This window comes from Streptomyces sp. NPDC004610 (genome assembly GCF_040609715.1).
Lineage (GTDB): Bacteria > Actinomycetota > Actinomycetes > Streptomycetales > Streptomycetaceae > Streptomyces.
In genome coordinates this window covers 1-41,049 of record NZ_JBEXLA010000057.1, presented here as the reverse complement: position 1 = coordinate 41,049, position 41,049 = coordinate 1, and the positions used below count along the sequence as shown (strand labels likewise).

At 71.7% G+C, this 41,049-nt stretch carries 32 protein-coding genes, 5 tRNA genes and 1 other RNA gene; 22 read left to right on the top strand and 16 right to left on the bottom strand.

Annotated elements, in window-relative coordinates:
• Positions 1-99 precede the first annotated feature (99 nt).
• Positions 100-702, bottom strand: coding sequence for a heme-binding protein (locus ABZX40_RS39060; RefSeq protein ID WP_355750185.1), 603 nt, complete (start codon positions 700-702; stop codon positions 100-102).
• A 391-nt stretch (positions 703-1,093) separates the two neighbouring features.
• Between ABZX40_RS39060 and ABZX40_RS39055 the strand changes: the two genes are divergently transcribed.
• Positions 1,094-2,272, top strand: coding sequence for a sensor histidine kinase (locus ABZX40_RS39055; RefSeq protein WP_355750188.1), 1,179 nt, complete (start codon positions 1,094-1,096; stop codon positions 2,270-2,272).
• Positions 2,269-2,931, top strand: coding sequence for a response regulator transcription factor (locus ABZX40_RS39050; RefSeq protein ID WP_355750107.1), 663 nt, complete (start codon positions 2,269-2,271; stop codon positions 2,929-2,931). The genes ABZX40_RS39055 and ABZX40_RS39050 overlap by 4 nt, the downstream gene beginning before the upstream one ends.
• Positions 2,932-2,935: 4 nt before the next feature.
• Here ABZX40_RS39050 and ABZX40_RS39045 read toward each other — a convergent pair whose 3' ends face one another.
• Positions 2,936-3,382: an SRPBCC family protein gene (locus ABZX40_RS39045; RefSeq protein WP_355750109.1), complete on the bottom strand. Its 447-nt coding sequence runs from the start codon at positions 3,380-3,382 to the stop codon at positions 2,936-2,938.
• A 174-nt stretch (positions 3,383-3,556) separates the two neighbouring features.
• Between ABZX40_RS39045 and ABZX40_RS39040 the strand changes: the two genes are divergently transcribed.
• Together ABZX40_RS39040 and ABZX40_RS39035 are read left to right on the top strand one after the other, a co-directional pair.
• Positions 3,557-4,309: an NAD(P)H-binding protein gene (locus ABZX40_RS39040; protein WP_355750111.1), complete on the top strand. Its 753-nt coding sequence runs from the start codon at positions 3,557-3,559 to the stop codon at positions 4,307-4,309.
• Between the two features lie 256 nt (positions 4,310-4,565).
• Complete coding sequence (locus ABZX40_RS39035) at positions 4,566-5,669, top strand: sugar ABC transporter substrate-binding protein (RefSeq protein ID WP_355750114.1); 1,104 nt, start codon at positions 4,566-4,568, stop codon at positions 5,667-5,669.
• Positions 5,670-5,866: 197 nt separating this feature from the next.
• Here the strand turns inward: ABZX40_RS39035 and ABZX40_RS39030 are convergent.
• Positions 5,867-5,954: transfer RNA gene (locus tag ABZX40_RS39030), tRNA-Ser, on the bottom strand.
• Between the two features lie 71 nt (positions 5,955-6,025).
• Here ABZX40_RS39030 and ffs point away from each other — a divergent pair.
• The 6 genes from ffs to ABZX40_RS39000 all read left to right on the top strand — a co-directional run bounded on the left by ffs (position 6,026) and on the right by ABZX40_RS39000 (position 15,250).
• An RNA gene (gene ffs / locus ABZX40_RS39025) (signal recognition particle sRNA small type) lies at positions 6,026-6,124 on the top strand.
• Between the two features lie 44 nt (positions 6,125-6,168).
• On the top strand, positions 6,169-8,439 hold the full coding sequence (locus ABZX40_RS39020; RefSeq protein WP_355750117.1) for a DNA polymerase III subunit gamma and tau: 2,271 nt from the start codon (positions 6,169-6,171) through the stop codon (positions 8,437-8,439).
• Positions 8,440-8,747: 308 nt separating this feature from the next.
• Positions 8,748-10,007, top strand: coding sequence for a phosphoribosylamine--glycine ligase (gene purD / locus ABZX40_RS39015; protein WP_355750120.1), 1,260 nt, complete (start codon positions 8,748-8,750; stop codon positions 10,005-10,007).
• Positions 10,008-10,459: 452 nt separating this feature from the next.
• On the top strand, positions 10,460-12,442 hold the full coding sequence (locus ABZX40_RS39010; RefSeq protein WP_355750123.1) for a hypothetical protein: 1,983 nt from the start codon (positions 10,460-10,462) through the stop codon (positions 12,440-12,442).
• 269 nt (positions 12,443-12,711) lie between these two features.
• Positions 12,712-14,217, top strand: a complete 1,506-nt coding sequence (locus tag ABZX40_RS39005) for a N,N-dimethylformamidase beta subunit family domain-containing protein (protein WP_355750125.1) — start codon at positions 12,712-12,714, stop codon at positions 14,215-14,217.
• A 133-nt stretch (positions 14,218-14,350) separates the two neighbouring features.
• The gene (locus ABZX40_RS39000) at positions 14,351-15,250 is read left to right on the top strand and encodes a phosphoribosylaminoimidazolesuccinocarboxamide synthase (RefSeq protein WP_355750127.1); all 900 of its coding nucleotides are present in this window, start codon (positions 14,351-14,353) and stop codon (positions 15,248-15,250) included.
• 89 nt (positions 15,251-15,339) lie between these two features.
• On the opposite strand, the gene ABZX40_RS38995 is transcribed toward ABZX40_RS39000, so the two are convergent.
• The 8 genes from ABZX40_RS38995 to ABZX40_RS38960 form a co-directional block, all read right to left on the bottom strand.
• Positions 15,340-15,415: transfer RNA gene (locus ABZX40_RS38995), tRNA-Gly, on the bottom strand.
• A 39-nt stretch (positions 15,416-15,454) separates the two neighbouring features.
• Complete coding sequence (locus ABZX40_RS38990) at positions 15,455-16,060, bottom strand: response regulator transcription factor (RefSeq protein ID WP_355750130.1); 606 nt, start codon at positions 16,058-16,060, stop codon at positions 15,455-15,457.
• A gap of 147 nt (positions 16,061-16,207) precedes the next feature.
• Positions 16,208-17,506, bottom strand: a complete 1,299-nt coding sequence (locus tag ABZX40_RS38985) for a histidine kinase (RefSeq protein ID WP_355750190.1) — start codon at positions 17,504-17,506, stop codon at positions 16,208-16,210.
• 125 nt (positions 17,507-17,631) lie between these two features.
• Positions 17,632-18,465 carry an ABC transporter permease gene (locus ABZX40_RS38980; RefSeq protein ID WP_355750133.1) on the bottom strand — a complete coding sequence of 278 codons (834 nt, stop codon included), beginning with the start codon at positions 18,463-18,465 and terminating at the stop codon, positions 17,632-17,634.
• Positions 18,466-18,586: 121 nt separating this feature from the next.
• On the bottom strand, positions 18,587-19,570 hold the full coding sequence (locus ABZX40_RS38975; protein WP_355750135.1) for an ABC transporter ATP-binding protein: 984 nt from the start codon (positions 19,568-19,570) through the stop codon (positions 18,587-18,589).
• Positions 19,571-19,726: 156 nt separating this feature from the next.
• A tRNA-Gly gene (locus ABZX40_RS38970) sits at positions 19,727-19,802 on the bottom strand.
• 80 nt (positions 19,803-19,882) lie between these two features.
• Positions 19,883-19,954: transfer RNA gene (locus tag ABZX40_RS38965), tRNA-Gly, on the bottom strand.
• Between the two features lie 292 nt (positions 19,955-20,246).
• On the bottom strand, positions 20,247-20,564 hold the full coding sequence (locus tag ABZX40_RS38960) for an Lsr2 family protein (RefSeq protein ID WP_355750138.1): 318 nt from the start codon (positions 20,562-20,564) through the stop codon (positions 20,247-20,249).
• Between the two features lie 287 nt (positions 20,565-20,851).
• Here ABZX40_RS38960 and purS point away from each other — a divergent pair, with 287 nt between their 5' ends.
• From purS to purM, 10 genes are all read left to right on the top strand, one after another.
• Positions 20,852-21,169, top strand: coding sequence for a phosphoribosylformylglycinamidine synthase subunit PurS (gene purS, locus ABZX40_RS38955; RefSeq protein WP_355750141.1), 318 nt, complete (start codon positions 20,852-20,854; stop codon positions 21,167-21,169).
• Entirely contained in the window at positions 21,166-21,846 is a 681-nt protein-coding gene (purQ, locus tag ABZX40_RS38950; protein ID WP_355750144.1) for a phosphoribosylformylglycinamidine synthase subunit PurQ, read from the top strand. Before purS ends, purQ begins: the two co-directional genes overlap by 4 nt.
• The gene (gene purL, locus ABZX40_RS38945; protein WP_355750147.1) at positions 21,843-24,101 is read left to right on the top strand and encodes a phosphoribosylformylglycinamidine synthase subunit PurL; all 2,259 of its coding nucleotides are present in this window, start codon (positions 21,843-21,845) and stop codon (positions 24,099-24,101) included. Before purQ ends, purL begins: the two co-directional genes overlap by 4 nt.
• 147 nt (positions 24,102-24,248) lie before the next feature.
• Complete coding sequence (locus tag ABZX40_RS38940) at positions 24,249-25,466, top strand: hypothetical protein (protein WP_355750150.1); 1,218 nt, start codon at positions 24,249-24,251, stop codon at positions 25,464-25,466.
• Positions 25,467-25,510: 44 nt separating this feature from the next.
• Positions 25,511-26,029 carry a winged helix-turn-helix domain-containing protein gene (locus tag ABZX40_RS38935; RefSeq protein ID WP_355750153.1) on the top strand — a complete coding sequence of 173 codons (519 nt, stop codon included), beginning with the start codon at positions 25,511-25,513 and terminating at the stop codon, positions 26,027-26,029.
• A gap of 16 nt (positions 26,030-26,045) precedes the next feature.
• The gene (locus tag ABZX40_RS38930) at positions 26,046-27,017 is read left to right on the top strand and encodes a M23 family metallopeptidase (RefSeq protein WP_355750156.1); all 972 of its coding nucleotides are present in this window, start codon (positions 26,046-26,048) and stop codon (positions 27,015-27,017) included.
• A gap of 44 nt (positions 27,018-27,061) precedes the next feature.
• The gene (locus tag ABZX40_RS38925) at positions 27,062-27,868 is read left to right on the top strand and encodes a sterol carrier family protein (RefSeq protein WP_355750159.1); all 807 of its coding nucleotides are present in this window, start codon (positions 27,062-27,064) and stop codon (positions 27,866-27,868) included.
• Between the two features lie 78 nt (positions 27,869-27,946).
• A complete protein-coding gene (locus tag ABZX40_RS38920; RefSeq protein WP_355750162.1) occupies positions 27,947-28,747 on the top strand; it encodes an META domain-containing protein in 801 nt (266 codons plus the stop codon).
• 72 nt (positions 28,748-28,819) lie between these two features.
• Positions 28,820-30,349, top strand: a complete 1,530-nt coding sequence (gene purF / locus ABZX40_RS38915) for an amidophosphoribosyltransferase (RefSeq protein WP_355750165.1) — start codon at positions 28,820-28,822, stop codon at positions 30,347-30,349.
• A 34-nt stretch (positions 30,350-30,383) separates the two neighbouring features.
• Complete coding sequence (purM, locus tag ABZX40_RS38910; RefSeq protein ID WP_355750167.1) at positions 30,384-31,454, top strand: phosphoribosylformylglycinamidine cyclo-ligase; 1,071 nt, start codon at positions 30,384-30,386, stop codon at positions 31,452-31,454.
• A gap of 95 nt (positions 31,455-31,549) precedes the next feature.
• On the opposite strand, the gene ABZX40_RS38905 is transcribed toward purM, so the two are convergent.
• Together ABZX40_RS38905 and ABZX40_RS38900 are read right to left on the bottom strand one after the other, a co-directional pair.
• Positions 31,550-31,813 (bottom strand): DUF3073 domain-containing protein, encoded by a 264-nt coding sequence (locus ABZX40_RS38905; RefSeq protein WP_355750170.1) that lies wholly within the window; start codon positions 31,811-31,813, stop codon positions 31,550-31,552.
• Between the two features lie 283 nt (positions 31,814-32,096).
• Positions 32,097-33,203 carry a Glu/Leu/Phe/Val dehydrogenase dimerization domain-containing protein gene (locus tag ABZX40_RS38900; RefSeq protein WP_355750172.1) on the bottom strand — a complete coding sequence of 369 codons (1,107 nt, stop codon included), beginning with the start codon at positions 33,201-33,203 and terminating at the stop codon, positions 32,097-32,099.
• 211 nt (positions 33,204-33,414) lie between these two features.
• Between ABZX40_RS38900 and ABZX40_RS38895 the strand changes: the two genes are divergently transcribed.
• Together ABZX40_RS38895 and bldC are read left to right on the top strand one after the other, a co-directional pair.
• Positions 33,415-34,266 (top strand): hypothetical protein, encoded by an 852-nt coding sequence (locus ABZX40_RS38895; RefSeq protein WP_355750175.1) that lies wholly within the window; start codon positions 33,415-33,417, stop codon positions 34,264-34,266.
• 547 nt (positions 34,267-34,813) lie between these two features.
• Positions 34,814-35,020 (top strand): developmental transcriptional regulator BldC, encoded by a 207-nt coding sequence (gene bldC, locus ABZX40_RS38890; RefSeq protein ID WP_003949541.1) that lies wholly within the window; start codon positions 34,814-34,816, stop codon positions 35,018-35,020.
• A 402-nt stretch (positions 35,021-35,422) separates the two neighbouring features.
• Here the strand turns inward: bldC and ABZX40_RS38885 are convergent, their stop codons facing one another.
• The 3 genes from ABZX40_RS38885 to hrpA all read right to left on the bottom strand — a co-directional run bounded on the left by ABZX40_RS38885 (position 35,423) and on the right by hrpA (position 40,165).
• Positions 35,423-35,680, bottom strand: coding sequence for a DUF6274 family protein (locus ABZX40_RS38885; protein ID WP_355750180.1), 258 nt, complete (start codon positions 35,678-35,680; stop codon positions 35,423-35,425).
• A 321-nt stretch (positions 35,681-36,001) separates the two neighbouring features.
• Positions 36,002-36,076: transfer RNA gene (locus ABZX40_RS38880), tRNA-Asp, on the bottom strand.
• Between the two features lie 93 nt (positions 36,077-36,169).
• Complete coding sequence (gene hrpA / locus ABZX40_RS38875) at positions 36,170-40,165, bottom strand: ATP-dependent RNA helicase HrpA (protein ID WP_355750183.1); 3,996 nt, start codon at positions 40,163-40,165, stop codon at positions 36,170-36,172.
• Positions 40,166-41,049: the final 884 nt, after the last annotated feature.

Below are 41,049 nucleotides of genomic sequence, written 5' to 3'. Positions count from 1 at the left end.
ACCCGCTACGACAAGACCGCCGAGTCCTACCAGGCAGCCGTCACCCTCGCATCGCTCCTGATGTGGGCGTGACAATTGAAGACAACTCCTAGGGCATGCCTAGCGGTTCAGCGCGGCCACGCCCGCCTTCGCGAACTTCTCGTCCAGGTCCCCGCTCGGCGCGCCCGCGACCCCGATGCCCGCGATCGGCGCGCCCTTGACGGCGACCGGGGCGCCGCCTCCGAGGAACAGCGTGCCCGGGATGTCCTTGAGGTTCGGCGTCTGCGCCAGCCGCTTGACCAGCTCGGACGTGGGGGCGTTCCAGGACACCGCGGTGAACGCCTTGCGCTCGGCGGACTCGTAGGACTGCGGTCCGGCACCGTCGCCGCGCAGGGTGACCAGGGTGTTGCCGTTGCGGTCGACGACGGCGACGGAGATCCGCTGGTTCTCCTTCTCGGCGGCGTCCAGCGCGGCCCGCGCGGCCTTGGTGGCGGCGTCGACGGTGAGGTGGGTGGACTGGGTGAGGTTGCCGCGGGCCGGGTCCCCGGCGGACGACCGCGAGACCGACGCGCCGGACTGAGCACCGGACTGGGCCCCCGACTGGCCGCCCGCCGGGGCGGAACCAGCGGCGTTCGCGGCGACCGTACCCGCCCCGCCCGCGACGACGACGGCGAGTACGGCACCGCCGGTGAACAGCCGGGTACGGCGGGAGACGGAACGGATGCGGTGCTTCGCGGTGTGCTGCATGGTGTGGGCCCTCCTGAGGCGGGTGGGTGCGTCCGGGGTGTCGAGGTGTCGAGGTGACTCCTCGATCCTGGGCGCGGAAGCGCTCCGCCCCCGTCGCCGGAGGGGCTCGGTCCGCCGCCCGGATCGGGGGAGCGTGGTGTCGTCCGAACGGATGACCGCCGACGGTCCCGGCCGGGGAACAATGGAGGTGTTTGCCCAGGTGTTTGCCCAGATCAGCAGGGCGCGCCGCCGGACCCGCTCGACCCGCCGAACCCGCCGGAGCAGGAAGGAGGACGACCCCATGGCACCCCCACCCCCATCCCCACCACAACCACGCCCCCCGAAGGCACCGTCCCCCACCGACGGCACCCGTGCCCTCACCCTCGTCATGCACACCGCCTTCTTCGTGCTGCTCGGCGCCTCCCTCGCCCGCTATCTCTCCCGCCACCCCGGCGACCCGCTCACCCCCCTGGTCGTCGCCCTGTCGGTGCTGCTGGCGGCGCTGTACGTGCTCGGTCCGGCGCTCGGCGCCCGGCTGACCCTGCGCCGGGTGACCTGGCTCGGCGTGGTGGTGGCCGCCTGGGCGGTGCTCGTCGTGCTGGCGCCGAGCTTCGCCTGGTGCGCGGTGCCGCTCTTCTACACCGGTCTGCGGACCCTCCCGCTGCGCGCCGCCGTCCCGCTGGTGGTGCTGCTGACCGCGCTGACCGTCGCCGCCCAGCTGAAGCTGGCGGGCTGGGCCGACCCGAACATCCTGCTGGCGCCCCCGGCCGTGGCCGCCGTCGCCACCGCCGTCTTCGTCACGATGGAACGCCAGACCGCCCGGCAGCGCGTCCTCATCGACGATCTGGTCCGCACCCGCCGCGAACTCGCCGCCACCGAGCGCCGCGAGGGCACCCTCGCCGAGCGCGAGCGGCTGGCCCGGGAGATCCACGACACCCTCGCCCAGGGACTGTCCAGCCAGCGGATGCTGCTCCAGGCCGCCGACCGGCTCTGGGACGCGGACAGCGCGACCGCCCGGGGCCATATCCGCACCGCCGCCGCCATCGCCGAGAGCAATCTCGCCGAGGCCCGCCGTTTCGTGCACGACCTCACCCCGGCCGACCTCGCGGAGGCGGGCGGGCTCGCGGCGGCGCTGCGGGCGGTGGCGGAACGCGCGGCATCGGCGGGCACCGGCACCGGGGAGGGGGACGGGGGCGGGCTCACCGTCCGGGTGCACACCGAGGGCACCCCGGCGCTGCCGGTCCCGGCCCCCGTCGAGGCCGCGCTGCTCAGGATCGCGCAGGGCGCCCTGGCCAACGTACGCGAGCATGCCCGCGCCACCACCGCGACCGTCACCCTGACCTGCCTGGACGACCAGATCGTGCTGGACGTGGCCGACGACGGCACCGGCTTCGACCCCACCGCCCGCCCCGCCACCGCGTCCGGCGTCCGGGGCCACGGCCTCCCGGCCGGCCGCGCCCGGCTGCGCCAGCTGGGCGGCACCCTGACGGTGGAGTCGGCCCCCGGCGAGGGGACGGTCGTCTCGGCGTCCGTCCCCCTCCACGCCCCGGAAGGAGACCCCACATGAGCACAGAACCACCCCCCACCCCCACCCCCGTCCGCATCCTCCTCTGCGACGATCACGCCGTCGTCCGCGCCGGACTGCTCGCCCTGCTCGGCAGCGCCCCGGACATCGAGGTGATCGGCGAGGCGGGCAGCGGGGAGGAGGCCGTGGCGATGACCCGGAAACTGCGCCCGGACGTCGTCCTGATGGACCTCCAGCTCGGCCCCGGCATGGACGGCGTGGAGACGACGCGCCGTCTGGTCGCCGACCGCGCCCCGGACGGCGCCGGCCCGCACATCCTCGTCCTCACCACCTACGACACCGACGCCGACATCACCCGTGCCATCGAGGCGGGCGCCACCGGCTATCTGCTCAAGGCGGAAGGCCCGGAGGAACTCTTCGCGGCGATCCACGCGGCGGCCCGGGGCCGTACGGCACTGTCCGGGCCGGTGGCCGGCCGGGTGATGGCCCAGCTCCGCAGCCCCGCCCCCGCCCTCACCGCCCGCGAGCGCGACATCCTCACCCAGCTCTCCCAGGGCCTGCCCAACCGGGAGATCGCCCGCGCCCTCTTCATCAGCGAGGCCACCGTCAAGACCCATCTGCGCCGGATCTACGACAAACTCGGCGTCGACACCCGGGCGGGCGCGGTGGCGACGGCGAACGCCCGCCGCCTGCTGGGCTGACGCCCTACCGCCCGGAACGCGTCTCCCGCACGGCGATCCGGGCGAACTTGGTGAGCATCATCCCGTTGCGCACGGCCATCAGATAGTCGACCGGCAGCCCGTGCATCCGGGTGCCGGGCCCGCGCAGCGGATGCCAGTCGAGGGTGAACAGCGTGTGCCCGCCCCAGGGCAGCAGCCGCATGGCGACCCGCGCGGCCCCGAACGGCTCGGCCCGCGCCTCCAGCTCCAGCCGCCGCCCCAGCTCACAGATCCGGACGACGACGGTGTCGTCCAGCGTCAGCGGCCCGGCGCCCACCCGGACCCGCAGCCGTGCGCCGACCCCGGGCCAGTCCGGGTCGACGGCGAGCACCGCCCGCGTCCCGGTGACCCACTGCCCGTACCGCCGCCCGTCGGCGAGCAGCGCCCAGACGTCCTCGGGCGGGCTGAGGATCAGCCGCCGACTCCGTGCCACGGATCCACCCTCCGCTCTCCCCGGCTGTCACAGTTCCGCCGGATGCCGTGTCCTGCTCCTGAGACCAATTTCTCTGACCGCCCGCTGACCGACTCCTCACACCAAGCGAAACGCCGTCCGGCGGATCGCGCATCACAGAACGCATCACACAAGGCAGAGCGAACGGAGACAGCGATGAAGATCGTGGTGATCGGTGGTACGGGCCTGATCGGCTCGCAGGTGGTGGCGCTGCTGGGCGCGGCCGGGCAGGAGGCGGTTCCCGCCGCCCCCTCCACCGGTGTGAACGCCTACACCGGAGCGGGCCTGGCCGAGGTGCTCAAGGGCGCCGAGGTCGTCGTCGACGTATCGAACGCGCCGTCCTTCGAGGCCGGACCGGCGCTGGACTTCTTCACCCGTTCGGCCGAGCACCTGTTCGCCGCCGAGCGGGAGGCCGGTGTCCGGCACCATGTCGTGCTGTCGATCGTCGGGGTGGACCAGGTCCCGGACTACGGCTACTACGTGGCGAAGGTGGCCCAGGAGCGGGCCGTGCGGGAGAGCGGGGTGCCGTTCAGCATCGTGCGGGCGACCCAGTTCTTCGAGTTCGTCGCGCCGGTGATGGACATGTCCACCCAGGGCACGGAGGTACGGCTGCCGTCACTGCCGCTGCGCCCGATCGCGTCGGCGGATGTCGCCGCGGTGGTGGCGCGGGCGGCGCAGGGCGAGCCCACCGGCTCCGTCCACCGGATCGCGGGCCCGGAGGTGCACGGCCTAGACCGCCTCGGCGAGATCACCCTCGCCGCCCGCCCGGACGGCCGCACGGCCGTCACCGACGAGAGCGCGAGCCTGTTCGCGGGCATGCCGGACGTGCTGACCGGCGAGGGCGACACCGGCGTGGAACCGGCGTCGACACGGTACGAGGAATGGCTGAGCCGGGGGACGGGGAGGTAAGCGGCCGATGATCGGCGGGGGGCGGGTACGCGCACCGATCCCCCCTGTTCCCCCCGACGTACCCCGCGGCCCGTGCCGCCCGCCCGACCGACCGAGAGCGAGGACGAAGAAGAGAACGAAGAAGAGAACGAGGAAGAGGACATCGACTTCTTCACCGGACCAGGTCCCGCGTGGTACGACGAGGGCGCGTTGGCGACGTCCGTCTGCCGGGGTGCCCGGCTGCTGATGCCAGACGCCAAGACCGGAGGAGAAGCGCTTGAGCGCAGGATCAGGCATTCGACGGGAATTATTATCCGATTTGGCGATCTCATTGGCGAGTGGCATCCTCCTCGCCGTCGGCGGAAGCGCGATCGCGGCACTGACGCCTGTGCATGCCGATATCTCCGTTCCCACATGGTTGTTCGTGGCGATCGCCGCGACGTCCTTTCCGGCCGTTTTCCTGTTGACTCGTCGTCTCACCCGGCCCGGCCCTCAAGTTTTCATCATGATCTCAGCGTTTGCGCAGACCCGTTGGCTTGCCGGATTGCTGGACTCGGCGGCCCGTTCCTTCGATCACCACGGAATGGACCTCATCGTCAAGCTGCCGCAGCACGATTACAGCGGCCAGAGCCAGGCGCGGGAGCTGAAAGCAATTCGGAAGAAGAAAAGGGCACTTGTCGGCGGCGTCATTGTCTGCTCCCACCCCCAGGCCATCCGGCGAGAGCTGGCTGATTTCAGCACCACGACCGGCCTGCCCATCGTGTTCGTGGACATCCGTCCCTTCCACCAGGTGGAGGACTGCCCTCCCCGCACGGTGTTCGTCGGCTGCGACGCGGACGAGATCGGTGAGCGCGCAGCACAGTGGGTGGCACAGGAATTGCGGGAAGCCGGGAAGGACCGCCCCGCCATACTCGTCGTGGCGGGTGAGGCACAGGACGGCCGACACCGCGCCTTCGCCGCCAAGACTCACGACATGACGCCACTCTCCAAATTACACATCAACACGCAGGGGAATTTCTCACGGGAGAGCGCCCGCGAAATCGTTGACCAACACCTCCGCCACCTCCACCGACGTGGAGAGTCACTGGATGCCATCTATTGCACCAATGACGAAATGGCCTTGGGGGCGGTGGACGCGGTCAAGGAACATGAGGCACGGGGCAATCAGCACGCCGGGCTGTTCATCCTCGGTGTGGACGGCACACCCGACGCGCTCGCGACCATCAAGTCGGGCGCCACGCCCTTTCGCGCGACGATAATCCAGGACCCCCGGCGTATCGCAGACGCTGCCGTCGACCTGCTGCTCCGCATGCGGGCTGGCGAGTCCGTCCCCACCCAGACGCTGGTGACCTCGACTGTGTATCCCTCGTCCTCGTCCTGACATCGCGGTCCGTGAGCTGAAGAGCCGGGCAGTCGTCGGTACGTCGGCCGAGGACAGCCAGCGACGACGGCCGCCAAGACAGCCGGCCACGACAGCCGACCCCGCCGACCGACCTGTTCTGCGGCCGAGTGACCTGAACAACGTCGAAGGCCCCACCGCGAACGGTGGGGCCTTCGACATCGTGCCCGGTGAGGCACTGGCGGAGGATACGAGATTCGAACTCGTGAGGGTGTGAACCCAACACGCTTTCCAAGCGTGCGCCCTAGGCCTCTAGGCGAATCCTCCGCCGGAAACATTACATGACCGAGAGGAGTGCTCGCGAACTCGTTCCCGCACCTCACATCGGGTACCCTCTGCGTAGCCCCTCACGCGGCGCTATCTGACTGAACTCCCCCAGGGCCGGAAGGCAGCAAGGGTAGGTCGGCTCTGGCGGGTGCGTGGGGGGCGCTCGCGTTTGGGGCGGGTCCGGTTGTCAGTGGGCGCCTATAACCTCGTATGCGTGTCGTCTCTCGCGCTGTACCGCCGCTATCGCCCGGAGTCGTTCGCCGAGGTCATCGGGCAGGAGCATGTCACCGACCCGTTGCAGCAGGCGCTGCGGAACAACCGGGTCAATCACGCGTACCTGTTCAGCGGGCCGCGCGGGTGCGGGAAGACGACCAGCGCGCGCATCCTCGCCCGGTGTCTGAACTGCGTGCAGGGCCCGACACCCACCCCCTGCGGCGAGTGCCAGTCCTGCCAGGATCTCGCACGCAACGGGCCCGGTTCCATCGACGTCATCGAGATCGACGCCGCTTCCCACGGCGGTGTGGACGACGCCCGTGACCTGCGCGAAAAGGCGTTCTTCGGGCCCGCGGGCAGCCGCTACAAGATCTACATCATCGACGAGGCCCATATGGTCACGTCGGCCGGTTTCAACGCGCTCCTCAAGGTCGTCGAGGAGCCCCCCGAGCATCTGAAGTTCATCTTCGCCACCACCGAGCCCGAGAAGGTCATCGGCACCATCCGGTCCCGGACCCATCACTACCCCTTCCGGCTCGTCCCCCCCGGCACCCTGCGCGACTACCTCGGCGAGGTGTGCCAGAAGGAGGACATCCCGGTCGAGGACGGGGTGCTGCCGCTCGTCGTGCGCGCCGGTGCCGGATCCGTGCGTGACTCCATGTCCGTCATGGATCAGCTGCTCGCCGGTGCCACCAGCGAGGGTGTGACCTACGCCATGGCCACCTCCCTTCTCGGTTACACGGACGGTTCTCTGCTCGACTCGGTGGTCGAGGCGTTCGCCACCGGTGACGGGGCCGCCGCCTTCGAGGTCGTGGACCGGGTCATCGAGGGGGGCAACGACCCCCGGCGGTTCGTCGCCGACCTGCTGGAGCGGCTCCGCGATCTGGTGATCCTCGCCGCCGTTCCCGACGCCGTCGAGAAGGGGCTGCTCGACGCCCCCGCCGATGTCGTCGAGCGGATGCAGGCCCAGGCTGGGGTCTTCGGCGCCGCCGAGCTGAGCCGCGCCGCCGACCTCGTCAACCAGGGCCTCACCGAGATGCGCGGCGCCACCTCCCCACGCCTCCAGCTCGAACTGATCTGCGCCCGCGTCATGCTCCCCGCCGCCTATGGCGACGAGCGGTCCGTCATGGCCCGCATGGACCGGCTTGAGCGGGGGATCGGGGGTGGTAGTGGCGGTGGCGGTGGCATCGGTGGTGTCCATGTTTCCGGGCCGCCTGCCGGGGTGCCCGCCATGGGGTTCGTTCCCGGGCCCGACTCCCATGGGTATCCCGCCTCGCCCATGCCGCCGACCCCGTCCGGGCCTGCTGCCGCCGACAGCGGCCCTGGTCCTGCTCCTGCTCCTGTCTCTGGTCCTGGTCCGGGTGCCCCGGGTGCCGCGGCTGCCGAACCCGCGGCCCCCGGGGTTGCCGCCGCGCCCGGAGCCTGGCCGACCGCCAGCCCTCCCGGCCCCGCCAGCCCCCCCGCCGGCCGCCGACCCGGCGGCTGGCCCGCCGCCGCCTCACCAACTCCCCCTTCCGCACCAACCCCCACCCCCACCTCCACGCCCGCCCCCTCAGCCGCCCCCACCCCCGCCGCCCCACCCCCCTCCGGCGGCCTCGACCCCCGTGTTCTCTGGCCGAACATCCTCGAAGCCGTCAAGAACCGGCGTCGCTTCACCTGGATCCTGCTGAGCCAGAACGCCCAGGTCGCCGGGTTCGACGGCACCACCCTCCAACTCGGGTTCGCCAGCGCGGGGGCGCGGGACAACTTCGTGAGCAGCGGCAGCGAGGACGTGCTGCGGCAGGCGCTGGTCGAGCAGTTCAGCGTCCACTGGAAGATCGACGCCGTTGTCGATCCCTCCGGCGGTTCGGCGGCGGCGCCCCCGCCCCCGCCCGCCCCCGGCGGCGGTCCCTACGGCTCCGGCCCCGCCGCTCCTCCCAGCCCCCCCACCGGCGGCGGAGGGTCCGGCTTCTCCGGCGGGGGCACGCCCGGTGGTGGCTACGGCGGCGGTGGCTACGGCGGTGGCGGCGGCACCCCCACCGCCGTACAGCAGCAACCCGCGCCTCGGGCCGCCGCCGCGGCGCCCGCCAGGCCCGCCCCGGCGCCCACCGCCCCGGCGTCTGCGCCCGCCCCCGTCAGACCCGCGGCGCAGGCCGCGCCCGCCCCGGTCTCCCCGGAGGACGACGTTCCGGAGGACGACGACCCCGATCTGGACGAGTCGGCGCTGTCGGGGCAGGACCTGATCGTGCGGGAGCTGGGTGCCACGGTGATGGACGAGTTCGTGAACGAGTGATCCGCCCGACGACCGAGGCGCTCCCCCCCGGTACCCGTCCGACGGCAGGGCCCCGAGCCTGCCCGACGGTAGAGAGACGCCCCCCGCACCCGTCCGACGGCAGGGCCCCCCGCGCCTGCCCGACGGCAGAGGGCCCAGCGCCTCCCGACAGTAGAGAGACGCCCCCCACCCACCCGACGACAGAGGCGCCCACACCCACCCGACGGCCGACGGACGCCCCACCCTTGGATGAACCCACAACCCCACCACCCCCACCCCCTCAGCAACCCCCACAAAGACCCCCCGTCCGCTGCCGTTAGGCTGACCCCGTGAAGGTCCTCGTCATCGGCAGCGGTGCCCGCGAACACGCCCTGTGCCGCTCCCTGTCCCTCGACCCCTCCGTCACCGCGCTGTACTGCGCCCCCGGCAACGCCGGTATCGCCGAGGTCGCCGAGCTGCACCCGGTCGACGCGCTGGACGGTGCCGCCGTGGCCGCGCTCGCCGGCTCGCTCGGCGCCGGGCTGGTCGTCGTGGGGCCGGAGGCACCGCTGGTCGCGGGGGTCGCCGACGCCGTGCGCGAGGCGGGCATCCCGGTCTTCGGCCCCTCCGGGGAGGCCGCGCGGCTGGAGGGCTCCAAGGCGTTCGCGAAGGATGTGATGGCGGCGGCCCAGGTGCCCACCGCCCGCTCGTACGTCTGTACGAACCCGGACGAGGTCGAGGAGGCGCTCGACGCCTTCGGCGCCCCGTACGTCGTCAAGGACGACGGTCTCGCCGCCGGCAAGGGCGTCGTCGTCACCGCCGACCTCGACACCGCCCGCGCGCACGCCAACGCCTGTGAGCGGGTCGTCATCGAGGAGTATCTCGACGGTCCCGAGGTCTCGCTCTTCGCGATCACCGACGGCGAGACGGTCGTGCCGCTCCAGCCCGCCCAGGACTTCAAGCGCGCGCTCGATGGCGACGAGGGCCCCAACACCGGCGGCATGGGTGCCTACTCCCCGCTGCCCTGGGCCGATCCCAAGCTGGTGCGGGAAGTGCTGGAGACCGTGCTCCAGCCGACCGTGGACGAGCTGCGCCGCCGCGGTACGCCCTTCTCCGGGCTGCTCTACGCCGGGCTCGCGATCACCTCGCGGGGCGTCCGGGTCATCGAGTTCAACGCCCGTTTCGGCGACCCCGAGACCCAGGTCGTCCTGGCCCGGCTCAAGACCCCGCTGGCCGGAGTGCTGCTCGCCGCCGCCGACGGCACCCTCGCCGACCTCCCGCCCCTGCGCTGGAGCGAGGACGCCGCCGTCACCGTCGTCGTCGCCTCCCACAACTACCCCGGCACCCCGCGCACCGGCGACCCCATCACCGGCCTCGACCGGATCGCCGACCAGGACGCCCCGTACGCCTATGTCCTGCACGCCGGGACCCGGCGCGACGGCGACGCGGTGGTCAGCGCCGGTGGCCGGGTCCTCTCGGTCACCGCGACCGGCGACGACCTCACCGAGGCCCGCGAGCGCGCCTACCGGGCCGTCGCCCGTATCGGCCTCGACGGCTCCCAGCACCGTACGGACATCGCGGCGAAGGCCGCCGCCGACGCCTGCGGCTGAGCGGGGCGGGCCCGCTGAGCGCCCGAGTCCGCTGCACTCCGCATGAACCCCTCTGAACCCTTCAGGCCCCGAAACCGTCTCAGGAATCGGGGCCTGATCCTTGCCCAGTGTCATCCACCTCTCCCCAAAGCCATTCCATCGAGTGACCGCTCCCCCATCCGGCTGACGACGGCCCCACCCCCAACTAGGGTGCGGCGCAAGCGTTCGGGCACTTGGCCCACCGGCATTGCGATGTCAGTGGCGGGTGCCACAGTGGGGGAGTGAGCAAAAGCCGGGAAAGCGCCAGAAGGCCAGGAACGGCAGGCAAGGCAAGCACGGCAGGCAAGGCAGCAACAGCCGGTGGGGCAGCGACAGCCGGCAGAGCACGAACGGCAAGCGCGGCGGAAGCGGTCGGGACGCCGGCGACACCTGAAACGGTCAGTGGTACGGCAGGGAGGGGGTGAGGTCCGGTCGTGAGCGGGATCGGAGTGGAGGCGGGAACCCAGAGCGCGCGGGCGCGGGCGCTGGCCGTGCTGCGGGTGCGCAGCCGGGCGCTGGCGCTGGCCCTGCTGCCGGCGGCCGCCGCGGTGATCCTGCTCGTCGGCGGCTCCACCGGGCAGCTCGCGGGTGACGGATGGGACATCGCGCGCTGGGTGGCCGGGGTGTCCGCGCTGCTGGTGCTGGCCGCGGCCGGGGCCGTCGCCCTGGTGGTCGCCCGCGCCCGCCCGGCCGTGACGCCCACGGTCCCGATCCCCGAGGAGTCCGCGCCGGATCTCTACCGGCTGGTGCGCGACCTCGCCGACCGGCTCGACGTCCCGGCGCCCTCCGCCATAGCCCTCACCCCCGACTGCGACAGCTGGCTGGAGGACCGCACCCACCCGGCCCAGAGCGGCCCGCCCCCGTCCGGCCACGCCGACGAGATAGCGGGCGTCGGCCGTCCGCACCGCCGTGGTGCGGCGGCTCCCGTGCTGGTCATCGGCTCCCCGTTCCTGTGGTGGATGCGGGTGGGCGAGCTGCGCGCGGTCCTCGCCCCGGTCGTCGCCGGTACGGGACCGTCGGCGCACCCCGACATAGCCGCCGCCCGCCGTTTCGTACGGGGGCTGGACGCCGCCGTCGCGGTCGCCGCCGCGCCCGGCCGCGATCCCCTCTCCCGCGTGGTCCTCGCCGGGATCGGCTCGGTGGCCCGCACGCTGCTGCGCGGCTGCCGGGTGCACGCGGCCGAGATGGAGCGCGGAGTCGCCGCCGCCGCTGCCGAGCGCGCCCAGGCGGTGGACTACGGGCTGCGGATCGTCGCCCAGGAGCAGGTCGGGCTGGCCTACGCCGGCTGGGACCGGCTGCTGACCCGGGTCGCGCTGCCCGCCTGGCGGGTGGGCCGCTGGCCGTCCCGGCTGGACGCGGGCGTGGTCGCCGCGCTCACCGAGCTGTCCCGCCGCGACCGGCTGGCCGAGGGCTTCGCCTCCCGCCTCGGCGAGCGCCCCGCCTGCGATCTGCTCGAAGAGCCGGGTGCGGTGGACGAGGCGACCTCGCTGCTCGCCGCCCGGCTGTTCCACGGGGGCCCCGCCGAGCCGGGCCCGGACTGGTCGCCGGTGGACTGGCAGGAGTACCCGGACGAGGTCGTGGACCGCAAGTGGCGTACCGACGCGGCCCGGTTGCACCGGGTCCTGGACGCCCTCGGCGTCCGCCGCACCGGCGGCCCCCACGCGGACGCGCCCACGCTGGACCGGGTACTCGACCACCTCACCGAGCCGACGGCCGGTCCCGGCGAGCGGAAGTCTGGGCGCGGCGAGCCGCCCAGCGAGCCGCCCGGCGAGCGGAAGGCCGGGTTCGCGGAGCCGAACGCCGGGCCCCCGGAGCGGAAGGCCGGGCCCCCGGAGCCCACCGGACCCACCGGGGTCACCGACCCCAGCGACCCCACCGACCCGACGCCCTCCCCCGACCCCCTCCCCTCCGCCCTTCCGCCCGACCTCCCCCCCGACCCCTTCCCCGACTCCTTCCCTGGCCTCGAAGAAGACCTGATCCCCACCACCACCGCCCGCAGCACCACCCTCGCCGAGCGGCTGAGCAGTGAACTCGCCCGCGAGGAGGCCGCGCAGGCCGCCCAAGCCGCCGCCGCCGACACCACCACCACCTCCGCCGGAGGCACCGGCAGCGCCCCCGGCATCGACCTCTGGGACGACAACACCCTCCCCCTCTTCCCCCTCCAGCCACCCCGCAGCCCCCGCGAGCTGCTCGCCGACCATGTCACGGCGATGGTGTGCTGCGCCGCGATGGACACCGCCGGTGCCAAGCCCGGCCTGGACTGGCTGGACGGGCCGTCCCTGATGGTCGCCGGTGAGCGGGCGACCGACCTCACTCCGAAGGTCCTCAGCCTGCTGGAGCGCGGCGACCCCACCCCCCTGCGAGGCTGGCTCACCAAGGCGGGCATACGCCCGGAGAAGCCCGTACGCCTGGTCTGACCCCCGTACGCCTGGTCTGATCCCCGTACCCTCGGCTGCCCCCCGTACCAACTCCCACCGCCCGCGCCTCACCCCCCCCGACCCGACAACGCTCCCCCTCCCCTCCCCTCCCCCTCCCGTACCGGAACTCCGTCATCCACTTTCGACCAATCGAAGACGAACCGTGACGGATCAAGTGCGCAATGTGATGTGCTGGGACCGATCGCGCCCGCCCGTACGGCCATGGCCGGCCGCGGCACACGCACATACGGGGGCAGAGGGAGGGGAGCATGGCGCCGGAACGCGTCCGCCGCTGGGAGTCGGGAGCACGCGCGCACGCGGTGTCGGACCCCTTCGGCCAAGGCCCGGTTCCCTGGCTGCGCGGCAGCGAGACCTACGCCGACGAGACGGGGCGACTGGTGCCCTGGTACGTCGACCCCGACCCCCAGCGGCAGTCGCAGTCGCAGACCCGGCCCCGGTCACGGCGGCCCGGCGCCGACGCCACCGCCGCCATCACCTCCGCCGACGACGTCCACCGCCAGATCAAGGGCTTCATCTCCACCGGCGCGGTCGCCCCGGGCGGGGCCGTCGACTTCCACATCACGGTCGACCCGCCCCAGGAGTTCGCCGTCGACATCTACCGCATCGGCCACTACGGCGGGGACGGCGCCGCGAAGATCACCACCAGCCCCCGCCTCTCCGGCATCGTGCAGCCCGCACCGCTCGCCGCCGACCGTGCGGTCTCCTGCCACCACTGGTGGCTGTCCTGGCGGCTCCAGATCCCCTCGTACTGGAGCATCGGCGCGTATGTCGCCGTGCTGACCACCGCCGACGGGTACCGCTCGCACATCCCCTTCACGGTCCGCGACGGCCACCCGGCCGATCTGCTGCTGCTCCTCCCGGACATCACCTGGCAGGCGTACAACCTCTACCCGGAGGACGGCCGCACCGGCGCCAGCCTCTACCACGCCTGGGACGACGACGGCCGGCTGCTCGGCGAGGCCGACGCGGCGACCACCGTCTCCTTCGACCGCCCCTACGCGGGCGCGGGCCTGCCCCTGCACATCGGGCACGCCTACGATTTCATCCGCTGGGCCGAGCGGTACGGCTACGACCTCGCCTACGCCGACGCCAGCGATCTGCACGCCGGCCGGATCGACCCGACCCGCTACCGGGGCCTGGTCTTCCCCGGGCACGACGAGTACTGGTCGGCGGCCATGCGCCGGACCGTCGACCGGGCCCGCGACGGCGGTACGTCCCTGGTCTTCCTGGCGGCCAACTCCATGTACTGGCAGGTGGAGCTGGCGGCGTCGCCGTCCGGTGTCCCCGACCGGCTGCTGACCTGCCGCAAGCGCCGGGGCCCCGGCCGCCCGGTGCTCTGGCGGGAGATCGACCGGGCCGAGCAGCAGACCGTCGGCATCCAGTACGCGGGCCGGGTGCCCGAGCCGCATCCGCTGATCGTCCGCAACGCCGGTCACTGGCTGTGGGAGGCGACCGGCGCCCACGAGGGCGACGAACTGCCCGGCATGGTCGCGGGCGAGGCCGACCGCTACTTCCCGCGCACCCCGCTGCCCGCCCACGAGGAACGCACCCTGCTCGCCCACTCCCCGTACACCGACGCCGAGGGCGTCCGCCGCCACCAGGAGACCTCCCTGTACCGGGCGGCCTCCGGCGCGCTGGTCTTCGCGTCCGGGACCTTCGCCTGGTCCCCGGCGCTGGACCGCCCCGGCCATGTGGACCCCCGCGTCCAGCGCGCCACCGCGAACCTCCTCGACCGCATCTGCAAACACGACTGACCCCCGGCACCCAGACCCTGCCCCAGACCTTGCCCCAGACCCCGACCCCGGCCCCTCGCCCGACCCCTGGCGCACGCCGATCCTCCCCATACGGAAGAATCGACCCCATTGGTCAGAAGGACGGGGAGGAACCGTGTCCGGATTCGTAGAAAAGCCCGAGCCGCCGCAGATTCCGGGCCTGGCGCACCTGCACACCGGCAAGGTGCGCGAGCTGTACCAGAACGCGGCGGGCGACCTGGTGATGGTCGCCAGCGACCGGATCTCCGCCTACGACTGGGTGCTGCCGACCGAGATCCCCGACAAGGGCCGGGTCCTGACCCGCCTCTCCCTCTGGTGGTTCGACCAGCTCCGCGACCTCGTCCCGAACCATGTCCTCGGCACCGACCTCCCGCCCGGCGCCCCCGCCGACTGGACCGGCCGCACCCTGATCTGCAAGCCGCTGCGCATGATCCCGGTCGAGGCGGTCGCCCGCGGCTATCTCGCCGGCTCCGGCCTGGTCGAGTACAGCGCCTCCCGTACGGTCTGCGGACTCGCCCTGCCCGAGGGCCTGACCGACGGCAGCGAACTCCCCGCCCCGATCTTCACCCCGGCCACCAAGGCCGCCGTCGGCGAGCACGACGAGAATGTGTCGTACGAGGAGGTCGCCCGCCAGGTCGGCGCGGAGACCGCGGCGGAGCTGCGCCAGGCGACCCTGGCGATCTACTCCCGCGCCCGGGACATCGCCCGCGAGCGCGGGATCATCCTGGCCGACACCAAGTTCGAGTTCGGCTACGACGGCGAGACCCTGGTCATCGCCGACGAGGTGCTCACCCCGGACTCCTCCCGCTTCTGGCCGGCCGAGCAGTGGCAGCCGGGCCGCCCGCAGCCCTCGTACGACAAGCAGTTCGTGCGGGACTGGCTGACCTCGGCGGAGTCCGGCTGGGACCGCCGCAGCGAGCAGCCCCCGCCCCCGCTGCCGCCGCACGTCGTGGCCGCCACCCGCGCCAAGTACGTCGAGGCGTACGAGCGCCTCACCGGCCTCACCTGGTCATAGCCACCAGCAGCGCGACGACAGCGAAAAGCCCCCGATCCAACCGGACCGGGGGCTTCGACGAACCGTTCGACTCCAACGAGTGGAGCGACTGGAGCGGACGACGAGGTTCGAACTCGCGACCTCAACCTTGGCAAGGTTGCGCTCTACCAACTGAGCTACGTCCGCATCGCGCTGTGACGTGGAAACGCCCTGGCGCGACGCCAACTATACCCAACCCCGCTCCCGGGCGAGCCGGGCCGCGGCATGCCGGTTCTCCGCCCCCAGCTTGGAGACGGCCGACGAGAGATAGTTCCGTACCGTCCCCTGGGAGAGCGCGGCGCGCTCTGCGATCTCCGCCACCGGTGCCCCGTCGGCCGCCAGTTCCAGCACCTCCGCCTCCCGCGCGGTGAGCGGCGAGTCCCCGGCGGAGATCGCGTCGGCGGCCAACTCGGGGTCGACATAGCGGTTTCCGTCGTGCACGGTCCGGATGATCTCGGCGAGCCGCTGGGCGCTCACCGTCTTCGGGACGAACCCCCGCACACCCGCCGCCAGCGCCCGTTTCAGATGCCCGGGACGGCCATGGCTGGTGACGATCAGCACCTGGCAGGCGGGCAGCTCGGTCCGTAGCCATGTGGCGACCTTCACACCGTCCGCGCCCGGCATCTGGAGATCCAGTACCGCCACATCGGGCTGGTGCGCCCGTGCCATCGCCAGGGCCTCCGGTCCGCTCGCCGCCTCGGCGACGATCAGCAGATCGTCCTCCAGCGACAGCAGCGCGGCCAGCGCCCCCCGGATCAGATGCTCGTCGTCCGCGAGCAGCACCCTGACCATTACGCGACACTCTCCGCTCTTCGGCGCCGGCACCCGTGATCGCCGTCCGTCCTGTCCGTCCTGTCCGTCCCGTCCGTCCCGTCCAGCCCTGTCCCGCCCCACGCCGTCATCCTCGTCCCCTCGCACCTTCGTCCCCTCGTCCGGCCGTCATGCCGCGGCCTCGCCGGTCCCGTTCGCCACCGGTGCGTCCAGCGGCACCTCGGCCAGCAGCCGGAAGCGGTCCCCGCCCACTGGCCCCGCCTCCAGCGTCCCGCCGACCGCGGAGAGCCGTTCCCGCAGCCCGGCGAGCCCGGCACCCCCACCCGCCGGAGGCGGCCCGGCACCCTCGCCCTCGGTACCCCCGTCCCCGCCCTTCCGCAGCAGCCCGCCCCGCCGCACCCCCACCCCGTCGTTCTCCACCGTCAGCGCCACGAACCCCTCCCGGACCCGTAGCCCCACCGTGCACCGCTCGGCGTCCCCGTGCCGCAGCACATTGGTGGTGGCCTCGCGCACCACCCAGCCGAGCGCCGACTGCACCTCGGTCGGCAGCCCGCCCGCCAGCGCCTCCCCGCGCACCTCGCAGTCGATCCCGGCCGCCGTCAGCACCCCTTGCGCACCGGCCAGCTCGACCCCCAGCTCGGCCTCCCGGTAGCCGCGCACCACATCGCGCACCTCGCGCTGCGACTCGTGCGCGATCCGCTGCACCTCGATCATCTGCTCCACGGCCTCCGGCCGCCCGCGCCGGGTCAGCTGGACCGCCAGCTCGCTCTTGAGGGCGATGACTGCCAGATTGCGGCCCATCACATCGTGCAGATCCCGCCCGAACCGCAGCCGCTCCTCGGCGACCGCGAGCCGGGTCCGGTTCTCGCGGGCGGAGTCGAGTTCGTAGACGACCTTCAGCAGCCAGACGGAGAAGAAGGAGGCGGCGGCGAAGAAGGCACCGCCGAGCAGGACGCCGAGCACGGCCGTGAGCACGGCGGGCCAGGACGCGCCGACGGCGATCGACAGCGCGCCCACCACCGTCGTGAATCCGACCACCACGTACACGGTGTGCCGCCGCCCGCGCTGCGAGATGGTCAGGGCGCCGGCGGCGAAGATCAGCACCCCGCCGGCCAGCGCGCCCAGCGCGCCCGTGGTCTCGTCACCGGTGACGTTCTTCGCGGCGACCAGGCTGCCGGCGGCGACCAGCACACTGACCACCCCCAGCACCCACATCAGCGCCACCGGCTGCTCCCGCTGCCCGCGCACCCAGTCGAGGCCGCGCGAGGCGGTCATCCCGCAGAGCAGCCCATGCACGACGACGGCCGGGAACAGCCAGATCACCGCGGCGGGCCGGGGCTGGAGGAACAGCGGCAGGCCGAACAGGCCCACCTCCATGACCACGAACAGATGGAACGACCAGCGGGTGTAGATCTCCACCTTCGCCGGGGTGCTCTTGCTCCGCCACCACCCGGCGGGCCTGCGCATGTTCTCGCGCATCTCGTCGTGCCCTCGCGTCCTTCGTCCGTGCCCGTGCCGGTCCCCGTCGGCCGCCGTCACTGTCACCGTCACCGTCCCCGTCACCGGAGACCGTCCGGTGGTCAACCCGGTGATCAGCGTCGAGGCTCCCAGCGGAACCACCGCCGTACGGCAAAGACCGACAGTACGGTCCAGGCCAGTGCGGTGGCCACGGCGGCCAGCACCTCGCCGGCGGACAGCGCGCCGGTCCAGCCGCCGCGGATCAGCGTCACCACCGGCGACAGCGGCAGCAGCTCGCACACCGCGGCGATCCGGTCCGGCAGCACCTCCAGCGGTACCGCGACCCCCGAGGCCAGCATCGACACGAACAGCAGCGGCAGACTGGTGACCTGGGCGCTCTCCGCCGTCCGGGTCCAGGAAGCGGTGACCGCGCCCAGCGCCGCGCACAGCACCAGCCCGAGCAGGACGCCGAGGATCGCCAGCGGCAGCGCGCGGGGCGCCTCCATGTCCAGCAGCAGCGCACACCCGGCCGCCAGCAGCACCGACTGGCCGAGCCCGATCGCCAGCGACGGCAGCGAGGCCCCGATCAGGATCTCGTTGTCCCGCAGCTCCCCGGTGCGCAGCCGCTTCAGCACCAGTTCCTCGCGGCGCACCACGAACACCCCGGTGAGCGCCGCGTACACCGCGAACAGCAGGGAGAGGGCGATGGCAGCGGGCAGCAGCATCGTGCCGACGTCCAGGCCGTGCTCGGCGAGGTCCATCTCCCCGGCGGCGCTGCGCAGGCTGAACGGCACCACCAGCGGCACGAACACCGCCGTCACCAGGGTGGCGCGGCTGCGCCCCAGCAGAGTCAGCTCGGCCCGCGCGAGCGCGCCGAGCCGCCCGGTGACGGTGGTCCGTCCACCCCGGCCGTCCTGGCCATCCCGGCCATCCTGCCCGGTCCCCATGGTCGTCGTCGTACTGCTCATCGCCCCGTCCCCCTCATGCCTGCGATACCCGCGATAGCCGCGATACCCGTCACGCCCGCCATACCTGCGATACCCGCCATACCCGTCGTTGCTGTCGCCGCCGTCGTAGCTGTCACGATGGTCATCGGCCGACCGCCGCCGTCGCCGTCGCCGTCTTCAGCGCCTCGTCGCCGTCGGGGGACGACGCCGCGCGTCCGGCGATCCCGAGGAACGCCTCCTCCAGCGACGCCGAGCGCACATCCAGCCGCCGCAGCTCCACCCCGGCCCGCGAGGCCCACACCAGCACCCCGGTGGCCGACCGCTGGAGATCCATGGTCCGCAGCCGGACGACATTGCCGTGCATCTCATGGCCGCTGACGCCCAGCTCGGCCAGCGGGGGCAGATCGCCGAGGAAGTAGCCGTCGGGCAGCTCGAAGGAGATCCGGGACGGCTGCGCGGCGGTCACCTCGTCCGGGGTGCCGGTGGCCGCGATCTGCCCCTTGTGCATGATCGCCAGCCGGTCGGCGAGGGACTCGGCCTCCTCCAGATAGTGCGTGGTCAGCAGCACGGTGGTGCCGGTGTCGCGCAGCGAGGCGACCAGTTCCCAGGTGTCCCGGCGGCCCTCGGCGTCGAGTCCGGTGGTCGGCTCGTCCAGGTACAGCACCTCGGGGCGGCCCAGCAGCGCCAGCGCCAGATCGAGCCGCCGCCGCTCCCCGCCGGAGAGCTGCTTGACCCGTACGTCCCCCTTGTCGGCGAGTCCGACCAGGCCGAGCGCCTCCCGCCGGGGCCGCGCCCCGCTGACGCATCCGGCCCACATCCGTACCGTCTCGGAGACGGTCAGCTCGGAGGGGAAGCCGCCCTCCTGGAGCATCACCCCGGTGCGCGGCCGTACGGCGTCCCGGTGGCGGTAGGGGTCGTGGCCCAGGACGCGGACCTGCCCGTCGGTGGGCTCGGCGAGCCCTTCCAGCACCTCCACGGTGGAGGTCTTGCCGGCCCCATTGGTGCCCAGCAGCGCGAAGATCTCGCCCCGGCCCACGGAGAACGTGATTCCCCGGACCGCCTCGAACCCGCCCCCGTACACCCGTCGCAGCCCGGTGACCTCGATCACGTGCTCATTGGTTTCCATGCCTTCAGCGTCCCTGCCGCCGGGGCCGCTCGGCAGTGCGCGCTGTCATCAGCGGGCATGACAAATGTCAGACGGGGAGAAGGGAAGGGGATGGAAGGAGGGTGGAAGGGGGATGGGGGAGACACCAAAAAGCCCCCGGAAACCGGGGGCTTCAACTGGAGCGGACGACGAGGTTCGAACTCGCGACCTCAACCTTGGCAAGGTTGCGCTCTACCAACTGAGCTACGTCCGCATTGCCTCCGACCGGCTCTCACCGATCGGCGCGAGCACCACCCTACCTGATCCAATCGAGTGACCAGGACGGTGATGCGGAGCGGGTGACAGGAATTGCACACTGCGCCTTCCCCCTGGAAGGGGGATGTTCTACTACTGAACTACACCCGCGCGACCCTCTGAGCTGGGCTTTTCGGCCCCGCCCGGTGGCGTGCTCCAGACACTAGCTGATCAGCAGGGGGGTAACGCAAGTCGGTTGCTCCCAGGGCCCGCTGACGGACCCTGAGGACACCCGATCGGCCGCCCAGCCGTCCGGCCGCCCACCTGTCCGGCCGCCCAGCGGCTCGGCGCCCGGCAGCTCAGCGGCTCGGCGCCAAGCCGCCCGGCAGCTCGGCCGACCAACCGTCCGGCCATCCGGACCGCCTGCTCGCGCCCGCGCCCGCGCCCCGGCCGGGTTCCCGCGTCAGCGCGCGGCGGCGAACGCCTCGTAGACCTTCTTGGGGATCCGGCCGCGGGCCGGTACGTCCATCTTGTTCGCCTGGGCCCAGGCGCGGACCGCCGCCGGGTCGGGAGCGATCTCGGTCTGCTTGAACGCCCGGCCCGACTTCGACCGCTTCCGGCCGGCCTCCACGTACGGCGCGAGCGCCTTACGCAGTTTCTTGGCATTGGCTTCATTCAGGTCGATCTCGTACGACTTGCCGTCGAGTCCGAAGGCGATCGTTTCCGCCGCTTCCGAGCCGTCGATGTCGTCAAAGAGCGTGACCACGACCTTCTGCGCCACGAATATCGGTCCCTTCGTACGGCACGGTGCCGAATTCATTTCTACTTCTACAGTGCCTGACAATGTATTACGAGGCTCGACTAAATCCTTCCGCGTGTCCGAACGCAATAGGTACCGGGTGTCGATCCGGGATCTTTCCCGGAACTTTCCGCGAACAGTGGCTCCGCTGCGGGGCCGTGAGCATGGTCACGTAGGTTCCTACAAGTCGACGCGCGTAGAAATTTTGTGCGGGTAGTCTGAAGCCATACCAGCAGGGACCTGCTCAGCACCACACATCGGGAGTGCCCGTGGCACGCGTCGTAGTCGACGTCATGCTCAAGCCGGAGATCCTCGACCCCCAGGGCCAGGCGGTCCAGCGTGCGCTGCCGCGCCTGGGTTTCGACGGCATCTCCGACGTCCGTCAGGGAAAGCGATTCGAACTGGAAGTGGACGGTCCGGTCGACGAGGCCGCGCTCGCCCGTATCCATGATCTCGCGGAATCCTTCCTCGCCAACACGGTGATCGAGGACTTCACCGTGAAGGTCGAGGACCTGAAGGCCGAAGGTGTGAAGGCCGAAGGCGCGAAGGCCGCCGGGGCGACGGAAGTCGCGGAGGCCGCGAAGTGACCGCTCGTATTGGCGTCGTCACTTTCCCGGGCAGTCTCGACGACCGTGACACCCAGCGCGCGATCCGGCACGCGGGCGCCGAGCCGGTCGCCCTCTGGCACAAGGACAAGGACCTCAAGCAGGTCGACGCCGTGGTGCTGCCCGGCGGCTTCTCCTACGGCGACTATCTGCGCGCCGGGGCCATCTCCCGCTTCTCGCCGGTGATGGGGTCCGTCATCGAGCAGGCGAAGGCCGGTCTCCCGGTGCTAGGCATCTGCAACGGCTTCCAGATCCTCACCGAGGCCCATCTGCTGCCCGGCGCGATGCTCGGCAACGACCATCTGCACTTCATCTGCCGCGACCAGAAGCTCCGCGTCGAGAACACCGCCACCGCCTGGACCGGGGACTACACCGCCGGGCAGGAGATCCACATCCCGCTGAAGAACATGGACGGACGGTACGTCGCCGACGCGCGCACCCTCGACATGCTGGAGGCGGAGGGCCGGGTCGTCTTCCGGTACCTGGACGTGAACCCCAACGGCTCCCTCCGTGACATCGCCGGCATCACCAACGAGGCCGGGAACGTCGTCGGTCTCATGCCGCACCCCGAGCACGCCGTCGAGCCGCTGATCGGCAGTGGCCGCACCGACGGCCTCCCCTTCTTCACCTCCATCCTCAAGAAGCTGGTCACCGCATGAGCCGGACTCCCCTGGACACGGTCGAGCACGCGACCGCGACCCCGGATGTCGAGCTGCCCTGGGCCGAACTCGGCCTCAAGAAGGACGAGTACGAGCGGGTCGTCGAGATCCTCGGCCGCCGCCCGACCGGCGCCGAGCTGGCCATGTACTCGGTGATGTGGTCCGAGCACTGCTCGTACAAGAGCAGCAAGGTCCATCTGCGCCAGTTCGGCGAGAAGGCCCCGCAGTCCGACGCCCTGCTCGTCGGCATCGGCGAGAACGCGGGCGTCGTGGACGTCGGCCAGGGCTACGCGGTCACCTTCAAGGTCGAGTCCCACAACCACCCCTCCTATGTCGAGCCCTACCAGGGCGCGGCCACCGGAGTCGGCGGCATCGTCCGGGACATCATCGCCATGGGCGCCCGCCCGGTCGCCGTGGTCGACCCCCTGCGCTTCGGCGCCGCCGACCACCCCGACACCAAGCGGGTGCTGCCCGGCGTGGTCGCGGGCATCGGCGGCTACGGCAACTGCCTGGGCCTGCCCAACATCGGCGGCGAGGTCGTCTTCGACTCCTGCTACCAGGGCAACCCGCTGGTCAACGCCGGTTGCATCGGCGTCATGCGGCACGAGGACATCCACCTCGCGAAGGCGTCCGGCGCGGGCAACAAGGTCATCCTCTACGGCGCCCGGACCGGCGGCGACGGCATCGGCGGCGCCTCGATCCTCGCCTCCGAGACCTTCGACGACGCCAAGCCGAGCAAGCGCCCCGCCGTCCAGGTCGGCGACCCCTTCCAGGAGAAGCTGCTCATCGAGTGCACCCTGGAGGCGTTCGCCGAGAAGCTGGTCGTCGGCATCCAGGACCTCGGCGCCGCCGGGCTCTCCTGCGCCACCTCCGAGCTGGCCTCCAACGGCTCCGGCGGGATGCGCGTCACCCTGGACGACGTCCCCCTGCGCGACTCCACGCTCTCGCCCGAGGAGATCCTCATGAGCGAGTCGCAGGAGCGGATGTGCGCGGTGGTGGAGCCGGCGAAGGTCGACCGGTTCCTGGAGATCTGCGCGAAGTGGGACGTCATCGCCACCGTCATCGGCGAGGTCACCGACGGCGACCGCCTGGAGATCTTCTGGCACGGCGGCAAGATCGTGGACGTCGACCCGCGCACGGTCGCCCACGACGGCCCGGTCTACGAGCGCCCCTACGCCCGCCCGTCCTGGCAGGACGCCCTCCAGGCCGACGACGCGAACAAGCTGCCCCGCCCGGCCACCGCCGCCGAGCTGAAGGACCAGGTCCTGAGGCTGGTCGCGTCCCCGAACCAGGCGTCCAAGTCCTGGATCACCTCCCAGTACGACCACTTCGTGCAGGGCAACACCGTCCTCGCCCAGCCCGAGGACTCCGGGATGATCCGGATCGACGAGGAGACCGGCCTCGGTGTCGCCCTCGCCACGGACGGCAACGGCCGCTACGCCAAGCTCGACCCGTACAAGGGCGCCCAGCTCGCCCTCGCGGAGGCGTACCGGAACGTGGCCACGACCGGCGCCAGGCCGCTCGCCGTCTCCGACTGCCTGAACTTCGGCTCGCCCGAGGACCCCGCGGTGATGTGGCAGTTCGCGGAGGCGGTACGGGGTCTGGCGGACGCCTGCCAGCAGCTCGGCACGCCGGTGACCGGCGGAAACGTCTCCCTCTACAACCAGACCGGCGAAGCCGCCATCCACCCCACCCCGGTCGTCGCCGTCCTCGGCGTCATCGACGACGTGGCCCGACGCACCCCGGTCGCCTTCCAGGAAGAGGGCCAGCTCCTCTATCTCCTCGGCGACACCCGCGAGGAGTTCGGCGGCTCGGCCTGGTCGCAGGTCGTCCACGACCACCTCGGCGGGCTGCCCCCGGAGGTCGACCTGGAGCGGGAGCGGCTGCTCGCCGAGATCCTGATCTCCGCCTCCCGCGACGGCATGATCGACTCCGCGCACGATCTGTCCGACGGCGGTCTGATCCAGGCGGTCGTGGAGTCCGCGCTGCTCGGCGGCAAGGGCGCGCGTCTGGTCGTCCCCGACGGTCTGGACGCCTTCACCTTCCTGCTCTCCGAGTCGGCGGGCCGCGCGCTGGTCGCCGTCCCGCGCTCGGAGGAGGTCCGCTTCAACGACATGTGCGGCGCCCGGGGCCTCCCGGTCACCCGCATCGGCGTGGTCGACGGCGACGCGGTGGACGTCCAGGGCGAGTTCGCCCTCTCCCTGACGGAGCTGCGCGAGGCGCACGAGGGGACGATCCCGGCGTTGCTGGCGTAACGCCTCCGGCGCTCACACCGGGCCGCCGCCCCGGGAACTTCGGGTTCCCGGGGCGGCGGCTTCTTCTGTACGTGGTTTGCTGACGCGGGGTCCTGCTAACTTCGCCGGGTTGTCGTGCCGTACCGACGCTCCGAGGGGGAATCGTCCGTGCAACTCCCGGACGGAATACGCAAGTCCGCGAACGTCCTGTTCTGCCTGGTGGCCGTCGCCGGGATCGGCTTCAGCGGCCGGGAGATCTGGCAGAACGCGCAGGCCCGCTGGCAGATCGACGCGGGGTGCGGGGGGTTGGTGCCTGCGGGGCGGGTGCTGGCGTTGGATCGGGCGGGTGGGGAGATCACCCATCGGCTGGCGGAGGAGGGCACCATCGAACTCGATCAACTGGCCTCCGAGGGCGCCCAGGACTGCGAGCTGTTCAGCGAGAAGCTGGGAGGCCGGTGGTTCTTCACCGGCACGGTCGGGGTGTTCCCGACCGCCGGCTTCGTGGTCGCCGACAATGTCATCTCGTCACCGCTGGACCAGGAGGGCGGCGAGACCTATCCCGCTCAGCCGCTCGGCGGCGGGATCACCGGCTCGGTGGACGATCTCGGGGTGACGGTGAAGCTGGACTGCTCCGGAGGGGAGCTGGACGGAGAGCCGGTCGACGCCCTCTGGGCGCGGGCCGAACTGCATGCCTCGGTGCTGTGGCTGGAGCATGGCCAGCCCGGCGACCACGACCGGAACGTCCTCGCCGAGACCGCCGTCATCACCGCCAACAACCTCGCCGAACGCCTCGGCTGCGCCGAACGCCTGCCCGACCCGCCCGCCGATGTCCCCGCCCTGCCCGAGGGCACGGTCCCGGTCGGCCGGGCCGAGGGCACCTGCGCCTGGTACCGCGAGTCCGGCCTCGCCGAACGGGACGGCTTCCCGGACGAGGCGCTGGAAGGGCGGGTGGACGACACCCTGTGGGACGAGCGCTGTGCCCTGATCCTCACCGAGGGCGAGGCATGGGAGCTGTACTACGACCGCGCGGGCGGCCTTGAGTCGCCGGACGATCCCGGGGAGTACGGCGACTGGTTCATCACCTTCCACACCTACCTCGGCGAGGACGCCCGAAAGGTGAAGGTGCCGAGGATCGGTGACGACCCGGTCACCGCGCCCCACGGCACGGCCGGACGCGGCCCCGACCGAGCCATCTGGTGGGCCTCCTCCACCTGCGACGGCCGCCCCCAGATCCACACCATGACCATCGCCTCCGGCTACGACCGGCTGGTGGCCGCCGAGACGGAGGACCTCTTCCGCGCCTACGTCACCGAGATCACCGACCGCCGCGACTGCACCGACCTCGCCTTCCCGGAGTCCGGCTCCTTCCGCAGCCCCCTGGACTAGAGAACCCACTTGCACGAGATTACGTAAGTACGTAATCTCTCCCCATGCCCGACCCCTCCCTGGAACACCGCGTCGCCGCCCTGGAGCACCGGCTCGACGCCCTCGAAGCCGCCGCCGCCGACCAGCGCCCCGCCCCCCGCCCCACCGAGGGCGACTTCTGGGCGCTGGAAGGGCTCAAGGCGCAGCTCGCCGAGCTGGGGGCGGCGGACGGAGGCGTGCTGTTCACCGGCGCCGTACGGCTGCCTGAGGGGGAGTACTACGAGTGGCAGCGCGGCCAGGTGACCGCGAGCGTGCTGGACGGCGACTGGGCCGAGGCCGCCGACGCCTTCGCGGCCCTCGGCCACCCGGTCCGGCTCCGGCTGCTGCGCGAGATCATCGGCGGTCGCCGTACCGCCGCCGAACTCGCCGAGCTGGACGGCGTCGGCACCACCGGCCAGATCTACCACCATCTGCGCCAGCTCACCGCCGCCGGCTGGCTGCACGGCACCGGCCGGGGCCGCCACGAGGTGCCGCCGGGCCGGGTCGTCCCGCTGCTGGTCGCCCTGACCACCACCCACCCCTGACCACGAGGAGGACCGGATGACCGCCCGCAAACTCACCATGACCGCCTTCCGCGCACTGCTCCTGCTCTTCGCCGCCCTGGTGATCGCGGATGTGGCCCTCGACGACCTGCCCACTCCCTGGTGGGTGACCCTGCTCCCGCTGGTCCTGGCCTACGTCGCCGTGGTCGTCGGCAACCGCTGGGGCGGCGCCCCCGACAGCGACCGGGTCGCGCCCGAGCCCTTCGAGGTCGGCCCGCCCGTCACCGGCCGCTGGTCCGCCCTGAACAGCCCGGCCGACCGCACCCCCAGCCACGGCACGCACTCCTACGCCCAGACCTACGCCATCGACATCGTCGCCGAGCCCGGCACCCCCGACCGGGCGCGGCCCGGCTTCCGCGCGCTGTGGCCCGTGGCCCGCCGCAACGCCGACTTCCCCGCGTTCGGCGCCCCCCTGGTCGCCGTCGCCGAGGCCACCGTGGTGCGCGCGAGCGACGGCCAGCGCGACCACCTCAGCCGCAACTCCCTGCCCGCGCTGCTCTATCTGATGGTCCTGGAGGGCACGGTCCGCGAACTGACCGGCGTCCACCGCATCCTCGGCAACCATCTGGTCCTGGACCTGGGCGAGGGCCGTTACGCCCTGTACGCCCATCTCCGCCAGGGTTCGCTCGCCGTCCGCGAGGGCGACCGGGTGCTCCCCGGCCGGCTCCTCGCCCACTGCGGCAACTCCGGCAACTCCACCGAACCCCATCTCCACTTCCAGCTGATGGACGGCCCGGACCCGGTCGCCGCCCGGGGCATCCCGTTCCTGTGGCGAGGCGTCGGCGTCCCACGCAACGGCGAGACCTTCGAGGCCCCCGAGCCCCCCGCCGCCCCCGATGACCGAACCGCCCCCGAGGACCAGACCGCCCCCGCCGACCAGACCGCCCCCGCCGACCAGACCGCTCCCGAGGACCGAACCGCCCCCGCCACCACCACCTCCTGCCCCACCCCCTGCCCCACCCCGAAATGACCCGGCACCGCACCCCCACCCCCACCCCCGCATAGGCTCCCGCCATGCCCCCCGCCGGAAAACGCCCCCGCGCCTACGACCACGCCCGGACCCGCGCCGCCGTGCTGGCCCAGTTCCGCAACGTCCGCGAGGGCCTGCGCGGCCTCGACGGCACCCGGCTCGCCCTCCCCACCCGCCTCGGCGACTGGACCGCCCGCGACCTGGCCGCGCACCTCGCGCTGACCGTCACCGCCGTCGCCCGCGCCCTGGACCGCCCCGAACCCGACCGGGCCGGTTTCTCCCCCCTCGACTACGCCGCCGCCACCGGCCTCCACCCCGAGGACGTCGCCGACGCCGCCCGGCGCCTGGCCGCCGCCCACCCCGGCCCCGACGACCTCGACGCCCTCTACGCCGCCACCGAGCAGGAGCTGACCGACCGCCTCGACGGCACCCCGGCCACCCGGCTGATCGAGATGCGGGTCGGCACGATGACCCTCACCGGCTTCCTGGTCACCCGTACCGTCGAACTCGTCGTCCACACCGACGACCTCAACGCCGCCGTCCCCGGCCTGGACATCTCGTACGACCGCCAGGCGCTGGCCGCCTGCACCCGGCTGCTGGCCGACACCCTCGCCGCGAAGGCCCCCGGCGGCTCCACCGAGGTACGGGTCCCGCCGTTCGCCGTCGTGCAGTGCGTGGCCGGTCCCCGGCACACCCGGGGCACGCCCCCGAACGTGGTGGAGACCGACCCGCTGACCTGGGTCCGCCTCGCCGCCGGGCGACTGAGCTGGGCGGACGCCCGCACGGACGCCAAGGTCAGTGCCAGCGGCGAACGCTCGGACCTCTCCGCGCTGCTCCCCCTGCTCGGCTGACCGGAACCGACCCCCGCCCCGCTCCGTCGAATCGCCATGCACACGAAGAAGCAGCGAACACAGCGAACGCAGCAACCCATGCGGGGCATGCGGCGGCTGACCCTCACCGCGGCCGTGCTCCTCCCCCTCGCCGCCGCCTGCGGCACCGAGAAGACCGACTCCGGCTCCGCCTCCGTCGCCGACCCCCCGCCCCTCACCGGCGTCCACTGGAACGTCGACAGCGTCACCGTCGACGGCACGACCCGGGACGCCCCCACCGGCGCCCATGTCACCGTCACCGCCGACGGCACCGCCGAGGGCAACTACGGCTGCAACCGCTTCAGCGCGCCGGCCGAGATCGACGGCGACCGGCTCACCCTCGGTGACAGCATGCGCACCGACATGGCCTGCGAGGCGATGGACTTCGAGGAGACCCTCGTCGCCGCCCTCACCTCCGGCGCCCTGACCACCGAGGTCTCCGGCGACCGCCTCACCCTCACCACCGGGTCCGGCGACACCGTCGCCCTCACCAAGGAGCCACCGGCCGAGCTGTACGGCACGAAGTGGACCGTCACGGCACTCGGTGCCACCGGCCCCGACGGCACCAGCAGCTCCCTCCCGGTCGCCACCGCACCCCACCTCACCTTCGACGAGAAGGCCGAAACCGTCAGTGGAAGCCTCGGCTGCAACCAGGTGAACGCCGAAGCGACAGCGGGCGACGGCACCCTCACTCTCGGCGTCGCGGCGACGACCCGAATGATGTGCGACGCCTCACTCATGGACACCGAGAAGTCGCTGCTGCGTCTGTTCGATTCCACCGTCGACTACCGCCTGGACCATCGCACGCTCACCCTGACCAGCGAGAACGGCGAGACCGTGACCGCGGTCGCGGAGCAGTGATCGTTTGCATCGGGAAGGTTTTTGCCGTTCCCCAATTCGGACCAGTGGTCGATCTCGCCTACACTCGGTGCCGTGCCACGTGGTGACGGTCGACTCAGTCATGATCTGCTCCCCGGTGAGAAAGGCCCCCAGGACGCTTGCGGCGTCTTCGGCGTCTGGGCTCCGGGCGAAGAGGTCGCCAAGCTCACTTACTTCGGGCTCTACGCCCTCCAGCATCGAGGCCAGGAATCCGCGGGAATCGCGGTCAGCAACGGCTCCCAGATCCTTGTCTTCAAGGACATGGGCCTGGTCTCCCAGGTCTTCGACGAGACCTCCCTCGGTTCGCTCCAGGGTCATATCGCGGTCGGTCACGCCCGCTACTCGACCACCGGGGCCTCCGTCTGGGAGAACGCCCAGCCGACGTTCCGCGCCACCGCCCATGGCTCCATCGCCCTCGGGCACAACGGCAATCTGGTCAATACCGCCCAGCTCGCCGAGATGGTCGCCGATCTGCCCAAGCAGGAGGGCGGCCGGGTCCCGCGCGTCGCGGCCACCAACGACACCGATCTGCTGACCGCGCTGCTCGCGGCCCAGGCCGACACCGACGGCCGCCCGCTGACCATCGAGGAGGCCGCCCACTCGGTCCTCCCGCGGGTCCGCGGCGCCTTCTCCCTCGTCTTCATGGACGAGAACACCCTCTACGCGGCCCGCGACCCGCAGGGCATCCGCCCGCTGGTCCTCGGCCGGCTGGAGCGCGGCTGGGTCGTCGCCTCCGAGTCCGCCGCCCTGGACATCTGCGGCGCCAGCTATGTCCGCGAGATAGAGCCCGGCGAGTTCGTCGCCATCGACGAGAACGGCCTGCGCACCTCCCGCTTCGCAGAAGCGAAGCCCAAGGGCTGTGTCTTCGAGTACGTCTATCTGGCCCGCCCCGACACCGACATCGCCGGGCGGAACGTCTACGCGAGCCGCGTCGAGATGGGCCGCAAGCTGGCGAAGGAGGCCCCCGTCGAGGCCGACCTCGTCATAGCGACGCCGGAGTCCGGCACCCCGGCCGCGATCGGCTACGCGGAGGCGTCCGGCATCCCCTTCGGCAACGGCCTGGTGAAGAACGCCTATGTCGGGCGGACGTTCATCCAGCCCTCCCAGACCATCCGCCAGCTCGGGATCCGGCTGAAGCTGAACCCGCTGAAGGACGTCATCAAGGGCAAGCGCCTGGTCGTCGTCGACGACTCCATCGTGCGCGGCAACACCCAGCGGGCCCTGGTCCGGATGCTCCGCGAGGCGGGCGCCGCCGAGGTCCACATCCGGATCTCCTCGCCCCCCGTGAAGTGGCCCTGCTTCTTCGGCATCGACTTCGCCACCCGCGCCGAGCTGATCGCCAACGGCATGACCATCGACGAGATCGGCACCTCGCTCGGCGCCGATTCCCTGGCGTACATCTCCCTCGACGGCATGATCGACGCGACCACCATCGCCAAGCCGGACCTGTGCCGCGCCTGCTTCGACGGTGAGTACCCGATGGAGCTGCCCGACCCGGAGCTGCTGGGCAAGCAGCTGCTGGAGACCGAGCTGGCCGCCGGTCCGGCAGCCACGGCCGCGGCCGACGCGATCCGTCGCCCGTAAGCCTCGTAGAAACCAACCCGAAAGATCCCAGGCCATGTCTGAGACAAGCCCTGCCGGTGCTTCCTATGCGGCGGCCGGCGTCGACATCGAGGCGGGCGACCGCGCCGTAGAGCTGATGAAGGAGTGGGTGAAGAAGACACAGCGCCCCGAGGTCCTCGGCGGCCTCGGCGGCTTCGCCGGCCTCTTCGACGCCTCCGCCCTCAAGCACTACGAGCGCCCCCTGCTCGCCTCCGCCACCGACGGCGTCGGCACCAAGGTCGACATCGCCCGCCGCCTCGGCGTGTACGACACCATCGGCCACGACCTGGTCGCCATGGTCATGGACGACATCGTGGTGTGCGGCGCCGAGCCACTGTTCATGACCGACTACATCTGCGTCGGCAAGGTCCACCCCGAGCGGGTCGCCGCCATCGTCAAGGGCATCGCCGAAGGCTGTGTCCTGGCCGGCTGCGCCCTGATCGGCGGCGAGACGGCCGAGCACCCGGGCCTGCTGGGCGAGGACGACTTCGATGTGGCCGGCGCCGGTACGGGCGTGGTGGAGGCCGACCGCCTGCTGGGCGCGGATCGTATCCGGACGGGTGACGCGGTGATCGCCATGGCGTCCTCCGGCCTTCACTCCAACGGATACTCCCTGGTCCGCCATGTCCTGCTGGACCGGGCCGGGCTGGACCTGGACGCCGAGATCCCCGAGCTGGGCCGGACGCTCGGCGCGGAGCTGCTGGAGCCCACCAGGATCTACTCCCTGGACTGTCTGGCCCTGACCCGCACCACGGACGTCCACGCCTACTCGCACATCACCGGCGGCGGCCTCGCGGCCAATCTCGCCCGGGTGATCCCGGACGGCCTGCACGCCACCGTGGACCGCTCCACCTGGACCCCGGGCCCGATCTTCGACCTGGTCGCCCGCACGGGCTCCGTCGAGCGCCTGGAGCTGGAGAAGACCCTCAACATGGGCGTCGGCATGATCGCCGTCGTCCCCGGGGACTCGGCCGACCTGGCCCTCGCCACCCTCGCGGACCGCGGGGTGGAGGCATGGGTGGCCGGCGAGATCACCGACCGCGCCGAAGAGCCGACGGGCGCGACGATGGTCGGCGACTACGCCTGACGGCACCGAGGGGCGAGATGCCCGACGGCAGCAGAAATCCCGGCCCGGTGCTGGCCACCGGGCCGGGAAAGAACGGCTAAGCCGCGCTGCAAGCGTCAGGCGCCGCGACGGTGTTGCGAGGACTGGCCGTCCTCGTCGTCCTCGTCGTCGTCCTCATAGAGGTCGGCGTACCGTGAATACAGGTCGTCGCCGTGCTCATCGTCCTCGAATTGCTCGCCGCCGTTGGTGCTCGGCGGCGGCGGATTCGACGGAGATGCGCCCAGCTCCTCAGCCAGGCGTGAGAGATCAGTCCCACCGCTGTTGTACTTCAGCTGGCGGGCGACCTTCGTCTGCTTGGCCTTGGCCCGGCCGCGCCCCATGGCTCGACCCCCTCAACGACGGGGCTCGACGGCCCCAGAGTCTTGACACGCGTTCATGATCCGGAACGGGCTCTCCGCAGAGAGACCGGTCCGTAGGGCTTCCACGGTACCTGAGCCCACGCCCATACGGTACGTCGCCCGCAGGAAGGGCGTGTGCCCACAACCGTCGAGGCGCCCTGTCCTCGCTGGTCAGTGGCGATTTTAACCACTTATCGGCAGACGACCCGCCGGTCGGAGTGAGAGTTCTCTCCACCTGCCCTCCGGCGGGTACCGGACGGGGGTCTCAGCGCCGGGCGGCGGCGGCCTCGTGCATCCGCTGTTCGGCGATCCGGTCGGCCGCCGCAGCCGGTGGCACACCGTCCGACTTCGCACGTGCGAAGATCGCGAGAGTGGTGTCGTAGATCTTCGCGGCCTGGGCCCGGCACCGCTCGAAGTCGAAGCCGTGCAGTTCGTCGGCCACCTGGATGACCCCGCCCGCGTTCACCACATAGTCCGGGGCGTAGAGGATCCCGCGGTCGGCGAGGTCCTTCTCCACCCCGGGGTGGGCGAGCTGGTTGTTGGCCGCGCCGCACACCACCCGGGCGGTCAGCACCGGGACGGTGGCGTCGTCCAGCGCCCCGCCGAGCGCGCAGGGGGCGTACACATCCAGGCCCTCGACCCGGATCAGCTCCTCGGTGCCGGGCACGGCCCGCACGTCCGGATACCGGTCGGTGATCCGGCGCACGGCGTCGGCGCGCACATCGGTGACGTAGATCTCGGCGCCCTCGGCGGCCAGGTGCTCCACCAGATGGTGGCCGACCTTGCCGACCCCGGCGATCCCGATCCGCCGGCCGCGCAGGGTGGGGTCGCCCCACAGCTGCTGGGCGCTGGCCCGCATGCCCTGGTAGACGCCGAAGGCGGTGAGGACGGAGGAGTCACCGGCGCCGCCGTTCTCCGGGGAACGCCCGGTCGTCCAGCGGCACTCGCGGGCGACGACATCCATGTCCGCCACATAGGTCCCGACATCGCAGGCGGTGACGTACCGGCCGCCGAGGGAGGCGACGAACCGGCCGTAGGCGAGCAGCAGCGCGGTCCTGTGAGAGCCCTTGATCGTCTCGGGGTCTCCGATGATCACGGCCTTGCCGCCGCCGTGGTCGAGCCCGGCCATGGCGTTCTTGTAGGACATCCCGCGGGCGAGGTTGAGCGCGTCGGCGACGGCCTCGGTCTCGCTGGCGTAGGGGTAGAAGCGCGTACCGCCCAGGGCGGGGCCGAGGGCGGTGGAGTGGAGGGCGATCACGGCCTTGAGGCCGGTGGCCCGGTCCTGGCAGAGGACGACCTGCTCATGACCTCCCTGGTCCGAGTGGAACAGGGTGTGCAGAACATCAGCGGGTGCGCCGGTCACGTCGGTCACTGTGGTGACTCCTGAGGCAAGTAGCGGCGAGTGGCACGGCCGGGTGGGCCGTACGGGACGAGATTAGAACCCCGGTGGCCGGATGACCGCGCAGTGCTCAGGATCACCCACCGCGGGGGTGGGTCCGTGCGACGATTCGGATAGTTTTCCCGTGCCGTTCGTGTGCGGGTCCCGCAGTTTTCCCCAGCAGCGCGCGGGGGAGGGAGCAGGCGTGCCCAAGGTGTCCTCGGTGATCGTCCCGTACGCGGCGTACCTGCGGGTGTACGAGCCGCTGGCCGCCTTCCCGGAACCCGAGCGCGGTCACTGGGCGCGCTACGCCCGCCACCCCGACCGGCCCACGTACCAGGACGAACTGCGTCGCTCGCTGGCCGACTTGCTGCCCGTCCCGCCGGTCCCGGTACCGGTGCACGAGAGCCGGGACGCCTTTGTGCTGGAGAGCGACGGGGTGGTCCATGTCTGCCCCTGGCGCACCCGGCTGCGCGGCTGGCAGGCCCTCGGGGAGCTGGCGGAGGAGTTCCCTGGGCCGGTGCTGGACGCGCTGCTGCCGCCGCTGGTGCGCCATCAGGCGGCCCAGGACTACGAGCGCTGGCTGGCAGGCCACCCGGACGCCCGGCCGTGGATCCGTACGGCGACCTGGCAGGTGCCGCTGAACTGGTTCGTGCTGGTCTCCGACGCCGAGCGGGAGTACGCCGGGGCGACGGGGGAGGGCAGCGGCCAGGCACCGGTGCTGCGCTACCGCACCCCGATGGTGCAGGCCCGCCGCCGGGTGGCCCGCGCGCTGCGGACCCTGCGGTCGACGGTGGACGAGGGGCCGCTGGTGGACGGGCTGCTGGAGGTCGGGCGCTGGCTGGAGGAGTTCCATCCGCGCTCGCTGGTCGAGCTGGACTACGGCGGGCTGGTGCACGCCCTGCCGGCGGGCGAGCTGGCGGACGACCACTCGGCGGCGGATGTGGCCGAGGGCATCGAGGCGCTGCGCCAGGGGGACGGCGAGGGGGCGGCCGAGGCGTACACGCGGCTGGTGGAGCGCTGGCGCTCGGTCCGCGACCTGCGCTCGGCGAACTGACGCCCCATCGGGTCGTGCGGGTGGCCGGGCGGCCAGCGGAATGTGATGCACGTCATGCGCTTTGGGGATCGGATCCCGCGTACGGTCTACCGCACCTCCCGGAGTTGACAGGACGTAGGTCCCGATCCGGGCTTTTGTGTCAAGCGTGACAGACCGCACGTACCTGGCTCTTGCCTCCGGTGCCCCTCCTCATGCCAAAATAGGACAAGGGGCCCGGGGAGGGCTCTGTCTTAGCATTGCATGCTTTGGGGGGTCTGATGATGTCTCGTGATGTCTCGTGACTCCTGATCGCCCTGTGACTGATCGTCACAGAGGCGTGACTGTCCGCTATGGCATGGTCCATCGGCTTCCGTCGCTGATGAACACCTGGGAGGGCAATTCCATCGGTTTGGCCGACGCGGCTGGACAGATGGTGTAGTTGTAGTGCCGAGGACAAGCCGTTCGTCCTATAACCGACTCGACCCGCGTCCGCCATTTCGGGCAACGCGGGTCAAGGTGCAGAATTTAGAGGAAAGAACCGAGAACCGGTTCTCCGAGGAGGCCGCTCATGACCGCTCGCACCCCTGATGCCGAGCCGCTGCTGACCCCGGCTGAGGTCGCCACGATGTTCCGCGTAGACCCGAAGACGGTCACGCGGTGGGCGAAGGCCGGAAAGCTCACGTCCATCCGTACGCTCGGCGGGCACCGCCGCTACCGCGAGGCGGAGGTCCGTGCACTGCTCGCGGGCATCCCCCAGCAGCGCAGCGAAGCCTGAACAACTCAATAAGGGCAGATCGGTAGGTCCCCCAACCCGCCGGAACGCCCGAACCCTGGCTCCAAGCGACGCGGGTACTGCCCCAACAGAACCCTCGCCCAAGCACTGCACAGAGACTGAACAGGGTGCGTCGTAGATCGCGCTGGACTCCGCCGGGTCCAGCGCGATCTTTTTTGTGCCCCGGCGGCGGGGGTGCCGGCCGCCCTGTGAGCGGCCTTGTCGAAGTCTGGGGAGGGCTGTAGGAACGGCCCCGGAAGTGCCCTCGCAACCCCTCACAGGGGGGTGCAATTGCACATATTAAATTGACCAGTTGTAGGGGGATGGTAAGCCCCATCGTTTCGGAAACTCCGCCGGTGACTACCGTCACATGCCAGGGTACTTGTTGCCGTTGGCGTATCTACGCTAGTGGAGCGGGGTGTTCCGTGGTGTCGGCCGGGGCGCCGGGGGAGGCCGGTCGTCGCGGCCTTCGGGCGGCTCGGCGCCGGGCTCGGTGCGAGGGGCCTCGGCGGGCTCTCCGTCGGCTGTGGGCGGGCTGTCCATCGCCAGCCGCAGCAGCCGGTGGCAGATGGGGCAGTGGCGGGTCAGATGGCGGTAGGAGGAGGCGGCGGACAGATGCGCGCGGAGCAACGCCCGCGTCTCGTGCCTGACCGATGCCGCCATACGCCACCTCCACGCTCCGCGAGGGGCCCGGGGGAACGGCCCTTGCTCTCTGGGGTACCCAGAGAGGGCGGGGGCGTCAAGGTGGGGCGTGCGTACGAAGATGGCGGCGGGCGGGAAGAATGCCGCCGACATGAAGAAGGCCCGCCACCCTTCGCGGGTGCGGGCCTTGAGGGTAATGCTTGTTGCGGTCCTGACGGGATTTGCTGTGTTCGACGGCGGCTCCGCCGCGGGCGCGGCCTGCTCGTGCTCACGGCCTGCATGAAGAAGGCCCGCCACCCTTCGCGGGTGCGGGCCTTGGTGTTGCGGTGGTGCTTTGTTGCGCGGTCCTGACGGGATTTGAACCCGCGGCCTCCACCTTGACAGGGTGGCGAGCACTCCAAGCTGCTCCACAGGACCTGGTTTCGCAGTGCGATTCGTGCGTTGCGCTGCGAGAAGGACTGTACAGGAGGGTGCGCCCCCTGGTCGAACTCACCCAGCGTACAACCCCCGTTACGGAACTGCCGCGTCGATCGCCTTCACGATCCGCTTGTCCGAGACCGGGTACGCCGTGCCCAGCGCGTGCGCGAAATAGCTGACCCGCAGTTCCTCGATCATCCAGCGGATGTCCAGGACGGAGGCCGGGACGGGCCGCCCCTGGGGCAGTTGCTCCAGCAGCCAGGCGTACTCGTCCTGCATTTCATGGACCTTCTCCATCCGGGCGGTGTCCCGCTGGACGCCCGTCTCCATCTGCTGGAGGCGGCGGTCCACCGCGATCAGATAGCGGACCAGATGCGGCAGCCGCCGCAGCCCCGTCGCCGTCACGAAGCCCGGCTTCACCAGGCCGTCCAGCTGCGCCCTGACGTCCGCCAGATTGGCGAGCAGGGCGGGGCTGCGGATGCCCTTCAGCCGGCGCTCGGCGGCCTGCCAGGCGGCCAGCACCTGCTGGGTCTGGCTCACCGCCCGCACGGTCGTGTCCACGATCTCGGCGCGCACCTTCTCGTACAGCTTCCGGTACGACTCCTCGTCCCACGCCGGGCCGCCGAGGTCGGCGATCAGACGGTCCGCGGCGGCTGTCGCGCAGTCCTCGAAGAGGGCCTGGACCGAGCCGTGCGGGTTGGCGGAGAGGGCGAGCTTCTGCGGGTTGGTCAGCTTCTCGGAGGCGAACTTCGCCGGGTTCACCGGGATGTTGCGCAGGATCAGCCGGCGGGTGCCCTTCCACATCGCCGCCGCCTGCTCGGCCTCGGTGTCGAAGAGGCGTACGGAGACGGTGTCGCCGTCGTCCACCAGCGCCGGGTACGCCTTCACCGGCTGGCCGGCCCGGCGGGTCTCGAAGACCCGGGTGAGGGCGCCGATCGTCCAGTCGGTGAGGCCGGTGCGCTCCAGGGACTCGCCGCCCTGCCGGGACGCGGTGGCCGCGGCGGCCTGGGACAGCGCCTGGCGTGCCTTCGGCCGCAGCCGGAGCCGGAGCGCCTCCAGGTCCTTGTCCTCGGCGACCTTGCGGCGCCGCTCGTCGACGATCCGGAAGGTGACCGTCAGATGCTCGGGGATGCGGGACAGGTCGAAGTCGTCGGCGGTCACCGGCACCCCGACCATCCGCTTCAGCTCGCGCGCCAGGGTCACCGGCAGCGGCTCCTGCAAGGGGACCGCGGTGTCCAGGAAGCGCCGGGCGAAGTTCGGCGCCGGGACGTAGTGGCGGCGGATCGGCTTGGGCAGGGAGCGGATCAGCTCGGTGACCAGTTCCTCGCGCAGGCCCGGGATCTGCCAGTCGAAGCCCTCGTCCGTGACCTGGTTGAGGACCTGGAGCGGGATGTGGACGGTGACGCCGTCGGCGTCCGCGCCGGGCTCGAACTGGTAGGTCACCCGGAACTTCAGCTGCCCCTGGCGCCAGTTGTCGGGATAGTCGGCCTTGGTGACCGCCTCCGCCGACTCCCGGATGAGCATCTCGCGCTCGAAGTCGAGGTGATCCGGCTGCTCGTGCCGCTTGCTCTTCCACCAGGAGTCGAAGTGGGCGCCGGAGACCACATGCTCGGGTACCCGCTGGTCGTAGAAGTCGAAGAGGGTGTCGTCGTCGACCAGGATGTCCCGGCGCCGGGCGCGGTGCTCCAGCTCCTCGACCTCGGTGAGCAGCTTGCGGTTGTCGGCGTAGAACTTGTGGTGGGTGCGCCAGTCGCCCTCGACCAGGGCGTTGCGGATGAACAGCTCGCGGGACAGCTCGGGGTCGATCCGGCCGTAGTTCACCTTGCGCTGGGCGACGATCGGGACGCCGTACAGCGTGACCTTCTCGTAGGCCATGACCGCGGCCTGGTCCTTCTCCCAGTGCGGTTCGCTGTAGGTGCGCTTGAGGAGGTGCTCGGCGAGGGGCTCGACCCACTCGGGCTCGATCTTCGCGTTGACGCGGGCCCAGAGCCGGGAGGTCTCCACCAGTTCGGCGGACATCACGAACCGCGGGGGCTTCTTGAAGAGGGCCGAGCCGGGGAAGATCGCGAACTTGGCGTTGCGGGCGCCGAGGTACTCGTTGCTGCCGCGGTCCCGGCGCCCGCTCCCGGCGTCCTTGCCGTCCCTGCTGCCGTCCTTCGCGTCCTTCACGTCCTTCATCCCGATGTGGGAGAGGAGGCCGGCGAGGAGGGAGACATGGATGCGGTCGCCGGGGGCGTCGTCCTCGTTGAGGTGGATGCCCATCTGCTTGGCGACGGTCCGCAGCTGGGTGTAGATGTCCTGCCACTCGCGGATCCGCAGGAAGTTCAGATACTCCTGTTTGCACATCCGGCGGAAGGCGGACGAGCCGCGCTCCTTCTGCTGCTCGCGCAGATAGCGCCAGAGGTTGAGATAGGCGAGGAAGTCGCTGGTCTCGTCGCGGAAGCGGGCGTGCTGCTGGTCGGCCTGGGTCTGTTTGTCGGCGGGCCGCTCGCGGGGGTCCTGGATGGACAGCGCGGCGGCTATGACCATGACCTCGCGGACACAGCCGTTGCGGTCCGCCTCCAGGACCATCCGGGCGAGGCGGGGGTCGACGGGGAGCTGGGCGAGCTTGCGCCCGGTGTCGGTGAGCCGTTTCCGGGTGTCCTTCTCCGCCGGGTCGATCGCGCCCAGTTCCTGGAGGAGCTGGACGCCGTCGCGGATGTTGCGGTGGTCCGGCGGGTCGATGAAGGGGAACTTCTCGATGTCTCCGAGACCGGCGGCGGTCATCTGGAGGATGACGGAGGCGAGGTTGGTGCGCAGGATCTCGGCGTCGGTGAACTCCGGGCGGGCGAGGAAGTCGTCCTCGTCGTAGAGCCGGATGCAGATGCCGTCCGAGGTACGGCCGCAGCGGCCCTTGCGCTGGTTGGCGCTGGCCTGCGAGACCGCCTCGATGGGCAGGCGCTGCACCTTGGTGCGGTGGCTGTAGCGGGAGATCCGGGCGAAGCCGGGGTCGATGACGTACTTGATGCCCGGGACGGTCAGCGAGGTCTCGGCCACATTGGTGGCCAGCACGATCCTGCGGCCGGTGTGGGGCTGGAAGACGCGGTGCTGCTCGGCGTGCGAGAGGCGGGCGTAGAGGGGGAGGATCTCGGTGAACCGGTACTGCTTCTTGGTCAGCGCGTCGGCGGTGTCCCGGATCTCCCGCTCACCGGAGAGGAAGACGAGGATGTCCCCTTTTCCTTCCCCCTGAAGCTCCTCCACGGCGTCGGTGATCGCGGTGATCTGATCGCGGTCGGCGTCCTCGGAGTCCTCTTCGAGCAGCGGCCGGTAACGCACCTCGACGGGGTACGTACGGCCGCTGACCTCGATGATCGGGGCGTCCCCGAAGTGCCGGGAGAACCGCTCGGGGTCGATGGTCGCCGAGGTGATGACGACCTTGAGGTCGGGCCGGCGGGGCAGCAGCTGGGCGAGATAGCCGAGCAGGAAGTCGATGTTGAGGGACCGCTCATGGGCCTCGTCGATGATGATCGTGTCGTAGGCGCGCAGCTCGCGGTCGGTCTGGATCTCGGCGAGCAGGATGCCGTCCGTCATCAGCTTGAGGAACGTGGCGTCGGGGCTCACCTGGTCGGTGAACCGCACCTTCCAGCCGACGGCCTCGCCGAGCGGGGTGTCCAGCTCCTCCGCGACGCGCTCCGCGACGGTCCGGGCGGCGATCCGGCGGGGCTGGGTGTGCCCGATCATGCCGCGGACGCCCCGCCCCAGCTCCATACAGATCTTGGGGATCTGGGTGGTCTTGCCGGACCCGGTCTCACCGGCCACGATCACGACCTGGTGGTCGCGGATCGCGTCGGCGATCTCGTCCTTCTTCTGGCTGACGGGCAGCTGCTCGGGATAGGTGATCGCGGGGAGGCGGGCCTGGCGCTCGGCCATCCGGCCTTCCGCCTTCTCGACCTCCGCCTCGATCTCGGCGAGCACGGCGGCCCGCGCCTCCGGCTTGCGGATCTTGCGGGCACCTTCGAGCCGCCGCCCGAGCCGGTGCGCATCACGCAGCGACAGGGCGGTCAGACGGGGGGCGAGGGCGCCGAGGGCGGGGGCAGGGTGCGTAGACATACGCGTCCCAGGATCTCACCTCGCGGAAATGGGTGGCTATTGCTTATTGGGTGGGGTGGGGTCGTGTCTGGTGGGGGGCTCCTGGGTGACGGGGTGGGGGTGGGGAGTGGGGCGGGTGGGGGTGGTGGGGGTGGGGCCTGAGTCCAGCGCCGGGGGGGTGGGCTTGGGTGGTGGGGGCGGCCTGGTGACGGGGGTGGTGTGGCGACCGGGGGTGCCGGGGGCTGGTCGGGGAGGTGTGCGGGGCGGGGCGGGCGCACGCCTCCCCGGGAGCCGGGGCCGGTGGCCGGGGGCAGCCTCGGGCGTGGGGCGTAGGTGGTGACCGCCCTGGAGGTCCTGGGGGCGGACTTGGAGGCCGCCTTCCAGGTGCTGCGCCGCAGGCCCCGGCCTCGGGTGCTGCGGGCTCGGGCGCCGGTGTCAGAGGCCGGTCTCAGACGCCTGGCGGGGGCGTCGTGGCCGGGCCTCGGGCCTGGGCGTGGTGGCAGGGCGGTGGCCCCAGGGGTGGGCCGGGGGTGGGCCTGGAGGGGCGGACTTGGGCGCTGCCTCCCGGGCCTTGCGCTCAGGCGCGCGTCGGCGCTTCGGAGGGCGGCAGCGCGCTGAGGTGCCGACTCCAGGTGCCGGACTCAGGCCCGCCTCCCGGCGCTGGACTCAGGCCCCGGGCGCGCCCGGTCGTGGGCCCCGCCCCCCGCCCCGGCACTGGACTGAGGCCCCGGGCGCGTCCGGCGCTGGGCCCCGCCCCCGCCCCCGGCGCTGGACTCAGGCCCCGCCCCCCCCGGCATTGGGCGCCGCCCCCCGCCCCCCCCCATTACCTTCTTGGTGGCCCCGCAATGGGGCGCCCGGCCTCCGGAGTTGGCATGACTCTCTCCCCCTGTCGAGTTGATGGCTTG

Bases quoted from the DNA above. Each gene is read 5' to 3' on its own strand.
- bldC (WP_003949541.1), top strand. From the start codon at position 34,814: ATGACCGCTCGCACCCCTGATGCCGAGCCGCTGCTGACCCCGGCTGAG.
- ABZX40_RS39005 (WP_355750125.1), top strand. From the start codon at position 12,712: ATGGCGCCGGAACGCGTCCGCCGCTGGGAGTCGGGAGCACGCGCGCAC.
- ABZX40_RS38885 (WP_355750180.1), bottom strand. From the start codon at position 35,680: ATGGCGGCATCGGTCAGGCACGAGACGCGGGCGTTGCTCCGCGCGCAT.
- purM (WP_355750167.1), top strand. From the start codon at position 30,384: ATGTCTGAGACAAGCCCTGCCGGTGCTTCCTATGCGGCGGCCGGCGTC.
- ABZX40_RS38920 (WP_355750162.1), top strand. From the start codon at position 27,947: ATGCGGGGCATGCGGCGGCTGACCCTCACCGCGGCCGTGCTCCTCCCC.
- purL (WP_355750147.1), top strand. From the start codon at position 21,843: ATGAGCCGGACTCCCCTGGACACGGTCGAGCACGCGACCGCGACCCCG.
- ABZX40_RS39040 (WP_355750111.1), top strand. From the start codon at position 3,557: ATGAAGATCGTGGTGATCGGTGGTACGGGCCTGATCGGCTCGCAGGTG.
- ABZX40_RS38985 (WP_355750190.1), bottom strand. From the start codon at position 17,506: ATGCGCAGGCCCGCCGGGTGGTGGCGGAGCAAGAGCACCCCGGCGAAG.
- ABZX40_RS39055 (WP_355750188.1), top strand. From the start codon at position 1,094: ATGCACACCGCCTTCTTCGTGCTGCTCGGCGCCTCCCTCGCCCGCTAT.
- ABZX40_RS38975 (WP_355750135.1), bottom strand. From the start codon at position 19,570: ATGGAAACCAATGAGCACGTGATCGAGGTCACCGGGCTGCGACGGGTG.
- ABZX40_RS39050 (WP_355750107.1), top strand. From the start codon at position 2,269: ATGAGCACAGAACCACCCCCCACCCCCACCCCCGTCCGCATCCTCCTC.
- ABZX40_RS38935 (WP_355750153.1), top strand. From the start codon at position 25,511: ATGCCCGACCCCTCCCTGGAACACCGCGTCGCCGCCCTGGAGCACCGG.
- ABZX40_RS38930 (WP_355750156.1), top strand. From the start codon at position 26,046: ATGACCGCCCGCAAACTCACCATGACCGCCTTCCGCGCACTGCTCCTG.
- hrpA (WP_355750183.1), bottom strand. From the start codon at position 40,165: ATGTCTACGCACCCTGCCCCCGCCCTCGGCGCCCTCGCCCCCCGTCTG.
- ABZX40_RS38980 (WP_355750133.1), bottom strand. From the start codon at position 18,465: ATGAGCAGTACGACGACGACCATGGGGACCGGGCAGGATGGCCGGGAT.
- ABZX40_RS38925 (WP_355750159.1), top strand. From the start codon at position 27,062: ATGCCCCCCGCCGGAAAACGCCCCCGCGCCTACGACCACGCCCGGACC.
- ABZX40_RS38990 (WP_355750130.1), bottom strand. From the start codon at position 16,060: ATGGTCAGGGTGCTGCTCGCGGACGACGAGCATCTGATCCGGGGGGCG.
- ABZX40_RS38905 (WP_355750170.1), bottom strand. From the start codon at position 31,813: ATGGGGCGCGGCCGGGCCAAGGCCAAGCAGACGAAGGTCGCCCGCCAG.